The following is a 54,449-nucleotide window of genomic DNA, read 5'->3' on the forward strand; positions in this document are numbered from 1 at the left end:
CCCAATTTTAACCACTTTGGTAATGCTATCCATATTATTTACAATACCACTAGCCAAAGCCAAAGCTTTCGATTTAATATCTAATATCCATTTGTTCCAATCTGCAAAAACCTTAGCACCTAAGGTGTGAAACTCTTTTAATTGTTCCGCCCATGCCTGCTGTGCCGCACTCGATTCTCCCGAATTTTCAACAACCTGATCTAAGTTGGTATTGATATTGGCAAGCGTACGAATGAATTGTATACCGTCTTCACCTGGTCCCGCAAAAATATCAGCCAATGCCGCACCAACAGCCGGGCTGTTCTTTTCCATATTACCAAGCTTAGCACTAACTTGTTGTAATACTTCAAACATGCTCGTCGAGCCACTCGCAATATCCTGTTGAATTTTCGAAGAGCTTAAACCAATACCATCAAGGGCCTCACGTGTTGCCTTTGTCATTTCGCGCAAACGTATGGTTCCTTCTTTTATCGCATCGGCTGCCTTGTCATCCCAAACGCCCATTTTATTAGCCTCGGCAATAATGGCAACCATTTGCGATGCCGATATTTCAGCCTCTTCGAAATGTGTAGAATATTCTTTTATTTGATTCAACAAATCGCCATTGCTATTGGCTGCCGTCGACAAACCTTTATTCAAAACATCGAACGCCTCTTGTGAATTTTCTTTAAAGACCTTCATCAATACATTACTGGCCTCAATCGATTCGTTTACATCAGCATCATAAGTATTGGCTAAAGCCATAGCTCCACCCGCAGCCTCGTTTAAGGCAGCACCCTGAATGTCTTGTAATTTCACAATACTTTGTCGAATAGTGGAAATTTCACCTGCGTACTCAGCCGCAGCCCCGGCAGTATCAAATATCTTGTCAGCAGCAAACAAAGCCCCAGCAGCAACAGCAGCACTCTTTAACATGCCATCAATGCCGCTAACTTCGCGCCTAAACTTGTCGGTTTTGGCTGCAAAGTCAAGTACATATTTATAGGTTTTATCACTCATTATTCCACTTTTCTTTTAATTCCTCATATCGTTCTTTGGTGCTACCACCAGTCTTTTCGTTCTGATGGTCTTTTATTTCATTATCACCCGGCAATTCCCACAAATCAAATTCACTAATTTGCTTTCCGGGTGGAGGACAAAGCGTTCTAAACACTTGCCTCCTTGCTACTCTCATCGATTTTAAGTACTCCCACTCCCTGTCGTTATTCAGCTTTTTCAAATAAGCCGAGTAGCATTCTTGAAACTCGAAAGGGGTTAAGCTTAGAAATGTTTCAAGACTTAACCCCATCTCACCGACAGCGATGCCCATCATTTCTGTCAAGCTAAGCTCCCGTGCGGGAGTACTTTTTAATTTTTTCCCTCTTCGCCTTTTGTTAGTTTTGCAGCCTCTTCTAGTAAGCGTTCAAAAACCTGAATAATTTCAGGCTCGGATTTATCAACAAAATCATCGAAACTATCTTCGAATACCATTCCCGCTCGTTTTGCACAATCCCTTAATTGATAATAGATCTGTGCCAACATTGCACTTCTCGATCTTGTTTTAAGATCTTCCGCGGTAAACTCTGAGTTTTCAAAATCAAACATCCCGCGATTGGTTTGATAATAAGGGTATGTTTTGCCGTTATATTCTACCTGTGTTTTTGGTTGTGATTTCTTTTCTGCCATGATTTAGAGTTGTTAAAAAAAAGGCAGACAGAGCCGTCTGCCTTTTTCTATTATCAATTAATTTTTAAACAGGAACTGTTTTTACTGTTGGGGTTTCTTTCTGTTTGAAAGCAATAGAAACAACTGAATCCTCAGCCACATTATCGTTTCTTTCACAGCTCTCAATCCAAAAATTACCCTCTACATATTTATCCCCAGTTTGGGCTACTGAATCCTTTGGAGCATACTTAATTTTAAGCATCTCTTTAGCTAGCATTTTTTCGTACATGTCGAAAAAGCTATAACCATCATATAAGGCTAATGCCTCAACAGAGATTTGAGTTTCAGTTTCATCAGGCGCGCTTTCTTTCCCATTTGTATCCTTGGTTCTGCGTTCGCGAAACGAAGTGGAACCCCCAAGTTTACAACTGGTAGCGTGTCCTATTGCTGTCCAAGTGTCGGCGGCGGTCTCTACATACACGAGAATATCGCCACCGTCAATAATTCCGGTGTTTGACATGATTAAGTAAGTTTAGGTTTTATCAAATTCAGCACTGCCTCAACCACATGTTTTGTTGCAATACCATTAGCTATAAGTCCCGCAGCCGCTGCATAAATTATAATCCAGTACCATGCAGCCCCCACAAATATTCCAAGCTGTAGAAAATACCCAACACACGACAAAGCCAAAGCGATTATCCACGATAAAATCTGAGTCTTTACCCCCTCAGTTTTAAGCAGTTTTTTTAAGAATTGGGTAACAATTATCACCAAGCTTACTAATCCTGGTACCGTTGCAAAGTAGGATGCGATATCGATACTCGTTGAGTTTTCAACCGCTGCACTTGCCACAGTCTCAGCCATGGCAACCATTGGGCTTATTACAAAAGCCACGAATGCAATCATTAAAAAGCAAATCAATTTTTTCATTTTTCCTTTTTTTATTGGTTTGTACTTTCGTTTTTACTTAATAATTCACGAGTTTTTTCCTTACTTCCTTTAGAGCTTCCAAGAAAAAAATTGGCTACCGTTGTGCGTTCATTAATCAACATTTGCATAACCTGACCAATTACATTTGAGATTAAAGCCAAAGCCACCGAATCGAAATAATAAACACAAGCAATGTTAGCCCCAATCAAAAGCGCCAACATTGGTAAATTCCAGTTCATAATTCTTTTAGCAAGCCAATCGGTCATTTCTTTACTATGTGGATACATGCCGCGAGCACTAGCTGTGTTTTGTTGATGATAGGCCAACTCATCAGCGTAGGTGTCTGCCAGTAATTTCTCAAACTCAAGTTTGTCCTCAGGACTTATTTCGGGTTCGTTCTTTACCAACTGACTCAAAAGTTTTGCAGGTGGAAAAACATCACCAACCGCATTAACAATGCCCGGGGCTTTTTTACTTAGCCACTTGCCAACCTTTGTATCTTTAAATGCCTTTTTAGCCATGTTTAAATGATGTTTATTTGCCAGTTCTTGCTTGTATTAATTCAACTTCACGAATTCTTCGGTCATGATCTTTTATATCTTCATCATGCTTGTCGATCCTTCGTCTATTCTCTCTAATTTTTCCATCTTGATTAACAGTTACCTCTTTTAATCCTTGTACCTCCTGTATTAGTCGGTCGAACCTTGTAACCATCATTTTAAAACCAAAGAAAATAAGTGCTGATGCGCCTGTTATAACAGCGATGGTGAGCCATTGCATTGTCATAAAAGCCCCCTTTCTTCCAAAAGCTTGCGCAAAGCCTCAGGGCCATACACATTTAAAGGATTGGTTTCGCTGTGTTCCTGAGCGTGTGGGTAGTCTTTAAAATTCCAATCTCCGCCCCATGTTAAACCAACTTCTTTACAAACATTACCGTAAGTTTCCCACAATTCCTCGTTGCCTTTATAGCTCCAAGCCGGGTTTTTACCAATCAACGGAACACCATCGAAAGCATAAGCCAAATTGTGCCAACTTTCGCCCGGTGCTGCATTAGTCAGTTTTTTGGTTCCCATTTGTGGCCCAACCCTTTCAATAATATCGGCAAGGTATCCGTAACCAGCATTTCTAAGGTTTAGACATTTAACTCTAATCACGCTCCACGATCTGCCTTGGCGGTAAAACTTGGCTTGTTCCTCCAATGTTCGCAGGGTGTTATAAACTAAAATATCAACGCCTTTAGCTTCACAAATGGCGATAACCTTTAAAGCTTTTTGCGCTGTTACTGGGTGTAAATCTTGAATATCTCTTGACATACAAAGTGGTTTTTAAAGCCCCCTTTAGAGGGTTGGGGGTATTGGGTTAATTTGGAAAGTGGTCGCCCCTTTTTCGAAGGGAGAAAGCAGGGCGACCTATCACAACTCTAAAGGTTTTTAAGTTTATGCAGCGTTATCCTCAATTAAAGCGATAACACCTTTTTGATCTTCGCGAGCCGTTGAAGCTCCAAAACGAACTTGTGCTTCGATAATGGTTCCACCCATGTAACCAGGAGCCTTCTCGTTCACAATAGTTGTTAATTTACCCTCTGCACGGCACACCATGTTAGAGTTCCAAAACAAGTTACCTGGGCGATCGGTTGTGGCAATTACTGCCTCAGTGCTTTTCTTCACAGGAGTACCTGCATTGGTATATAATAAACCTGTATGGCCTTCCTCAGTGCTTCTGTAATAGATATTGATACCTAATACACGCCCGATAATTCCTTCCGCTAACTTGGAAGTGTTACCCGTTTTTTCATAATCAACAAACTCGTCGATTTTCAAAAGATCAGTATATGCGTCAGGTGTTGCCAACATGCACATTTCACCACCTTGACCATCAACATTCATACGCATTAAAAGGTTTTTCACTTTAAGCATATCATCTTTGGTGATTGCCTTACGGTTACCAGTTAAACCAACAACATTCGAAGCACGGCCTGCACCTGTTGATTTAATAATTTGAGCCGCTACAGTTGGTGCCCAACCTACTACAGCAATATCAGCACACTTTGTTTCAATAACAGAAGCTTGCTGCGCTTGTTTGGTAGTACGCTTATTGTAATTCAAAGCAAAGTCGGTTGGATTGTTAATCAACAACGGATCTGCATAAACCAAATCAACAGCATAACTGTCGGAGCTATCCAATGCGGTTTTAACTGGCAAAGGCAAAGTTTTTGGAGTGCCTTTTTTAGCTTTTCCAATTGACCCCTGAACAGGTCTCTCAACAGATGTAACATTATCCGCTACACCTGACTCCCCAACAGATTTCTTATAGAAAGAATTGTTTGGGAAGATTTGCTTTTGCAATTCCTTCGAATATTTAATAGGATTAATTTGTGCCATCTTTCACAATTTTATAAGGTTAGTCAATCTGAACAGGCGCGCCTGCAGGAACAAAGCCAGCACCGTCAAAAACGAATTCAATAGTTTTGGTTTTACCCGCAACACCATCAATAGTAACACCAGTAATACCAGAGCCGAAAATGGTTTTTTCAGTTGCATTGGTTTTCACCTTAAAGAGGATGCGGTCGCCTACTTTTGCATTTTCATCAATTGTTAAATTGATGGTACGATCTGCGGTCGCTTCAACCGTAGCACCGTCTACAACGGTAACCGAGTTTACAATTTCCAGATCCTGTGCGCCGGATGCTGAAAGGCTAAGCTGTGAAGCTTCACCAAACGGATATCTTACAATTTGTTCGTCCATTTTTTATTTAGAATTAAGATTTACAAATCAATTACTTGTAAAGAGCGTCGTCCGCTTCTTTAAGTTTTCTGAACTTCTCAGGCTCAGAAATCTCCATTCTTGCCAAAGCATCAGGATCGTTTTGCTCAAACCAAGCAAAAGTCTTTTCCTTGTTTTTACCTTCACCACCAGTTCCACCTTGGCCTCTTAACTCTGCCAACACATCAGTAATGCGTGTTTGACCACCTTCGCCACCTGTTGGTGTTCCTTCAAGGTCTAAGAAGTCAACAAACAAGTTAAAATCGGTGTCAGCCAATTTTCTTATCGACTTCTCGTTTTTTTCAGTCACTTTGCCCTTGGCTTTTCCAAGGTCAATAAGCTTGTCAACAGCTTGGCTTAAATCAGGCGATTGCCCGCCATCCTTTTGCAAGTTGTTAACCGCTTCCAATACGGCCTGCTCATTACTGTCTTCTGGCAAGCCCAACGCTGCAATTACAGTTTTCATTTTGCGTTCTTTTTTAGGTTTGTATTCATCGTTGAGTTTTGCCACAAGTGCCATTGGCTCAAGTGCCGCTAACTCTTTTTTTCTTCCTGTAACTATGATTTCATCAATAAAGCCCTCGGCAAGTGCTTCCTCTGCCGAATACCAGGTATCGGTCTTCAAAATCTTATTGATTTCTTCCTCAGATTTCCCACGCTTCATTAGCAAGCGCACAAGAATATCCTTAAGGGCCTTAAGTGCTTTTTGATCTTTCGCGGATAGATTCTTTACTTTTTCGCCATTCTCATCGGCGTAGTAAGGGGAGTGTAACATCAGCTTTGCATAGTCGTACATCTTAGGCTTATCGCCAAGCAAAGCTATAATACCAGCCATACTGGCAGCCACACCAACATTAATGGTACTTACAAACGAAGTGGCCCCCATAATATTAGCCACCACACTTAAACCCATTCCAATACTGCCACCAAAACCATTAATGTGTGCATTAATATTATCGAAATTTCTATCAAGCCAATTGAATTCGTGTGCCCAATGGTGTCCGTTAATCTCACCTTCCTGATCTCCCAATTCTCCAAAAAGGGAAATGGTTGCCACACTGGTTTCCTTGTTTTTAATCTTGGTAAATTCTAGCTCCATTATAGGTCTGTTAGTTTTGTTGATAAATGGTAATTCATCTGATTGTGTCGCAATTTGCGTACTCGTTTCAGTTCTCAAAATTCAATAGTTTTGGTGGGTTTATCAATTAATTGCGCATAGCTTGCGCCAATTGCAGCAAGCCTTTCCATCTTTTTCGTTATTCAGTTCGCGAATTGCGAATTTTACCACAAAAAAGAGAATGGAACTAACAAAAGAAGCGGCAATAGCACTCCTGTTTAAAGAGGGGTATGAGCAAAAAGATATAGCTAGAATCTTGAGGTTGAGCGAGGCAACAATTTCAAAACATGTTACCAAGGGCGACCTCCGAAAAAAGCGTTTAGACCATTCAATTAAAAGAACTACCTCCGAAGAAAATGCCCTTACCGCATTGGCACACCAAACCACGGTTATTCGAATGATATCCGAAAAGTTAGGCGAACAGCTTAACGACAGCCTAAACACCGAGGAACTTGGTAAACTATTAATCCCTAAAGGGGAAATCGATGCTGTTCAAAAGTTGTTTACAACGGTAAAGGGTAAGGAATTGGATTGGTCGGCTATTGTGCGGATTCTTCGTGAATTTTCTGTGTGGCTTAAAGAGGAAAATCTTGTAATGGCTCAAAATATTGTTGAACCTATCGACAAGTATTTAAATGAAAAACGCAAATCTCTTTAACTATGGATACAAAATGGAATGCGAAAGCTCGCAAAGAATTTGAAGCATGGCAAAGGGAGAAAGAAAGCATTCAGCGAGCCACTCCAATGGATCGGGAAACCGAGAGCCAAAAGAAAAAGCGAATCAAGGGTTTATTAAAGAGCTTTGATAAATTCGCCAAGTACTACTTTGGACATTTTATCGATTCTGATTTTGCCTACTTCCACAAGCGAGATACCAAAAAGATTATCGAAAACCCCGATATATTTGCAATGCTTGAGTATCCGCGTGAGCATGCAAAGTCAGTTATTTATGATGTAATATTGCCGCTTTTCCTTAAAGCAAATGGCGAGCTTACTGGTATGATGCTGGCAAGTGCCAACGAAAAAAAAGCTAAAATCTTATTGGGCGATGTTCAGGCCGAATTGGTATATAACAAGCGATACATAAACGATTTTGGCGAACAGTTCTCACTTGGTAACTGGCAAGATGGTTACTTTATTACTGCCGATGGTATTGGCTTTTGGGCCTTTGGTCGTGGGCAGTCGCCACGTGGTACAAGAAATGCCGAAAAGCGTCCCAATTATGGTGTATTCGATGATATCGACGATGCTGTTTTGGTAAAGAACGAGGAACGTGTTGACGAAACCCTCGATTGGATTTTAGGAGACTTTTATGGAGCCATGCCAAATACAGGCTCCCGCCTAATTGGTTTGGGTAACCGTATTCATAAAAAGAGTGTGGTGGCTAAAGTTGTGGGTGATATCGAGCCTGATGATCCTAAACGAAAAGACCTTTACCACTCTAAAGTGTTCGCTCTCGAAAATCCGAAAACACGCAAAAAGGATTTATCCGAAAAAGGGGTTCCCGCTTGGAAGGAAAGATACACCCGCGATCAAATCATTAAAAAGATGAATCGCCAAGGGTATCGAATCGGTTTGCGTGAGTTTTTTCATGAGCATATTGTGGTTGGTAAGATATTCCGCGAGGAGCATTTGCCATGGGTTAAAGTGTTACCAATATCTCAATACGACAAACTGATTACTTACAACGACCCATCTTACAAGGGTTCAAAAAAATCAGATTTCAAAAGTATTGTATTAATCGGCAAAACAGGCCGATACTACGATATCATTGCGGTATTCTGCCGTCAGTGCTCCACACCCGAAATGGTAAGGGGACATTACAACATTGGCGACCTGATACCAGGTAATCGGGTTTGTCGTCATTATATGGAGGCCAATTTTATTCAAGACTTAATGTTGGAAGAGTATTGGCGATTGGGTGAAGAGCGCGGCGAAACACTACGCATCAGGCCCGACCGACGCAAAAAGCCCGATAAAACCGCACGAATCGAAGACCTTACAGCCTTAACCGAACAGGGATTTATCAGGTTCAATCAAGCATTAAAACATAGTATTGATATGCAAGAATTGAGAAATCAATTTTTAGGTTTTCCAAGTGCTGAACACGACGACGGCCCCGATAGTGTTGAAGGTGGAATTTTTAAACTCGACAAGTTCAAAGGAAAAAACAAAGGCAACGGAAGTGGGAAAAGCGCAAGGATGGGTAAATCAGCCCGTCAGCATAGCAGATCAGCAATGTAATTTATTATTAATGTTTAACACCTCATATTGATGGATTTTTTAACTGAACAGGATTTTAAAGGCACTATTTCAACAACGGTTTTGAATAGGCTTCGCGGCGAGAATGATGAAAATCTGAATGAAGCCGAGCAATTGGCTATTAGTGAACTTGCCACCTTACGCGGGCGATTTGATATAGATGCTGAATTGGGGAAAGTAGGAGCACAGCGCAATGAAGAAATAAAGCGCATGATGGTTACCATTACAGTTTTCTATCTCTACAACACGGTTATTGATGATGAAATACCCGAGCGAGTGGATTCAAACTATACCAAAGAGGTAAAAGACATTCGTGCCATTTCCTCAGGTAAAATGCACACAACCCTTAAGCCATTAAAATCCAGCGATGGCACAAACAAAAGCAAATTTCGAAGCGGTGGCGATGCTCCACGCAATAATAGCATATTCTAAAATTGGTTAAGCATGGGATTATTAGATAGATTATTAAACAAGTCAACAGATTCAAAGCAGACTGCGCCAGCTAAAAATAGCAAACGCATGAGTAATGAGGTAAACAAGCCACAGCCCGATCGTGTTGTTATGGAAATTGGCAATTTAAACGATGCTGTTGACGAGGCTCAAGATACAAGTAACCCATCGTGGGAAAAGTTGTATTTGATTTACAAAAAAGCGGTTAAGGATGGGCAGGTTATTACTCAATCTCAAACCGCTGTTAACAAATTACAGGCAGCTCCTTTTGTTGTGGAAATTGATAAAAAAGAGGTTGAAGATCTTACCAAGCTATTTTGTAAACCTTGGTTTGCTCAATGGATTAAGATTTGCTTTGAAGCCGAAAAGTGGGGCTACACAGTTGTTGAGTTTGGACAACAAGATGAGAATGGCGAGTTCCTTGGCTGCAAGGTTTTCCCGCGCACCAACATTTACCCATTCAATCGCAATATTATAATTGAGAGTACCGATACTTCCGGCATTCCTCTTGGCGATGATCCTGAGGCGCTTTTTCTTTTCGAAATGGGAGAAACCGACGACATTGGTTTACTTGAAGCAATCAGCAGAGAGGTAATTTTAAAAGGGTTTTCTCGTGGCGATTGGGCACAGCATTCCGAAAAATGGGGAGCACCTCGCGTTATTTACAAAACCGATTCCGACGACGAAACCGAGTTGGATAAAAAGGAACGTGCGGCTGCTAACTTTTCGCGTAATGGATACATGATTGTTGACTCCGATGACGTGATTGAAACCTTGGAAGATTCGAGCGCCGGGAGCGGACATTTGATTTACAAGGATAATGTTGAAGTGTGCAATCAGGAAATTGCCAAAATGATCAACGGACAAACAGGAACATCCGACGAAAAGGCTTATGTTGGTGCTGCCGAGGTTCACGAAGGCATACTGGATGATTACCACGCCAGTAGATTGCGCCGTATTTCCAATGTCATCAACTTTGAGTTATTCCCATTCTTGCGCTACCACGGTTATCCAATTCCTGATAATGCTGAGTTCCGCTTTCCACAGCTCGACCCAAAAACCGCAAAGGAAAAAGACGATGCAGTGGTAGATGATCCAGACGAGGGTGGTAAAAAAAAAAGCCCGGTAGATCAGTATCCTTGGCAAACGTAAAGGCCGAAAGCAACCCGCTCGAATCCTGGTTAAAAAGATTCTTTAAAGGTATTGCAGGTGTCGATTACGAAATGTGGCTACTCAATTTCGAAAGCTTGGTAAAATCGATTGAAGAGGCGGGCCTTGAATTTACCACCGATTACCAATATGTCCAACTGGCTGAGGAACTAAGGGCAAATGCAGCAAGCTTTGCAGCATTTAAAAACCACAACGAACAGGCGGCCTTACGCGATTTACTAACAGACAAGGATGGCAAGCCAGTAAGTTGGAACGAATTTAAAAAGGCAGCTCAGCCAATTACCGAGCAATACAACAAAAGGTGGCTAAAGACTGAATACGATCAGGCGGTGGCTAATGCTCAAATGGCTGTAAAATGGGAAGGATTTGCCGAAAATGCCGACTTGTATCCAAATTTGGAATACCGAGCGGTTGGCGATAGCAAAACACGCCCTGAACATGCCAAGCTCGACGGCACCGTTTTGCCAATTACCGACAAGTTTTGGAACAAATATTATCCGCCAAACGGTTGGGGCTGCCGTTGTTCAGTTACACAAACCGACAAGGAACCAACCAAGGAACCCGAGGCAGATAAGCCAGACAAAGGCTTTGATTTCAATCCGGGTATCGACAAAAAACTCTTTGCAGATAGCAACGGATATCAAGCCGATGTTGACAAAAAAGAGTCTAAACAAATCACGGATCAGGCAAATAAATTTTTAACTCAATATCTAAAGGAGGATTAAAATGCTTGGATGTTACACTCATAAAAGATGTACTAAGTGTGGACTTGAGAAGAAACTACAATAAACATTTCTCCCCTTTTAGGGGAGATGCCGACAGGCAGAGGGGTGCTATTGTTAATTACTCATTATTAATTACTCATTGCAATGAATAACAGCTTTCAACGAAAACTAAGGCAAATTGAAACACGCATACCTCAAATGGTAAGGCGCTTGCCCAATATTGCCAAAGTTGAGGGGCTTGATTTCATTCACGATAATTTTAAACATCGTGGCTTCGAAACATCGCCGGGTAAATACAAAAAGTGGAAAAGCCGTAAACGCTCCACTTTGCGCAATTACACCAAAGGCAAAAGGCGAGGCAAACAGCACGGCATGTTGCAAAAAACTGGCAAGCTTCGCCGCTCATGGGATAACGAAACCACATCAACAGCCACGCAGGTAGCCTTTACAAGTTCATTGCCTTACGCAGCCGTTCACAACGAAGGATTAAAAGCAGGTAGACCTCCGGGCTTTAAAATGCCCGAGCGCGAAATGATAGGCCCAAGTGCAGCCATAGACTCTCGCATAGGAAACAAGCTAGACAAACTAGCCGACGACATATTCAAATAATCTGTAGAGACGCACTGTCGTGCGTCTTTACGCAACACACAAACCAATGTTAAACAACATTTACAAAGACATTAAAGGCCAATTAAACACCATTTCAGCAGGTGAAGATTGCCAATGGTACAATGTACAATACGAGGAAGCGGGTTGGCCTTTCCGAGTTGGATTTTTTATCGAATTTCCCGATAAATTACAATTCGACGATATCAGTAAAATGAAACGCCGAGCTCCTGTCAGAATTCGCGTACATGTGTACACACAAAACATTCTTAAAAATGGTGAAGGCATTCCCGATGCCGAGGTAGATGCTCACGAAGCTGTTGCCTCTGAGGTTCAAGATATGTTAGACCAACACATCCCACAACGCGAGGGCGAAAACTTAACCGACAAGTTGATTTTAAGGGGTTGGCAACATTGGCACCGCTACAAAGGTTGGATGATTACGATGCTCGATTTTGAATGTAAGAAGTTATTATAAAATTCCTAAGAAATACAAAGCGGCAAGTATAGCAATCAACACAAGGCCATAAAGTACATTGCTGTGAATTCGTTTTGATAGGTTTCTTTTATAATTGTTCATATCCGAAAGATACTAAAAAAGGCTACCGTTTTGGTAGCCTTTTGTTTTAGTCTAAACTTTTATTTATTTCTATGAGCTTTTCAATATCTATGGATACAGTTTTCTTTTTCCCATTTTGAAGTTCAATAAACCCCTTAACGTTTCTAGTCTTTTGTTCAAATATTGTATCCTCTAAGTCGAATGCCTCAAAAAAAGCCACAGCCATCTGGCCACCTTCCAAACTATTACAATTCTTTAAAAGCAATCTTGGAGCCTCATTTAAAGGTGCAAAGGCTCCTAATATTGGATAATTCTTTTCTACGTCAAAAACATGATTTGGTATATCTTCATTAAGATCAAGCATTTTAACAGGTATTTGCTTGCCGTTAAATATGAATCCAAATGATTTTATATAGGTTTTCTTTGAACCTAAATTTACAGCTATAAGATCGACTGAATTTTGTATCACACCATCCATTGTAATCAATCTTATTTCAAGATTAGCTTTAATTCTAGTTCTATTTTGAAAATACATACCCGCAATAAAAATGCCCACAGGTATAACTGCGGACATTAAGTATTTCCAGTTTGTTGTTAAAAAATCAAGGATTTCCATACTACAACTTACTTTTTAATTCATCAGCCTTATCATTCACACGCTTATTTTTCATCTCTGCCAGTTTATCGGCGTGACTTTGTGGCACAATGTCAATCCAAACATCGTAGTTGTCACGAATCGATTTCATAACATTAGGCATACGCACAATCACAAACTTTTGTGTTGCCTTACTACGCATTATAATACAATACGAATCACCATCCATAAGGCTAGGTTTAGGCCAAAAAACATGTTCCTTTTCGGTTTCGTATCCGGCTGCCGTAAAAATGTCTTTAATTTCCTTCAGCAATAACTCAGTATTCCCTCTATCCAAATACATTTTCATTGGCTGAGCTTGTGGATACATAGATACCTGACACAAACCATCGGCACCAAATTCACAATTAAAAGGAGTAGCAATAAATTCCCAACCACCTATTTCAATTCTGTGGTTTTCCTTATTGGCTTTAAAGGCCGTTTTAGCCTCTTTTTTAGTCATTCCAAAATAGTAATCGCCAAAGGCTTTTTGTTGAGCATTTGCCCCAAAAGAAAGGGCAAAAATTGCGATTAATAGTAATAGCTTTTTCATGAGTTGTGATATTAAATATTTTAAACCTTTACTAACTCCGCATCAAGTTCCTTCAATTCTTTGCGGGCGTTAATACTTAAATAATTGGTAAGCGTACGTTGTGAAATTCGCCAGTTCGGATAAATTAAATTCTCGTATATCCACTTTTGCGTGTGGTTATCACGATGCTTTAAATAAACTTCCTGTATTTCCAAAACAGTAATTAAGTAGTTTCGTCGGTTGTACGCCATTTCTTAGGGTCTTTTTGTAAATATAATAATTTGTTTTGTGTAGAGACGCATGGCAATGCGTCTCTTTTATCGATTTTCTTTTTTCACCACCCTTCAAATTCAGGTAAATTAACAAATTCATCATTGTTCATTTCTTCAAACGAAACCGTAAACTTTTCGCCTGCCTCCATGTTCTCTAATTCGTGTACTATTCCATCCAAATCATGAGTGATAAATTCGTTTGTTCCGTTGGATAGTTTATAAACTTCAATTGTTCCTATTTTTGCCATTTCCTTGTTGTTTTGATTTTTAATTAATGAAAAAACATAACCGATCTGCTTTGGCTTTCTCAATTCTTTTATAAAGTCAATTTCATCACCTGTGTTGCAATAACCAATTACTTTCGGACTACTTGCATACATAGGCTCAGCCTTTACATTAACTCCAAGTTCACTAAGTTGCTGTAAAACCTTATCAGGATTTTCTAAACCAACAATTCCATAGGTTTTATCAGCCACCAATTGAATACTCATATGAACTATCATGGCGTAAAATTGGCCCGAAACTCTACATTTACCCAAGTGAACACTTTTACCTTTGGGCGGGCTTGTCGTTCTGTCTTTTTTTGGTTGATGCATCATTGTTTTCTTTTAATGCCTGTGCCGTTAAAGCTAACTTTGCACAGCCTATTTCTACTTCAAAAACCGTAAACCCTTCAATGCTTGGCAACAGCACGAATGCTTTTCGTTCTTGCTGTTGATCTGCAAACATTTCTTTTAGTCTTTCAGGATCTATTATCTCTTTGTTTGCCATCTTACTTCTTTATTATATACCGTTCAAAATAGATTATCATTTGAAAGCTGCCGAGGCAAAAAGCTACGCTTACTTTAAACCCTTCAGGAACAATTCTACATACAATTGCTGTTATTGTAGCGGTAATAATTACAAACCTGATTACGTGCCAAGCGCTCGGCTCACTCTTCTTTTTATTCCTCATATCAATCACTTAATCGTTGAAGAAACAAAAGCCCCTTTTTAATTGCCTTTTTAGGCTTAATATGACCATCTGTATAAAACACCTTTTTGTAGCTCTTACCGTAGCCAGTGTAAACCTCAACTGAGTAATCGGTCATTCGTTGGTAAGTAATTGAGCAATTCAGGTTCCTTGCCTTGCATTCCTCCATTAACTTTTTCGCCTTTTTCATTATTAATTACTAATTGTTAATTATTAATTGGCACCGGAAGCGTGCCTTCCGGGAAAACCCACATCCAATAAATATTAAAATCGTCTACCATTTCACTCTCGGCAGGGTAGTACTCAACCGCCACGGCTTCCTCTCCAAATATCTTGTTTTTGATATTCTGCATTTCGGCCCAATGGTTTCGAATTGGAGTATCAGAATGATTTTGTACCATGGCACGAATTGCCGTGCCTTTATCGGTTTGGGCATTGTCGTTAATCATTACCGTGTACCAATTGTTTCTAAACGCTCGTGTCATCCACTCAGGAGCATCCCCCAAGGCTTTTACATCAACCTCGGCAAAGGCTTCCTGTGGATAACGCATTTGGTTTTTTCCTACTTTCTTTCTTAGTCTATCGTGTTTTCTTGTCATTTTATTTGTTGTTAAGTTTTTTGTATTTAAGAAATAAGGCTTTCATGTCTTTTAGTTTAATATCAGCCTTCTTAACATTTCGTCTAATTCCTTCCAGTGGGTGTATGAAGTTTACTGGCTCGAAGATGTCATCTAAGCCATACATTTCAACATTTTCAATTCCATCACATGTGTTAGTATCATGAATGCGTAATCCTACATGAGTATGGCACACCTCAAGTGTCATACAGAACTTTCTATTAAAGTCCTCAAGTGAATCTTCAAACACAAGTCTGGCAAGCTCTGAAACTTGCCTCTTCAGACCGTTTCTAAGCTCTTTGATTTCTTTTGCTTCTTTTTCAGTTCGTGTCATGCTTTTCTAACTTTTAGAGTTATGAATTTTTAAGCCCAGGATACATCCATACTAACAGCACTTACCCATTTATGTGTTAATTTTTTTTTCGACTCATATTGATTAGACTCTTCTTTATAATGGGAAATGGTAAGCCCTGAGTACCTTCGAAACCACCTAAAGGCTACACGTGCCTCGTCGAAATTGGTGTTATAATCGTCGCTTATCTTAAAGCGATAGATAAATTCACCTTTGTTTGCCGTATCCTTAATGTTTTTATTCATTCTTCGAATAAGAGCAAACACATGCTTTTTAAACTTCTTACGATTGTACTTACTAGCAGTACTCTTAAGTTTTTTTGTATTTGTTAGTTTTAATCTTTTAAACATTTCTTTTAGAGTTGTAATTAATTATCTCAAATCCAGTTCTTTTAAATCTTTTGGGGTGGCTTTTTGCCAAAGTGTAAAGGATGGTGAAACTGTTGAGTCTATGGTGTCAACATATTCAAACTCCCTTTCGACATACAGTACCAATGAACCCCAAAAGTTTGAGCGAAACTCGTAATTCCCTGTCAGTTCTAATGCTCGTTTTACTGCTCTCATGGTAGGATCTCTTTTTTACAGTTCTGACACATATCCGAATCAGATGTGAACATGATTACTTTTGTACTTCCACAATGCGGACACACTTTTTTAAGAGTAATATTGTTCTTGCTGGCGTAATGCTTAAGTTGAATAAATGCAACGTTCATTTCCAAGCATTGCCCATACTCATCTTTATAGTTGCACAATTCCAATTGATCAAGACAATCTTGTAAGTTTTCAAAGACTTTTGGTGTTCCTCCATTTCTACCAACCATCAAAAGCGATAAAGCCTTATTAAACTTTGCAGCAAATTCCTTGTCTGATTCGAATTTATCTTTTACAGCCTTCTTAGAATAAGAAACAATACTAACGTCACGTTCTAGCAACCAAGCAATATCCTGATGAGTAAAACCTTTCAGTTTGTTCAAAAGAACCGCCGATACCTGACGAGCATCAGCAACAGGACGGTATTTTGTGCGGGTGAAAATTGCATTAAAATCAACCTTAAATACGTCAGCAATCACGCGTATAATATATTTACTATCGGTATTGCCTAAAAATTGAAATTCTGTCGGAAAAGTTCGTTTCATGCTACTTCTTTTTTAAGTTCAGCCTCACGAACACGCCCACACATAACACAAGCCTCGTAACCTTTTACAACCACAAGTGTCTCGTCGCATTCGCAATCGTGTAATCTTGGGTTAACATCCTCAATGGTAAGAATTCGCATGCCAATACGCTCAGCAAAATCTCTCTCAATTCTTGCTCCGGGGCTTTCTTGCCAACCCGGTAACATTAAAATGGCTTGGCAGTCTAACAGATCATTAAGACACTTAATCATAGCTTTGCCCCAATCTTCATCGGGCTTAACGTTTTCGGTTGGATTTACTGCCTGAAAGGCATCCTTTACTAATATTTGCGCAGCCATAAACTGTGCTCTTACCTTTCCAGTAGGTTGGTTACTTACAGGGCCACTTAAATAGCATTTTGCTTTCATTTAATTGTTGTTTAAAGGGTATTTATATAGTATTCGGCAAATCGTTTGTCACCTTTTGTAATGGTGCGAGAGGCAATGGGTAGTTTATCCTTGCGGAGGTCGTTAATTCGGGCGGCTAATCGCATACACCCGAATTTTTCTAAAGCTGAGAGGGCGGTTAATGTGCCGCCACTCTCTAAATATTGCTTAATCTGTTGCGTCTGCGTTGCTTTCCCCATCGTCTTGTTCATTAATGGTTGGAATACTCGGTAAACTCAACTTAATTACCTCGTCTTTCCCTGTATCTGCGTTTTTGGTGTAAAAGCTCACTGAGTAAGCAATCAACCTCACCTCATGCGATTCTTTAAACAACTGAATGGCTTTAACCCAACGCGGATCATTAAAACGATTCTCTTCCTTTATTAACTGATTAATATTTGCAGGGTTAAATTTTCCAGATTTACCACGTTCTAATAGAAGTGTAATCAACTCATAACTATCTTTATCACGTTTCTTAACCATGTGCTTAAGAAATTCACGCAATTGTTGTTCAGCAATGTCAGCCCTTTCGTCGTAATCGGCCTGAGTATTGCGGTCGTAACTTACTTTGTATTCACCATCGCTAGTGCGTAAGGAAAAACCGCCTTTACTGGTTGAACGAACATCGCCATAAGCTTTTGCTTGTTCGTAAAAAGCATCAAGCTTTTGAATGCTTTCGCTTTTAAACTCTTTCATCATTTGATGAATGTATAGGGCAGCGCTGCACATCTTTTTCACCAAATCGTCACGATTGCCTTCGTACTTTTGCTTGGCTTTTTCAGCATCTTTCTTTTCTTTAGCTTCTCTTCTTTCAAGTTCAGCTTTTAACTCTTCTTTGCTTAATTCTTTTACATCCATTGTTACTTCTTTTTATTTGGTTTTTGATTCAATTTATTTTGTATTTGATCGGCTACTTTTGCAAGGCCATTAAACTGTTTTGGAGTAATGCCCATTTTCTTAAGGTCTGCTTTGCATTGCTCAAGATTAACAGAGCCATCTTTATTCTTGGTTGAGGTAGCAACACCTCCGATAATTCCAATCACATTTCTAATGGCTTTTGCTGTGTCTTTACTAACTGTTAATTGCATAGGTGCTTGTTTTTGATTTGCTTAAATGTTCTTTCGATAACTCGCTTGGTTTCGAGGCTTTCAGGAGCAATCATTTTCTTTATTTTGGCCTCGGTTACTTTCTCGAATAATTCAGAGGCTTTTACATATTTGCCATCAATCACAACAGCATCCTCGTCAACTTTTACCCATTCGTCCCGGTTGTGATATCCTTTTTCAAATCGTCCGAACTCTCGAGTGACTACTTGAAATCCATTATCCCGGAAGAACTTTTTTATCTCGTCGGGCGTAAAAAATACTTTTAGTATCATCATTCTTTGTTGTTTGTTTATTGGTTAGTATTGTTAGTGCATCTTCAACCAAATCCATGGTGATAACATGGTTATCCATTACAAAATCTACTTCGGTTTGGCTTGGTATTTTTTTAGCGCCTTCCTGTAAAATGGTGTAGGCTTCCATGCTGTGCTTAGGCAATCGCAAAAACTTACGATCTACCACTTGCCACTCGCGTCGCCACCAGTTCCACCAAATTTTAGAGTGTCGAAATACATTGGTAAACTTTTGCGCTTGCTCCTCAATGCATCCGCTATCCTGTATCATTTGTTGTGTGCGCTTAGCCAAATAGGCACATCCATACTCGTACATCATTTCGTTATAAGTGTCGGAGCTAATGCCTAGTGCCTTGCAAATTTTGTTTTCGGTTGATGCCATTAGTTACAGAGTATTAGAGTATTTAAAATTTCTTCTTTAGCTTCATTCGATGCTGCATTTACCTGTTGTTTGTTTCTAAACTCGTAGTAAATAGCTCTCAATTTCGATAGAGGGATTTGATTAAAACTTTTGGTTCCCGCAGCTCTACAAGCAATCGACTTAATGGTATTGATATCATGCTCGATTGAACACTTTCTAAGCCACCCGCCAATCGATGCAATTACTCGCTTTCTTTGTCGATCACCTTCAGGATTGGCTTGCTTTTCCAAAATGCGAATGATGTATTTCAACTGCGATTCGCTTAAATCGGCAGAGCTTTCAACATCAAAACTTGAGAGTAAAGCGGTCTTTTCTTCGCCGCTCATACCTGCCTTTGCACATGTGCTGTGAAACTTTCTTAATAATTGCTTTTTTAATGTATCAGTACTCATGACTTGTTTATTGTAAATGATAATCAGCTGCGCCCTCTTCCCAAATCACGTAAGGCTCGCCACCGCCGTAACGGCTAATCGGGAATGCCTTGTATCCTTCAACTCGTATTTTCACGAAAGCGTCGAACTTAACCGAAACGGCAACCCTTGAAGCGGGTTTTTTACCGTCCGCATGAGAGATGTAAACGAATAGTTTCTTTGGAAACATCGATCTTAAATCAAGTGTGTCCTGGTATTTCATTCCTGTATATTGAAGCGAATCAATAATTACCACATCAGGACTTTTTCTTTTCTGTAATCGTTCAATCAGTTGATCTATTGGCTCGGCATCAAGTAGTATTACTCTTCGCTTTACTTCCTCCATTCCTGTTCTCATAAAGGCGTTTTTCATACTCAGCGATGCGCCTTCCTCTAATGAATCGTAAGCCACTTTTTTACCTAGTGTCGCAAAATATTTTGTCAGCTGTAGTGCAAAACTGGTTTTTCCATTTCCCGATTCTCCCCACACAATCCAAGCGCCAGTTAATTCGGGTTCTCCAACAAATGCTTTCCACGCACCATCAAATGGCAAAGTGTTGTATTTCTTGGTGTATATCTCAGATACAGTTACAGCTCGTTTTCTTTTTAGGGTCGTAGTAGTCATTAGTATTTTAGGTTCGTCCAGTGAATTAATTTTCCTTTAAATCCTTCCATAAAATATTGGTCGAACTGAGCCAAGTATGAAAAACCATCATTCCAAGCAAGTTCATACATTTCATTTCGGCTAAGTCGTCTACCATCTATAATCACAATCAAATCGTTGACATATTCAGTAGGGTAAATGATTTCGATATCCTGAACCGAAACACAAGTCATTACCGGGGCAAACTGTAGGTAGTTCTTAGTTCGGTTATTGATTACGAAATGGATTTTATTGCCGGGCTTCCACCTGTTTTTGGCATCAACACGAATGGTGTGTATTTTTGGTCTAAATTGTTCAACCATTTCAGGTATCATCCAGTCACCGTTTTCAACCTCAGGAGCAATCATTTCCGCCAATCGTTCTAAAGTTGAGTCAGGCAAATCCTCACAACCAGTACAAGCAAGAATCTTTTCTACAAAATAGGTGGGAGTTCCACTTGGAAACTTTGTCATAAATGGTAGTATCATGCCTCAACCTCCTCAATTTTTATGGTTTCATAACTAAGCATTAAGGGATTTCCTGTTTTGGAAACAAACTCTAGCTTTTGCCCTACTACTACTGTCTCTAAATAAACGAAGCTTCCGCACCAAACGCTTTTTTGAAATGGGCCACAATCTACAACTGCGCCTTGAGCTGTTATTTTCCACCAAAGGAAATCTTGCCCTTTATCTTCAAAGTGTACCTTAATCATGCCTGTGCCTCCTGTGCTTTACGTTTCTGAATTTCTGTGTAAATTCGGCGAAGAGAGCCGCCAGTTTGTGCGTAAATTTCTTGCGTGTTATTAAGACCATTAGCCTTGGCAATCATTTGCACCTGTTGGCGAATAAACTTTTTCTTTTCCTCGCCACCATCAGGAGTAACCTTTTGCAGCTTAATGCGTCCGTCTTTCTCAAACTTGCCACCGTAACGGCTAAAAATCTCAACGTATCCGACCTTTTTGCGGCCCATATTACGCTCAATTTTGTCCTTCAAACCATCGGCTCCCATCATGTACCAACCGCAACGGCGTTCGGTAGCATTCCAAAGTGCTTTAAGCTCCAACCATGCACCATAGTCTAAATCGCCAGCCTCGTCAAGAATAATAATCGGGTAAGAAATAGAGCACAGATAGTAAACAACATCTTCGTATATGTCCTGATATCTACCAGTATGAGTTAATCCCAATTCTTTCGCAATATGTCGCACAAGCTTTTGCTTGGTTTTAACCTGCGAACAATCCACATAAACCGCATTTTTAGCAGTTTTTACAAAGCATTTTGCTGCGTAAGTTTTACCTATATCAGCATCATCGCAAAGCATCCCGCTTAACGAGAACTGTTGGCAAGTAGAAAGCTGACCTGTTATGTATTTAAATACAGGAGTGGCAGCCGTTATCATTTCGGTGGTGTTACCGATATGAACATCTAAACGGCGTGCAATGGTTAACCATTTAGGATCGGATAAAACACCATTTAATTCGCCATTAAATACACGGCTAAGTTGTGCCGATGCAATTCCAATAGACGTTGCAAACTTGGCATTAGATGAGTAATTCTTACGAGCGGCGTGCATCGCCTCAATAATTCTTTTCTTAACTTCTGTTGTAATCATGATATATGTGTGTTAATTATTATAAATCTCCTATCGCATCACGCGTATAGAATTCTTCGCTATAATCATTTTCAAATTCTTCCTCTATATCGTCGAAGTCATTCAAGTCGGGAGTAATCGCTACAGTTTCAATTTTCTCCTCGGCATATTCTTCGTTGTTCTCAATTATCTCAACCTTAGCAAGTGATTTCTTGCCACCTTTGGTCATTGCATCAAATTCCGATACATATTTCGATTGCTGTTGATAAGCTTCTAAATCTTTGTGGGTCTGTTCGGCAGTTGCTTCGTTGTATCGCTGTATCTTATTACATTGTGCGATAAACTCACCATCTTGGTAAATGTAAACCTCACCAATCGTCTGATCTTGATTAGGGATGTAGTAGGCAACTACATTGTAATTGTTAGGTTCTAGCAAGTTTAAAGTCTCAACGCTTGGTAATTGGTAAAACTCATATTGCACCTGTACATATTGATTACGACGTACACTTGTTTTCACCTTTTCGCCAATTGCTTTTGCAAGTACTGGCTTGTCAATATTCGCCAAATCAGGATTAAGATTTTCCTGCATTACTTGCATGCGGGTTTTACCCGGATATAACTTTTGCTTAGGGTGCAAATCGTTGTTGTATTTCTCTATTGTAAATAGATCGTCGGCAACAACCTCGTCAAACGATTTGTGCTTGGTTTTGTAGTTGTTGTTTTCCGCATCAAATATCTTTTCTTGTGGTGGTCGGTTGGCCTCTAATTTCGAGTAAAAACGGCCTATTCCTTCCTGATATTTCTTTTCATACCCGTACTTCTTGGCGCGGTTAAAATGCTCAGCTCTTTTTTCTTGCGAGTTACCAGGATTACACCAACGTACAAATGGGAATAAAACGCCCGCTTTCATAAAGTCATCTTTGTACTGATTTACCAAGTGGTGCTCAACCTCAACTTCCATAGGCATGCCAAAACCCCAGTTATAAATATTGCGGAACATGTCTCGCATACAGTCAATAAATAAGCTCTTATCTTTCAATCGGCTGTAACTTGCACCAACTACACAACCACTGGCAACATCGTAAGCATAGTAAGCTTTCACACGTGTACCGTCCGATAATTTGTGCGGTATGTCGCGGTCATCCATTGATATCTTACTCAATGAGTAAACAGGAGCGGTACGGTGGTGGTGAGGGCGGTGCATATTATTATAAGCGTGGCTGTCATTTCTTGCCATGTCAACAATTGCACGGTTTTTCGGATTGTTCAGGTAATTCCATATAGTAGAATCACTCACAAATACAGGAACACCATTCTTATCTACAAATGCATCGCGATCAAACACCTCACCACTTTGCATATCAACCACATCAATTGCACCACCTAAAAATTGTAAGTACAAATCATGAACACTTTTCGAGTATGGTTTATTTGGTAATGTATAAAGCGATAAAATCAAGCGCTCCATATCTGCCGAAACCTTACGGCTATTGTCGTTGCAGTAGTTCTTATGCACAAGGGCCATATATCCCTCGTCTTTGTATTTCTTCAAACGGTCTTTTAGTCGTCGGCTGTTTGCCGGAAGAGTGTGGGGGTATTCGTCTTTTAGGCTCTCAACCACCTGAGCCATTTTATCCCAAACACCCCTTGCACTTCCACCTAAAGCTCTACGCTTTGCAACCTTATCACTATCGAACCTTATTAACGCATTTAATATGTTGGCATTTGTACAATATTCTTGTATTGCTTTTTCGGGTAAGCTTCGCCCATCCTCCAATCGGTACGAACTATAAAACTCAAGGGCCTCAGCATCGGGCGAAATCATTGCCTTAAATTGTGAGTGCTTCGTAGTTTTATGAGGATCGCCAACCTTGGCAATTATTACCTTTTTAAAACGCTCGGGAATACTATCAAAGGCAATAAGTCCGGGTGTACCTTTACAAGCACGGCGCTCAGACTTTAACCAACCGCGTTTTTTAAGAGCCTTGTAATTACTTTCAGTTACAATGCCCTCGCTAATCAGCCAGCCAGATTCAACACATAGTATGTTATTATAGTATTCCACGAGTGAGTTGTGATAATTAAAATTTACTTTTCGGTAGTTTCTTCCTCAGAGTTTTCAGTTCCTTTTATCAGATATTCGCGATTTGCGATTATCTTCCCAAGGGCGGCGACAGCTTCTTTGTGTTTCTTCTTTTCTTCGCTGCGTAGAATTTTGCCAGTGTTATTCAGGCTTTCGCCTATCATTTCAGCCACTAACGCAACATCTCCCCTTCGTTTTTTTGCTAATAATTCTTCTAAATCCATTTTTCTGTCGTATGTTTGTACCGTTACTGGTACAAATATATGTCACAATCTGCGAACAAACAAGAAAAAGAGTCACAAATCGCGACTATTGAAATAATAGAACGCTTAAAATCTGCCTATCAGCTAGATACAGATAGCGTCTTAGCCGAGTTTTTAGGGGTTAAGCGCAATACTATATCAAGTTGGAAGAGTAGAAACACCATTAACTATGATCTAATATTCGCAAAATGCGACGATCTTAATCTAAATTGGCTCATCACTGGCGAGGGCCAACCATTCAAAAAGAATTCTTACAAAGAGCCAAGCGAATCAGTTGATTTGGTGCAAGATGCAAAAGGGGCTTACCATGGAATAAGCGGCAAAGCCGTTGCAGTTACCGACATTAGTGTGGCAGCGGGTAACGGTGGTTTTGCTAACCAAGATTACATTACCAAAGAAGATACAATACAATTGCCCGACCAAATGTTGGGGCAAGGTTACCATATATGCGTACGTGTAAAAGGCGATAGCATGTCGCCAACACTACAGGATAGCGGCTATGTTGTTATTCGCTTATTGGAAATAGAGGAGTGGCAGCACATGCGCGATGAGCACATATATGTAGTATCCGATAAAGAGGGTAAGGCATATTTAAAGAGGGTAAAGAACCGAATCGAACGCGGCTTTATCACTCTAATGTCCGATAATCCCGATAAATCCAGTTATCCAAACTTCAATCTACAAATCGAGGAAATACACACTATTTGGCATGCCGAATGGTACTTTTCTGCAAAAATGCCAAACATCCACGATCAGTATTATTCAAGGCTCCAACGCCTCGAAGATCGCTTCGACGATTTGGCGGCCCAACTCAAAAAAGGCAAGTAACACACACGTTTTACGGCTACATTTTCACATTCTCAACCTCAATCGATTGATATTCTTTTAGTTGAGTTGATTTCTCATGTTTTAACCTGTTTAATTTTGTGGTATTATACCCCTTTTTAAATGTCGTTTTGTTTAAATTTTGTTATTCAAAAGGCTAGTTTCTATCGTTTCATTGGGTTGTTTTTTGTGTGTTTTGTAACCCCATTTGTAACCCCAATTGTAACCCCATCTAAATTTGAATCAAATTGTCACAAACTTAAAGGCATTTAAAAAGCGACCTCCAAAAATATGGAAATCGCTTCGTATATTATCCTTTAATCTGTACGTATAAACGCCTGATTCTAGCGTGTTTTAATCAAATCTTAGTATATTTGTTCGCATCGTTTTAATTGTCGTTTAAATGCCGCTTAAAAACCGCTTTAAAATTAAACCTCAATTCAAGCCAATTAAAGCAAACCGCACAATTCGTTTTAAACGGCAAAAACGTAAAGCGTTAATAATCAATTAAAAATCAATTATCAATTTGTACAATTCGTTTTCATCCCCTTAAATGGAAATAACTTAAGAACAATATGCAACAATTTTTATCCGGATTCGAATCCGCTTTTTCATATCTAATCTCATTATCTCTTTTTGATCATTTTTTGATTCTATTGCTTTTCGGGATTGTTTTGCAGCTAAAAGAATGGAAAAATTTATTTTCACTTTTTCTTGCCCTTGGTATTGGTTCTCTTGTGGGATTACTGTTAGCATGTTTTAAAATCACACATTTCTCCTATTCAACCATCAGGTTGGCAACAGCAATTTCATTATTGGCAGTTGGAGTTCATCATGTGATTTCAAACAACTTATCGGCAAATGCCATTCGATACAATTTTTTCGCATTAATAGGATTAGTAGTTGGCACGAGTATTAGCTTACACTACCTGAAAGCATTTGGGAGCAACTTTAAATTCATTCACTTATCGGGTTACAGCCTAGGAGTATTGGCTTCATACCTAATAGTTATTTTAGCAGGATTGTTGACTTCTACCTTAATCATTGCAGTATTCAAAACCGATAGGAAAAGCTTTAAGCTTTGCATTTCGGGAATTGGCATTGGAATAGCCTTGGTTCTTATTTATTTGAGATATTAAATAAAATATGCGAATCGAGATGATTCGCATTTTTTTTTGCTTCAATATTATCTTGTTACACTTTATGTGTCAACTGATCTACTTTACTGATCTCCATAAAAGAAACACCCTTAGATGGACCAAAACTACCTCCAATGATAATCACCATATCATCACCTGTGAAGTATTTCTTTTCCATTAAAGTATACATCGATTGTTTCACGTACTCATCTCTACTAGCTAATAATTTTCTATAACCAGCTTCAACTCCATATGAAAGAGCCAATTCTCGCATAACTCTTTTTGAATAACACAATGCATAAACCGGAGAAGTTCCTCTATAAGCTGAAAGATAACGGCCTGTTCTTCCTGTTAAGGTATCGGTTACAATTGCTTTTACAGGAAGTAATTGAGATGATTTTACTGCTGATCGAGCCAAAATTGCTGTTAACTCCTGGTTACTAGGCACAAAATTCTTTCTTGTATCAGGATACAATTCTTTCTCAACCTCAATGGCAACCTCTTTCATTGTACGAACCGACTCAACCGGATAATCACCATAAGCAGTTTCTCCACTTAGCATGATAGCATCAGTTCTATTATATATTGCATTTGCAATATCACTAACCTCTGCACGTGTTGGTCTAGGACTTTTAATCATTGAATGGAGCATCTGCGTTGCAATAATCACAGGTTTTTTACGCTCCATACATTTTCTAATGATTTTTCGTTGAATAACAGGTAATTTTTGTGCAGGTATTTCAATAGCCAAATCGCCTCTTGCAACCATTATACCATACGCATGATCAAGAATTTCGTCAATATTATCAACACCTTCCTGATTTTCTATTTTTGCTATGATTTTAACTTTGGAATCATATTTATCCAGGATTTTTTGAATTTCAATAACATCCTCTTTGTTTCTAACAAAGGAATGAGCGATAAAATCAATATCCTGTTCGATAGCAAAGTCGATAAAAGTTCTATCTTTTTTAGTAAGTGAAGGTAGTTTGATAGAAACTCCAGGTACATTTACACTCTTTCGATTTTTAATTGGACCTTCGTTTCTAGCCTCTACAAGCAAGAAGTCATCATGCTTTTCAATAACTAATAACTCAAGTTCTCCATCATCAATCAAGATCTTCTTACCTACTTCTACATCATTTACAAAATCTTCGTAGCTAACCAACAAGCAGTCACCTGCCTCTTCATCCTCCTTCTTTCCCTTAATTTTAATCTTATCACCACTATTAAGGAATAAATCATCTTCAACATCTACTGTCCTGATCTCAGGACCTTTTGTATCCACAAGTAATGCTATTCTGTCTGAAACAGCTCTTACATTGTCAATCACTTTTTGTGCATCGGCATGTGTTTGATGTGCTGTGTTTAGCCTTACAACGTTCATACCCTCTTCAAAAAGTTGTGTAAGAAATTCAACATCACATCTCTTGTCAGAAATCGTTGCAATAATTTTCGTATGCTTCTTCATAGAAAAACTCTTTCATTATTAGTTTTGGCAATACAAAGATAGGCAATATTACCACAAGGCTATAGGCAAATATTCTATAGCATAAATTGCAAACGATGTAAAAAAAACTTTTATCACAAAAAAGTAAACTTTAATCCAAACGAGACAAAAGAGCCTCTATCCCTAGACGATAAGAATCCAATCCAAATCCTGCAATTGTGCCGATACAATCCTTTCCAATCATTGTTTTTCCTCTGAAAGATTCTCTCTTATGTACATTTGATATATGTACCTCAATAACAGGCGCATTCACAGCAGCAATAGCATCACCAAGAGCTACAGAGGTATGAGTATAAGCGCCGGCATTTAGAATAATACCATCATAATCGAAACCTACACGGTGTATTTCGTCAATTAATTCACCCTCTATATTAGATTGATAATATTCGAGTTGAATTTTTCCGTACATCTTCTTTAACTCCTCAAAATAAGTTTCAAACGAAACCTCTCCATATATAGATTTTTCGCGCACTCCAAGAAGATTTAGGTTGGGTCCATTTATTATCAAAAAATTCATCTTATCAAAAAAAATTAAGGTTAAACATAAATACTATATGAAAAATTTGTCGGCTTACGTAATATTTTTTTAAATTGCACACAAGAATTATCATAAACATTTCGTATATTTAAACGACTGAGTAAAGCTACAAATTATAAAGCAAATTATTTACAACTATAACTACATACTAAAAACTGGATAAAAATGAAATGGACAACAACAATTGAAAATTTTAAGACCTACCTCACCTTAGAGAAGTCGCTCTCTAAGAACTCGGTAGATGCTTACATTAATGACATTACTAAGTTAACTACTTTCTTTAGAGAAAAGAATATTGAGGTAACTCCTGAAGAAGTAGTGCTTCAACATTTGAAGGATTTTGTAGCTTGGATTAATGATGCAGGTACTAGCCCTCGCACACAAGCACGTGTAATTTCTGGTATTAAAGCTTTCTTTAAGTATTTATTACTGGAAGAAATTATCGAAAAAAATCCAACTGCTTTATTAGAAGCTCCAAAAATTGGACGTAAACTTCCTGACACTTTAACAACAGACGAAATTGACGTTTTAGTAAAGGCTGTTGACATGAACAAGTCAGAAGGACAAAGAAACCGTGCAATTCTTGAAACTTTATATTCTTGTGGATTAAGAGTGTCTGAATTAATCGACTTAAGAGTTTCTAACCTTCACTTCCGTATGGGATTTATTAAAATTCATGGAAAAGGAAACAAAGAGCGTTTAATTCCAATTGGAAAGAAAGCTAAAAAAGAAATCAAATTATACCTTAAAAACTATCGCGGTAAATTAAATATCGATAAGGATAGTGAAGATATCTTGTTCTTGAACAGAAGAGGTCGTAAGTTATCACGTGTAATGATCTTTACTATCATTAAGAACTTATCTAAGAAAGTTGGTTTGAAGAAAAATGTTTCTCCTCACACTTTCCGTCACTCTTTTGCATCTCACTTGGTAGAAGGTGGTGCTGATTTAAGAGCTGTACAAGAAATGTTAGGTCACGAGTCAATTTTAACAACTGAAATTTACACTCATTTGGATAGAGAATATTTGAAAGAAACAATCAAAAATTTCCATCCAAGATCTAAAGACTAATTGAATTTTCTTTCCATTTTATAATGGAATTTTGAAATAAATGTCACTTTTTACACCTCCAAGGCGGTTGCTTTGGAGGTTTTTTTATAACTTATAGTTAGAATTCTTCCTGCTACTCTACCTCTCAAGCGCACCCTGTACTTAATCATAATTTTTAATTATTTAGAACTCGTAATTTTTACGCAAACGTTTGTATTTCAAAGAAAAGATGGGATTATTTTAAACAAAAAAAGAAGGGAAAATTGAAAAAAAGAAGCGTTTTCAACGTCCCTAGATCAATTTTCCCCACGGTAAAAGTAGTAAAACTTACTGAGAAATAATACATTAAAAATTACAAAAAAATATATACATAGTAGGATTTATGCATATATAGTCATACTTTTGGAGCTCCAAACCAAATATTAAATGTCACATGAACGCTATTGAAGTTAATATGATTACAGAATTACAAGAATCATTAAAAAAGCATTCTAACATTCAAGAGAATCTTTCACGAGAATCTCTAATTACTCAAGCAGTAGAAAACAAAGAAGCTGTTTTAACAAAGAACGGCTCACTTGCAACATGGACACCTCCTCATTCTACAGGTAGAAGTCCTAAGGATACTTATATTGTAAGAAATCCTGAAAGTGAATTAAATATAGACTGGTCATCAGCCAATAATATTGCTATGAATCCGCAAACGTTTTCGATGATTTTTGAAGACGCTTTAAAGATGATTGATGAAAAAGAAACAGTTTATACCACAGATAGAGTAATTGGTGCAGATTCTAAATATGCATTACCAGTAAAAACCATTACTGATAAAAGTTTAAGTCAGGTTTTTATTGACAACATGTTTAGACCAGTACCTAATGATCTTCACAAATCGATTTTTGCAAATGATGAATTTCATTTGATCGCTTTACCAAACAACAAGTTGAATAAAGAGCGCTACAAAGGCTTGGTAAGAGAACTTCCTAATGGAGAAACATCTGACATTTGTGTTGTTGTTGATTTCGATCAAAAAATCGGTATTGTTATTGGCTCATCTTACATGGGTGCAATGAAGAAATTGATGTTTACAGTAATGAATTACTATTTACCATTTAAAGGTGTTCTTCCTTTACACTGCTCTGCTAACGAAGGTAAAAATGGTGATTCTGCTCTTCTATTAGGACTTTCTGGCACTGGCAAAACAACTTTGTCGGCAGATCCAAACAGAGCTCTTTTAGGTGATGACGAACACGGATGGAGTGATGATGGTATTTTCAACTTTGAAAATGGTTGTTACGCTAAAATGATCGATATCAAACCAGAAAACGAACCGGAAATTTACGAGGCTGTAATGCACGAAGATGATTACACCAAACATGGCGCAATTATTGAAAATGCAATGATTTATCCAAATGGAGAATTAGATTTCTTTGATGATAGATTTACACCTAACTCAAGAGCAAGTTATCCTCTTAATTTCTTAAAAAATATCAAAGAAAGTTCAACCTCTGGAAATCCAAATACTATTTTATTCCTTACAGCTGATGCGTATGGCGTATTGCCTCCAATCTCAAAATTGACTAAAGAACAAGCAATGCTTTGGTTCCTCATGGGATACACTTCGAAATTAGCTGGTACTGAAACCGGAGTAACTGAGCCACAGGCAACTTTCTCACGTTTCTTTGGACAACCATTTATGCCTTGTAATCCAAATATCTATGCAGAGATGTTAGGTGAAAAAATGGAAAAACACAATACCAATGTTTTCTTGATTAACACTGGCTGGAGTGGTGGTTCATACGGAACTGGCTCTCGTATAAAGTTAAAGTATACAAGAGCAATGGTAGATGCAGCTTTAAATGGAAAATTAAATGATGTAGAATATACTGAAGACAAATTGTTTCATGTAAATATTCCTGCTGTTTGTGAAAATGTTCCAACTGAAATCTTAAATCCAATTAATACTTGGGAAAACAAGGAAGATTACAACAAAACAGCAGAAAAACTAGCTAAAAAATTCTCCGTTGATTTTGACAAATCATATGGTAATCAAAATATTCCACAGGATATCCTTTCACAATGTCCTGGAAAATAATTAACTCTACTTGTTATTTTATTCTTATTCAAAAAAAAAGAGTCTCAATCGAGACTCTTTTCTTTTGTCAAATATCTTTCTGTCACTTCTTCCGAACGAAGATCTTCATATCTCATTCTCACTCCTAATCTATCATGTACAATTTGAGTAATACTAGTGGTTTCCACCATCTCTTTTCTATTCATTAACAATCCATTATACAAATCATCACAACCAGCATTTTTATGAAAATTAAGAACATTTGAGCATGATAATTCATCCATAATTTTCCAATCTGCAAACCAATCTTTTCTCATTTCTCTTGCAGTTTCATCATACAAAGTTGATGATGACCAGATCTCAGCTCTTTTGGGATCAAGTTGCTTATAATGAACAGAACTACCATCCCATCTAATTTCCTCTAACGAAACTTTGTTTTCATATCTTACAACAATCATTGTAAATGGTTCAATATCCATGAAATCAAAATTCAATATAAAATCGATTGAATTTTGAAATCGTTCATATTCCAATACAACAAGTCCTCTACTCTTTTTATAGGGTGGTTCATGTTTATGCTTAACAAAAGCCCCATTTAATAAACAAACACTAAAATATTTATTACACAACATCCAAGTTCCATTTCCTTCAGGATCTTTGGGGTACAGGCTTTCAATATTATTATTGATATACTTACTTGGCGGTAATGCTACTCTATTCGGATCTTCATCTCTATTGGTAGTGAAAATGAAATTCTTTTCCTCTGTTGGTATGTATGTTAATGTGCACATAAGTCGTCTCTATACCTGATTGTCGAGTATGCTATCCCAAAATTTTTATGCAATTTAATATCTGGAAACTCTTTTTCAATTGCAATACGAATAATGGCCATATGATGAATTGCATGTTCAATATTGTATATCAACTCTCGGTCTATACTTGAAGGAATTGAAACACTATTTTTTCCTTCGCTATCGTAACTAACAACCAATATTAATTCCTTAGTAGGCTGTTCACTTTCCACCCAATTAAGAGCTTTCCTTAACCTTTGCAAAGCCAACACCAAACTAGCTTCAGTTTCACTACAATGTACCCTATGATCATAGCTTAATGGCTTATTCTCTTTGTAAGCTTCAATTAAAATATCATAAAACTCAATAATATGGCGCATATGTTTGCCTATCGTATTTTGGGACAAGAGGCTTAATTCCTTACAATATAGTACAGGATTTATATTTTCACACAAATGAATTAGTTGGTTTAAAATTTCTCTATTAGCTAATAAAATTTGATTCTGCATAGGAATGATACAAATGGTTATAAGTACAAGATATCAAATTATCAATATATATCATAGCTCTTAGCAGTTTTAACAAATACTTATCTGATTTTATTCAAATCAACTTTTAATAAAAGAGAAATTACTACCTTAAAACATCATTTTAATCATTATTCAGAACAGCTATGAGTAGAAAAATAAAAATCCCATTCATGATTTCTAAGTGGTTTCATTTCGAGTTTTGGCCATTTTGGTTTTTCTACATCCCAATGTTTTTTTACGGATTTTACCTTGCAATTAAAGCTAAAGCATTTGCTTATTTCACCCCAACCAATCCTGCAATGAAATTTGGAGGTGCATTTGGTATGGATAAAATGAAAATTCTTAGTCACCTTGACAGGAAGTATATACCTCAAGGTTTTGTAGTAAACTCCTCCCTACCAATATCTGAAATAAAGGGATTAATGAATAAACACGAAATAGATTTTCCAATAGTGTGCAAACCTAATATTGGGGAAAGAGGTGTTGGGGTCGAAAAAATTGATTCCGAATCTGATCTTCTTCCTTTTTTAAAAGACAAGCACGAAGACATTCTTTTTCAAGATTTTATCGACTACCCTATAGAATTGGGTGTATTCTATCATCGCTTCCCTATTTCAAAAAAAGATGGAATAACTTCGATTGTAAGAAAAGAGTTTCTCACAATCACAGGTAATGGAAGATTAAAGTTTTCGGAATTGGTAAAGGCAAATATCAGGGCTTCGAGCAGAATATCTTACCTAAAAAACAAATATAATTCTAAATGGAATCAAATCATACCAAGTGGTATAAACTATAAACTAGAACCCATAGGAAATCATAATAGAGGAACCAAGTTTTTAAATGGTAATGATCTAATAAATGAACAATTGGTATCTGTTTTCAGAGAAATATCAAAACCATTAGATGGGTATTATTACGGTCGTTTTGATATGAAGGTAAACAGCATTGAAGACTTGTACAAAGGAAGAAATATCAAAATTATAGAATTAAATGGTACCAATTCTGAACCAGCACATATCTATGATCCTGATTTTCCTTTACTAAAAGCTTATAAAGTGATAATACAACACATGAGATTGGTATATGAAATCAGCATGGAAAACAGGAAACTTGGTTACGAACCTGATTCATTTAAAGAAATTATGAGAGCTTTATACAAGCGAACTTTTACCAAAAAAGCATAAAAAAAGAGAGGATTTATCAGTAAAATCCTCTCTTTTTTATAATAAAGTTCTGTTAAAATGTGAATGCTATATCAATTTCCAACTGATTCATATCCAAATTAATGGTTTGATTATGACCGGTAGGCATACCTGTATTTGTATCAAACTCATAATCCATTGGATTATATCCTTTAACTGATGCTGGTAATGCATAACAGAAGGCTACATGTACTGCTTTTCCAGAATTTCCAATATTCTTACTAAATCCAAATGTAACATGATCTTCAATCACACCAGGAGCAAGAATATTAAACAATACTTCTGAGCTTTGAATTGGTTGTTCAGTATGAGAATATCCTGCACGCAATGTCCAGTCTTTAATACCTGAATATTCCATACCAAATTTCAATATGTTGATATCTTCCCAACCAAAACCAGCTCCATTGTCCGCTCCAAGTGGTACATGATTTGGATTTGGAGTATAATCTGCTGGATTATTTGGATTTCCACCTGGATTCAAAAATGCAGGTGGCAATGCCATTGGATCCATTGGATTTGAAACAGAAGCAACATCAGTATAATTAATTCTCTTGAAATCTGCCATCACAGCCCAGTCTTCATTAATTTCATAAGCCAAACCAATGGTCCAAGTTGAAGGAATATTAAAGTCACCTTGCTCAGCAAACAATCCAGCATAATCATCAAATTCACTCATATATAACATGGTCTGATAACTAGCTCCAAGAGTTAGACCTTTGGCCAATTTACCCATGTAACCAAGTTTGAATCCAAAACCAGTAGCATTATCCATACCATTATCAGTTAACTTATCAGGAGCACTTGAAAATGGTGCAAAAGCTCCCAGGCCTTTAGCTTCAAACATCTGGTATGCTATTAAACCTGTTATACCAAAGCTATGGTTTTTAGCAATATTTCTAGAATAAGATACTCCAAGAAACATCTGCATTAGATTTACTCCAGTAGACCCAGTACTACCAAAAGTTCCCATCTTACTTCCATCCGGTAATGTTGTAGGCGGATAATCCGTGTTCATTCCACCATTTCCAAACAAAGCAATAGAGAAACTACTTTTATCATTTAACATCCAGTTTGCACCAATTGAAGGAATAACAAACATTTTGCTATCACTTTTAACAGTCCCTGGAAGCAAACCAAAAGTACCAGGCATCATAGAAGGGTTACCCGTAACAGTATATTCTCTATTCGGATTAAACAATCCAACACTAATAGAATATTGCTTTCCTAAAGAAACCAAACCTGCTGGGTTTCCGTTGATTAAAGAATTTTTATACCATGCGATACCAACACCACCCATACCTTTACTTTGAGTACCGTACCCACAACTAAAATATCCATCGGTTGCCATTGCCTGATTTGTTACAAACATTCCAGAAAGCACCACAACCGCTGCAATAATAATTTTAATAGTTTGTTTCATATTCTTAATGAATTAGTTTTAATTAATTAGGATTTGAACACAAAATAGAAAGTCTAATCACATCCACATATGTTGTATATCATATATCTACATATTAATCCTATGACATTTTTAACTATCTATATTTTAATACTTTATTTTTTTGATTTTTTACACAATCGGCTAATTTTTATTTAATGTAAATAAACAGATTATCAACTACTTGCATAATTAAAAATTCAAGAAGATATATATCATTGATGTTTCCGATTTTTATCTATCTAATTCACAACAGGTATCAAAAAAGCCTTTTCGAAATTTATCGAAAAGGCTTCTTTTTATATTAATTGTTATACTAACAACCTCCTGCAGCACGTTTTTTCTTTTTGCGCTTTTTAATAGTAGGCTTTGTTTTTTTCACAGTATTGGTATTCGTTACCACAGCATTTCCACCTCCCAAGGCAGCACTTGCACCTTTTCTAAAGTCATATTTTGCAATTTCATCATCCGCCATAACAGATTTTGGTGCCTGAGGATTTAAAATGGTTTCTGCCCAATAGTTTAATCCGCCTTGCATAACAAAATTGTTTTCGTATCCCAATTGTCTAGTCAACATCCAGGCTTCATTTGCCTTTAGGTTCCCATTCGAATAAAAAACATTCATCTTCACGCCTTGATCGATATACTCCTCATATTCATCAGATAGAATCTGGGTTAAAGGAATATTGATTGCTCCTGGCAAGCTATATTTTTCAAACTCTGCCTGGCTACGAACATCTATAAGCTGAAGACTAGGGTCTTTTTGAACCAACATATCGGCAAGCTCATCAGTACTAACAAATTGTGTTCCATCCTTCACTTCATCAAGCAATTCTTCTGCCGTTAGTTTAAATGGTTTAGTTGTATTTTCGGGTATCGCTGCAATAATTATCCCTAAAGGAATAAATACAGAAGCTAATATTAATCTCATTTTCATTATCGTGATTTTTGGTCATTAATAATTAGTACTCTTCACGTGGGAATTTCTTTTCAGCCCATTCGCCAACCCAAAACATTGCAAATGCCATCAGAATAAGGCCAAGAGCAAATACACCTCGTGGAATATCAAGCAATTCATTCATTGTTGGAGTACCAATAAAATTAGCTTTATACATTTCTTCAAACAATGGATATCCTTCCGTAAAAAATACAATACCTAAAGTTAATCCACCGATAAAAGCAAGAGCATCAAGTTTTCCAATTGATATTGCACAAAATGCAGTACCCGGACAAAATCCTCCCATAATAAAACCAACACCCATAACTACTCCACCAACAATTGCTGAAGTTACATAAGTTGGGTTGATATATACGAAATCTAAATCCATCCAACCAAAAAGACTAAAAAATAACATTCCAACCATTGCTGTAATTGCAGCAGTAAAGAATACTTTTAATACTGTTGTGTCGTATCCATAGAACATTCCTGCCAATTTACAACTTGAAGAAAAACCACTTCCTTCCAACACAAATCCAAATCCGATTCCAATTAAAAATGCAATTAACAAATTGGTATCCGGTGAAATTATTTCATTAACAATTAATGGTGCCATAATTTATTTGTTTATACATTTAAAATTAAATCCAATTCTTTCTAAAAAAGTAAGCCAACGCAAAAGCAGTTCCAAATATACAAGCCATGGTTAGAAAACCTCCAACTGATAAAACTGCCATTCCGCTTAGTGCAGAACCACTGGTACATCCGCGCCCCAGTTGTGAGCCAAATCCGAAAAACATCCCACCAAGGATGGCAAAAATAATTCTTCTTTTAGATGTAATTTTTGGTGAATGTTCAACCTTAAATTTTAAACGTTTCGCAAAAGCTCCCGATAAAAATCCACCTACCAAAACTCCCATCATTTGAAATACTAACCACGATTTCATCGGGTTTTCATGGCTCTCATTATAGTTTTTATAAAATGCTGAATTTTCAGCATGGCTAGGAGCAACAGTATTTACTGTAGATACCACTGCACTTTTAATTGCTCCACTTGCTCCCAATCCACGACCAGAAACAAAATTTGCAGCCAAAAGAACAAGTCCTAACAATACTCCTCCGATATACGGATTAAAGTATTTTGTTTTTTTCACTTCGCTCATTTTATAGTGTTTTAAAGTTTTTCAATAATTAGATTAGTAAAGCCATCTGCTTGCCTGTCCTGCGTAAGCAATAATAAATCGAAGCATAACACTTCCAAAAAGCACCAACACAACAGGTATTGCAACAGGAATTTTAAATCCTTTCAACTCCATTCCTTCAAGGATTGCAGGAACAATCATTCCCAAGAACACAACGAAAATCCAGAATGGTGCAGTATATGCTCCTCCTAAAAATAAATTGGCAGCATCAATCTGCACCTGAGTACTTGCCAAGAATCCCATAAACATATGGATGATCAAGAACAATTCAATTCCAATAATCATTAGATCCAATTGTGCAAATCTCTTACGTTCTAAATGGTTTTTCGACATCCAAATTACAACCGCTGCACCTGCAGATAATCCCGATGCAAGGAACAAAGGGCCAAGTATTGAAGTATTCCAAAGTGGACGAGCATTAAATGCAGAAAATAATATTCCTGTATAAATTCCTAAAATCGCTGATGAAATCAGCATGATCCACGCAAGTGTTTTTTTATGCTTCTTGAAAAATTCAATCAATTCTTCGATTACATCAAATTTCCAATTCCATTTTGGGAATATGTCCTTCATGTGTATCGCCGTCCAAATGATTGACAATGGTGTCACTACCATTAAGGTCCATGCTCCCCAAGACATAGGTGATTCCAAGCGAATGGTGGTATACAATCTCCAGAAATACAATTTGTGGTGCAAATCTAAAAACAAAGCAATAAGGCCCAGAACCAAAGCTATTGGGGCTATAATTGGGGCTATTTTAACTGCGGTTTTGTATTCATTCTCTTTATTACGAATGGTATAAAGGGCTGCAAAAAACATTAAACCAGCAGCCAAACCTCCCAAAAACAAATAGGTTGGAATTTCCCAATGCCAAACATGTAATTGAGGGTCGATTAGAGGATTGTTTCTCCCGCTTACAATAATTTCTTCTCTCATTTTTTAACAGTTTTAGATTAGGAAATACAAATGAGGTTTTGTTCCTGCTTCAGGAATTAAGGTTTTATATTTTCTCTTTTTTAAGATTTGTGAAACTTCACTTCTTGGATCGTCCAAATCACCAAAGTACATACATTTGGTTGGACAAACTGCTACACAAGCTGGCTGCATTCCTTTTTTCACTCTATGCAAGCAGAATGTACACTTGTCTACATATCCTTCTGGGTGAACAAAACGCGCATCGTATGGACAAGAAGTTATACAGGCACTACAACCAATACACTCATTCTTAGTTACAAGTACAGTTCCTCCTTCTGAGTAATGACTTGCACCCGTTGGACAACAACGCACACAAGGAGAATTCTCACAGTGATTGCATCGTTCTGAACGCAGTTCCATTTCCAATTGAGGATAAGTTCCATCCATTACTTCTACAACCCAATCGCGGCAATACCCGATTGGCACATCGTTTTCAGTTTGGCAAGCTACTACACAGTCGCTGCAACCTACACACTTTTTAGTATCAATAGCCATTGCATATCTCATAGCTTACACCTCCGATTTTTTAATATCAGTTCTAAATGTTACAAAGTTTCCTCTCATTCCGGTACCTCCCATAATAGGATCTGTCATTACATTGGTAATTAGTTGAGTATCACTAACTCCTTTACCAAAGCATCTTTTCATTCTCTTATCTGCATGTCCGAAACCGTGTACCATATATATCGAATCGAATCTTATTCTTTCGGTTACTCTTACTTTTATTGGAAACTCAGAAATAACTCCATCTTGATTTTCCAGGTAAACATACTGTCCGCTACTTAAATCCCATTCTTTGGCAACTTTTGGATTCACCCAACAAGTATTCTCATCCATTAAATCTGTCAAATTTGGATTATTGGCAGTTCTACTGAAAGTGTGCATAGGAGCTCTTCCGTATATTAGTCTATAAAATCCTTCTTCTGGTTCTGGATGTGGAGTATAAACCGGCATTGGATCGAATCCTTCTTCTTCTAGGGCAGTAGAATACAACTCTATTTTTCCTGTATTAGTATTGAACTCCACATCTTCTCCATCAGCAAAGTACAAATCATCGAATTCTCGTTCCAATTTCTTCACACCAACGCGTTGCATTTCCTCTAACGAAGTTCCAACTTGCTTCAATTCCCAATCAATCTCTTCTTCTATATTTTCAAATGGAAAATAATCAAGCAGATCAAGTTTTTTTGCTAATTCTCTAGCCATCCAATATGCAGGCTTAGTATTGTAAAGTGGATCAACAGCTGGCATTCTCAAGGCAATACTAGGCTCTCTTCCTTGCGATATTCTAAGTGCATCATATCTTTCCAAGTAAGTACACTCTGGTAAAACCACATCAGCATATCCGGTAATTTCCATAGGCATGGTATCCACAACCGCAATTAAGTCTAGCTCTTGAATAGCTTGAATAGTCTTTTTTTGATCAGGCAAAGTGTTAATTAGGTTGGTTCCATTTACGATCCAAGCTTTTATGGCATAATCCATATCTGGACCAGGAATGGATGCATCACAAACACCAGAAGCTAAAGCTAAGTCCGCCAAATTGTATTTACCATCCATTGCATCACGCCAGTTTTTCTTTGGTTTTGGAAATGCTGGTAATTTATAATGTGGTACTTCTGCCTTTTCAGGATTGTAGAATCCACCACGTCTTCCCCAACTTCCTAGTAATGCATTCAAAATAGCAACAGCACGTAATCTTTGCGTATCATCTCCGTACCAGGTTACATGACGACCTGGATGTACAATTACAGCAGGAGCTGCATTAGCCATTTCTCTGGCTGTTTCTCTAATTTGCTGTGGCTTAATGGTAGTTACACCATAGGCCCACTCTGGTGTATATCGTTGAATGTGATCTTTTAATTGATCAAATCCAAAAGTATATTTTTCAACGTATTCTTTGTCGTATAATCCTTCATTGATGATTACATTCATCCATGCAAGTAAAAGAGCATTATCAGTAGCAGGTTTAATTGGCAACCAATGTTTAGATTTTCCTGCAACTGTTGAAAATCTTGGATCAACAGTAATAATATTAGCTCCTTTATCAATGGCATCTGACATTTCCTGTACCTGACCATTGTGCATATTTTCACCCAAATGCGAACCTATTAACACCAAACATTTGGTATCTCTAATATCGGTATTCTCTGGAGAATTAATTCCTTGTCCAAAAGTTGAAATAAATGCAACTTCTCTTGGTCCACGACACTGAGCATATGAAGGAGCTGCAATATTGTTTGATCCAAATGCTTTTAAAAGTTTTCCGAAGTATTTCCCACCTGAACCATGTGTAAATAAAGCTGTACTCTCAGGCCCATGCTCCTTTTTGATCTGCTTCATTTTAGTTGCAATAAACTCGAAAGCTTCATCCCAACTGGCCTCAACATAGGTTTGATTTCCGTCTATTTCTTTACGAATTAAAGGAGTTTTTAAGCGATCCTCATCGTAATACATTCCAACCCCGCCTGTTCCTCTCGGACAAAAGCGACCATTACAGTTTGGATCTAAATCATTTCCTATGATCTTCTTAATTCTTCCATTCTCATCCTTATAAACCCAGCCTGCACATTTCCAAAAACATACCTCGCAATAGGTCGGAGTCCGAGTAAAATCATATGGTCCCTTAAAGTATGATTTATTATCTTTCACCAAACTATTTGCAAAGGATTCTAATAATCCTCCTCCAAAAATTAATCCGGCGGTACTTAAGGAACTAATTTTAATAAATTGTCTTCTGCTCTTCATCTTGTGACTTCTTTATGCTTTAACACATGAACACATATAGAAAACTATATCTATGGATGTAAACATATATTAAATGAGGAATAGACAATATGCTCTACAACATATTTTTGGGATTTGTAATTGGTCTAAACAAAGCAAAATGTCGAAATCCTCTGATTTAAACACATATGCAACTATTTAGATCTTTACTAAATTACATTTGATGTATTATTTCTTTAATAAGAGAGTTTTACATCCTTTATTTAAAGATATACCAAGAGCATTGAAGATTTATCCTCCTATGTTTATAGCGATAAAAATCTGCAAAAATACTACAGGTTGTTTAAGTCTTCTGGGCTATTCGCATTTGATAAAATATTATCACGGTAATATTTTAAATCTTGAGTCACCAAGTACTCCTTAGCCTTAATTTTTTCAAGCAATTTCATCATCTTGTAATTTCCATTAAGCAATTCACTCTCTATGGTTAAAAAACATGATCTTTTATAGATTGCCACCAGAGGTTGCTTTTTACCCTTACTGTCAACTGCATAAATTAAATCGGCCTCACGTATATTTTTAAAAAGATCTTTAAAAAGTTCAGTCGGAACATTAGGAACATCGCAAGAAATTACATAATAATAATCCGCACTAATATTCTTCATGCATGAATATATTCCTCCTATTGGACCACAATTGGCAATTTCATCTTTAATAACAGGAAGATTCAAATAGTTGTAATCCTCATTATTAGAACTAATCACAATATTATTGCAAATGGAATTTAGACATTTTACAGAGTATTCTATTAAAGCTTTACTTTGCCACTTTACCAATCCCTTCTCTGTTCCCATTCTTGAGCTCTTGCCACCAGAAAGAACTATACCTATTGATTTTTTTTCCTGAATCATATCCAAATATAGAGAAGATTAGGAAAGATCACCACTTTAAGAACTTTTAACTTTTATATGAAAAAACCAAATACTATCTTTAGAATGATTATAAATAATAAAACCGGAAAGTATGAAAAAATCAATAGTTTTAATTTTCATGTTGGTTTCCGGAGTAATATTCGGTAAAACAAATATGAATACGGAAAATCAATCAAAAAAAATGGAGGTAGCAAGTTTTGGTGCAGGATGTTTTTGGTGTGTGGAAGCTATTTTTCAAGAGCTAAATGGAGTTGAGAAAGTAGAATCGGGATATATGGGTGGAGATACAAAAAATCCAACTTATAAAGAGATTTGTACTGGTGAAACCGGACATGCCGAGATTTGCCAAATCACCTATGATGCAAATGTAATTAGCTTTGAAGACCTCCTTGAAGTATTTTGGCAAACACATAATCCAACAACTTTAAACCGACAAGGAGCAGATGTTGGGACGCAATACAGATCGGCAGTATTTTACCATTCTGACGAACAAAAAGAACTTGCTTTGCAGTATAAAGAAAAACTAAGTGATTCTGGAGCCTGGGATGATCCTATTGTTACAGAAATTACTCCTGCTTCAAAGTTTTATATTGCAGAAAACTACCACCAGGATTATTTCAATAACAATTCTAACCAGCCATATTGTAGTTTTGTAATCAAGCCCAAGATGGAAAAGTTTAAACAAGTTTTTAAAAATAAATTGAAATAAATTAGGTGCACCTTTAGGGGTGCATTTTTCCTCATTATTTATGCATACGTTTGCGCTACTGCAAAATTACCCCTCTATCAAAAGTTAAAATTTCTTAAAGAATTGTAACACACTGTTAATTGTATTTCTTGTATTTTTATGTTTCTATTTCCTAAAACACACTTATATGAAGAAATTTTTACCTCTTTTATTTATCTGTATTATCACTATTACAACTGGATTTTGTACAGATAAATCTACACAAAAAGCAAACTTTCCTAATTATGGCGTATTGCAATATTTCGTTCCATCTCAAAATGTAACAAGTTTCAATCTAAAACCTTCTTTATACTTAAGCGAAAAATTCCTACCTGGAAAGATCATTACTTGTAATAAGAATATCATCACTCCCAACGGCATACGATACAATATTGCAGAAGATGAAATTGAATGTCAAATTAATACACAATACAGCAGAATTTCATCACCACATAAAATCAACGAAGTAGAAATTAATGGAAATCAATACGTTTATAAGAAACATATCCATAAAGGTGACTCTGTTAGTGGTTATTTGCAAATGATTCATTCAGGACAAAAAAATCTGTATGTAAAATACTATTTAAACGAAGCTAAATATCCATACTCTAAATGCAATATTAGAAATGTATTTTATGTAGAAAAAGCTGACGGTTTTCCTCAAAAGGTACGTTCTTTAAAAGCAGAAATTCTAAGTATTTATAAAAATCAAGCGAGCTATGCTAATTCGTTTATGAAGAGTAATAACTACCAATGGAATGATTCAAAAGCATTAGTTCAGCTGGTTAATTACCTGGAAAAACTTACTGCATCTAGTGTAGCATCACGTTGAACCTTACCCGTTGATGTTCGTTTAAATTCGGCGATATAAAATATTTCACGAGCCTGTTCATATTTATTGAGCAGGCTTTTTATTTTACATTCCAATTCCTTTTTCTGATCTTCATCAGCCACATCCCATTCAATCAGAAGAACCACTTTTTGTCCCAAATGCTCATCTGGTAATCCGGAAATGAAAAAAGGCTGATTGATTATTGTTTCAAGCTTCTTTTCGATTTGCTCCGGGAACAATTTTATTCCACCAGAATTAATCACATTATCAAACCTTCCTTTCCACTCAAATTGGGTTTCATCAAGCAATTCTACAACATCATTGGTAAGCAAAGGCTCATCCAGAATGGCTGGTGCATTTATACTTAAACAATTTCTTGTGTCGATAGAAAACTTCGCATTTCCCATCGCATGATAGGCTTGAGATTTAGTATTACCATTCAATGCACGAATGGCAACATGTGAAACGGTTTCAGTCATTCCATAGCCAATAAAACATTCGGCAGATAAATCCTGTAAATCATTCTCAAGAACCTGATCGACAGCTCCACCACCTATTAGCAACTTCTTGATTTGTTGAATGCCTTTCTCTAATTTCAAACTGTTCTTTACCTGCAGAGGAATCATAGCTGCAAAATCAATATCAGAACAGATATTTTCTAAAGGGTGTCCATCAGGGGCAACTGGCAACAAGTTCAATTGCCACTCAAAAGCACGCACAATCATCATTTTGCCAGCAATAAAATTAGCAGACAAACAAAAAAGCGCATTCTGTCCTGCTTTAAAATTGAAAAACTCTCCAGTAAGTTTGGCCGAGTTTCTCATTTTTTGCTTTGATAAGTACATTGGCTTTGGTACACCGGTAGAGCCAGAAGTTTTCGCTTTTACCTGTTCTGCATCATCCAGCCACTCCAAAATAAACTTACAATAGTCTTTTTCCCATTCGTAATCCGAATGGGACATTTTATTTCTACAATAGCTTAACAGCGCCTTTTCATTGTAATGTATACCATTTATTGAGAGTTCTCTTGTCATTTAAATCTGATATTGAAAATTTCAATTGCCTTACTCTGATTGTATCGTTTAATACTTATCAATCTTTTATCCTCAAGCCGGATTGGCTCTTACTTTTCTCCTTAGATGAGAAAAGTAAGCAAAAGAATCAAGCCAATCGGATACTGCTCGCCATTCCATAGCAACAGATTATCCCGAATCGCGTCCGATCGGCAACTCCCGCTCAAAATTATTTCAAACTATTAACATTCACCAAGTTTGTATCCCGAAAAATTGATACTGACTCGTCTTAAATCTTATCCCAATTTAATTGATTATCGTATTTCAAAAATCCATTATCGATAATCAATGGAGAAGCAATATTATTGGTATACAGCTGTCCTGTTCCCAAGCCTTGAGGCATAGGGTTATTCAAAGTATATGTCCATTGGGCAATTGCATTCAATCCAATATTCGATTCCAAAGCAGATGTGATCCACCAAGGAATATTTCTATCATTCGCAAGATCGATCCATTCCTGAGATCCTTTAATCCCTCCCACCAAACTTGGTTTTAAAATGATATACTGAGGAGCTATTTCATCCAACAATTCAGCTTTAGCAGGTGTATCGTAAACTCCTATTAACTCCTCATCCAAAGCAATTGGCAGAGGAGTATTGGCACACAGATCAGCCATTTCTTTTACCTGACCTTGCTTTATGGGTTGCTCAATTGAATGCAAATCGAATTGAGCTAAAGCCTTCAATTTTTCCAAAGCAGAATCAGGAGAAAAAGCACCATTGGCATCCACACGCAATTCAATTTTATCTTTGTCGAAGTCTTTTCGGATAGATTCCAGCAGTCTTAACTCTTCCCTAAAATCGATGGCTCCAATTTTCATTTTGATGCAATCAAAACCAGTCTCTAACTTTTGTTCAATCTGCTCTTTCATAAAAACAGGATCGCCCATCCATATCAATCCATTAATAGGAATTTTATCGGTACCATTGCCAAAATCAGAAGGAAACAAGATTTTGGAACCTTTGGCCTTAAAATCTAAAAATGCAGTTTCCAATCCAAAATAAATGGATGGCCATTCTCTTAGGCCTCCTTCCAAATAGTACCAGTAATCTCCAATCTGATCGCAAAGCTCTTGCAGTTTCTCTTCATACCCTTCTCGATCATCCGGACTTAAGCCTTTTATGATAGAGCACTCTCCTATTCCAATTATTTCGGGTTCCTTATCGTCCCACAAACGAATAAACCAAGAATCTTTTTCAGTTAAAACCCCACGAGATGTACCACTCGGACGTTTAAAATTTAGAGGGTAATGTACGTAATCTGCTTTAAGCATCTTTTTCAATGATCAGTTATCAGTAAACAGTTATCAGTAATCTAAAGTAATAAGCCTATTCCAAAACTCAAACTAAACAAGAGAGTTGACAAGGCCAGTTTTTTCAATTCAGGATCTAATTCTCTTGCTACCTTGTTTTTTATTACCACCGCTGTATGTTTAATCAACAAGGGTAAGCTAATCACAAATAGAAGCTGGTAAAATGAATTCCAGTGGACATATATATATGCACAAGCCGAAAGCACTGCAAAACCAATCAAGAACAAATGGTATTTCTTAGCTGTTTCAGAACCAATTTTCACCACCAAAGTTCGTTTTCCAGAAAGAGAATCATTTTCGATATCGCGCATGTTATTCAAATTCAAAACACCCACACTTAGCAATCCAACCGAAGTTGCCGGCAAGAAAATGGTCCAGTTTAAATCACCGGTATGCAAAAAATAGGTTCCCATAACTCCGGCCAAGCCAAAAAACAGGAATACAAACAAATCTCCAAAGCCACTATATCCATAAGGATTCTTTCCCACTGTATAATTTATGGCCGCTCCTATGGCCAACAAACCAACTCCTAACATGATTAACGCCTGGGTGTAATTCAACAATTGCAATGCTTCCCACAACAACCAAAGCCCTGATACCAGCGATAACAAAACAAATACAACCACCATTCTGGTCATCTCTTTCTTGGTAATCACACCACTCTGAACGGCTCTTTCCGGACCAACTCTATTCTCATTATCAGCACCCGAAATGGAATCTCCCAAATCGTTGGCCAAATTCGACAATATCTGTAAAAACAAGGTTGTTAAGGTTGCCAGCAAGAATATTTTTAGGCTAAACTTGTGATCGGAGGCAGCCAGCAAACTGCCAAGAAAGATATTAGAAAGTGCTAAAGGCAAAGTCCTTAGTCTAAATGCATGAATCCATGCTTTGGTTTTACTCATCGGTGTTATAGAATTGATCAGGCTGTAAATTTAATAATTTTGCAAAGACAAGGCATTACCATGACCGCTGAAGTACAATTAGAATTGCCTTATCATTCTTAATTCCTTGAGCTTTTTCACGATTCTAAGCATTCAAGACTTTCATAAAAAAAGCGATGCAATGCACCGCTGATTGTTGTACAGACGTAGCATGCTACGTCACTACATAATTGATATGAAAGGTTATGCTTCTAATTCGGGAGTTATGGAATTGGCAAATCTTTTCGATACTTCAATATATTTCGATTTAAAATCATCATGCTTGATGTATTCTTTAATCTCTTCTTGCCATCCGTTGGCCTCTTCCGATAGCTCCATTATTCTTTTCTTGTTGGCAATATTCTCTTTGTTTTTCTTCTCCTCCTCAACAACATCAATGTACTGATCTACCCATTTTTCGTATCGTGTAAGGAAAGCTTCTCGATCTTCGATATTCGAATATTTATTCGGATTAACCTCAGCCAACACCTCAGTATCAATCAAAGCTGCAGCTCCAACCGTCAATCCTAATTTCTGTAAAAAACCTCTTCGTGTACTATTTTGATTACTCATAAGTGCAATTTTAATTCCAACAACATCTTTTGATTTCTACCCTTAAAAACTTCAAGAATCCAATAAAAGACTTTCGGGTCTTAAAACTACTATTTAAATTCAGTTTAAACAATAGGCAAACGCAGATTAATATTTTTATCCACAAATACACACAAATGAACTCAAATGATAATGTCACCGTTCTTTTCATTTGTGCTAATTTGTGTCCATTCGTGGACCTAGTTTTTCATTTTGGTGCATTTGCGGACCTATTTTTTATAAATTTGGAATTCGTAATTAATAATTCGTAATTCATGTCACATATTCCCAAAAGAGAAGAAGCGCTGGAACTACTTACCACTTATACCAAGAACCCAAGTTTAATTATTCATGCCAAAGCAGTTGAAGCCTGCATGCGATACTACGCACGCAAACATGGCGAGGATGAAGAAAAATGGGGAATTATTGGTCTGGTTCACGATATGGATTGGGAACAATTTCCTGAAGAACATACCCAAAAGACTCGTGAAATTCTGAAAGCAGCCAACTGGCCCGAGGAATACATTCGTGCGGTGGAAAGCCATGCCTACCTCACCTGTACCGAGGTTGTTCCTGAAAGCCTAATGGAGAAAACCATTTATGCCGTTGACGAGCTAACAGGCCTCATCAGAACCACTGCCCTGATTCGCCCTTCCAAATCTGTTTTAGATGTGAAGGTGAAATCGGTAAAGCGCAATTGGAAAAACAAACGATTTGCAGCTGGCGTTGATCGAACGGTTATTGAACGAGGTGCCGAAATGCTGGGTATGGAAATCCCCGACCTGATTCATGACTGCATTGAGGCCATGAAAGAGGTGGCTGAAGAAATTGAGTTAAAAGGCAATTTGTAAGCTCAAAAGATTAGCTCGATACACGATTTATCCCTACAACATATGAATAATGGCTGTCTTCGCGAGGACGAAGAATGAGGACGTGGCGATCTGTTAAAAAACGCAGGGAGTAATTTTAAGCAGATTCCTTCGTCGTACCTCCTTGGAATGACAGCTTTGATTGCATTAGGGATAGAAACGGTTACCCCACAGCGAGGTACGAGCGAGGAGTATAAGTGAATAGCCCGCCCCGCAGGGAAATGCCCAAGTAGAGAAAATCGAAATAAGAAACCATAGATTATACAGATATATTTCAATTAAATGAAAACACCCAGAATCATATTAAGTCTAACCCTTATACTTTGGATACTTTCCACAGGAATCGTCATTCTGGACAAAACCACCCCATTGATAATTACCAGTATCAAAATCTATTATTCTCTCTTGATTACTTCCTTTGCCTTATTGGCAATCATCATCCTAAGATTCTGGCTAAAAATAAAAGGAGAAACATTGGTCTTGTCATTCTCAATGAGTGTAGCATTGCTTTTCGCCATTGCCTATGTGCTAACTTGGCGATTGGAATGGAAAACTGAAACAATCCTCTACAAAAATCTTCATCTTCAAAACCGAACCATTGAATTTCAAAGAATGGATTTGGGCATTTTTGGTACTAAATCAAGAACAATCGACCGAATGAGAATTCTCCCCTACGTTGAATGGAACAAAGAAATACGAGTAAATGAAATTGACCCTTTAACATGGAAGAAGGTAGATATAGATCAAACTTGACGATCTTAACCTGTCAAATCAATCAGCACCTTCTTTTTCGCACCTCAAACCTCCAAATCAAAGCCTTCTGACAGTACAAACACAAACGACCAATACAGTTTATCAATAGTTTTTGACTTTTGTCAACAATTTGACAGGAAATACTACTATTTTTGTACTGATTTTGACATCAAAAATCAAACAATTCTCAAATACAAATGAAACATATGAAACAAGCATGATTCTTTTAAGCTTGCGGTTTCCATATGACAAATAGAAAGAAATTAAACAGATGAAAAGATTTGCACTTATTTTTGTAAGCATTGCTGCAACAGTACTATCCATGACTTCATGTTCGAGTGATGACGATGATGTTAATCCAAATTTTGATGAAAGCTTAATTATTGGAAAGTGGAAAAGTGGTACACTGTATGAAAGATACGACCTTGATTATTCAGGAGCCACCTGGGATACCGCCGATGATGTAACAGAGGCAGAAGCACAGAATTTTACCTGGACAATTACCAAAGATCAGTTGGAACAAATTCATATCATCGAAAATGGTGGAAAAGTTCCTAAAGTATACACCATTACCAATCTAACAGCAACTACTTTAGAGTACGAAGATGCTTACAGAAAATCGAAATCATTCAGCAAAATATAATACAATGCGAGTATTGAAAAAAGTTGGACTGGCTTTTCTGGTATTGGTTGTTGTATTGACAATAGCTGCGGCTATATCGCTGTGGTATCTTTTTACACCGGAAAAAATAACCCCATTAGCCAATAAGCAGGCAAAAAATTATTTGACGTGTACTACTACTATCGAAAAAGTTGAGCCAACTTTTTTTAGTACCTATCCGTTTTTTGGACTCGAGCTTACAAATCTTTGTTTGAGTGAGAGCCCTAAGGATACCATCTTGTACTCTGGCAAATGCTTTGCCTCGGTAGATGTAATGTCCTACTTGTTCGACGACAAAATCATTCTTAGCCCCTTTCTTGTGGATGGAGGTAATGTGAATGTGAAAATAGACGCTCAGGGGCGGATGAATCTGGATGTTTACAAAGCCAGCTCCGATTCAAAAGAAACAGATTCTGAACCTATGTCTCTTGGCGATATGGATATCAGCAATGTGGAACTGAAGAATTTCAATGCGACATTTACCGATGATTCTGCAAAGAGAAAGGCTAAAGTTGAGAACCTGAATGCCAAACTGGCATTGATATACACCGGAAAGAAACAGTTGGTCGATTTGGACATGCAAGCAAACAGCCTGCTTTTTGAAACTGCCGACTCCATGGCTCTTCATGTGGATGCTCAAGGCTGCGATCTAAAAATCAAAACCAATGGAAAGGACAAAAACCTATACCATTCCGATATCAAGCTTGCGTGCGAGGAAATTTCTCTTGCCATGGCTGGTGATGAACTTTTATCGCAGATGAAAATCGATACCCGCCTGCCTTTTGATTTGAACCTTTCGAAAAATTCTTTCGATTTACAGAAGGCAAAACTCACAATTAAGGACGAGCAGGAAATCACTTGCAGTGGTACGGTTAGCATGCTGAAAGATGAATCGCTGGCAACAGATTTGCAATATGCTACCAATGAATTGGATGTTGAAAAGATGTTGGCCCTTGTTCCCAAAGCATATGCCGAACCGCTACAGGACATCAAGGCAAAGGGGCTTGCTAAAATATCAGGATCGGTAAAAGGTCAGTTATCCGATACCAGTATGCCACTGGTAAAAGCCAAGATAGACTACTCCAAGGGAGAGGTGAAATACACAGGTTATCCTAGAGTGAAAGATCTTCAATGCTCCTTGGTCACCAATGTGGATTTAAATGGAAAACAGCCTTCCGATATCAGTATCAGCAACAGCTATGCTCGTATTGCGAACAGCTCGGTTTCTGTGAAAGGAAACATTTCGAATATACTCGAAAGTCCGGTGTATGATTTGTATACCAAAGGCGATTTTACTTTGGTAGATTTAAAACCCTTCATTCCAAAAGATCAGAATGTAGTTCTAAAGGGATCGCTGCAGGGAAATGCACATGCACAGTTCTCGCAAGACGATGTGCTCAAAGAGAAGTATCATCGAATTAAATTAAGTGGGGATTTTAAGGCTCAGGATTTTCATACCATCTATAATGATAGCATAAACCTGAATCTGGACACAGCTAATATTAAGCTGAAATTGCCGGGACACAACAAGGCCGACAAGGATCTTTTGTTTGCAAATATTGAACTTGATGCAGCAAATATGGATGTGCAGTTGTCACCCGATATGAATGCGGCAACTGAAAACTTGCAGCTTTCTGTGAAGGTTAACAATCCTGCAAAAGGCTTATCGGCACCAATCAGCTCCTGTGCCTTTGCATTTGCCAGCCTGCGTGCTAAAAGCGATACCTTATCGGTTTATGCCGGCAATGCGAATGGAGAACTTGCATACGTTCCAAGCCTTAAGGGAAAACAGGAGGTTGCCCTTATCAATTCTACAATGAATAGTGAAAAGCTAGCTGTTTCGGGCAAGGATACTGTTCTTTTTGATACCCAAACGCTACATGCCAAAACCAATCTGAAGTACGACGAATCGCAGGAAAATGTGATGCTAAAATGGCAGCCCGAAGTGGACATTCGTTTCTCTCAGGCAATGTTTAATTTGAATGAAAAGCTGAAGGGACAAATTCCGAATATTTCATTTGCCCTTAACAGGGATAACATGAAAATTGAGAAGGCAAGTTTAATTTTAGGAGATTCCGACTTTAGCCTTGATGGTGAACTTACCGATATCAGTAAGTACCTGAAGAAGGAAGCATTGCTGAAAGGGAAATTTAACCTGGCTTCAAAAAATACCGATGTTTACCAACTGATGGATATTTTTAATGGCATGGGAAGCGAAGAAACTGCCTCTGATAATAAAGAAGCAGAAGACGATCCATTTATGGTACCCAAGGGAGTGGAAATTCAATTGAATACAAATATTGACAAGACCATTGTAAGCAACAATGTGATTGAAAATATAAAAGGAGGGCTAACCGTAAAGGATGGTACCTTGGTTCTGGATCAGATGGGTTTTACAAGCAAGGCAGCCAATATGCAGCTAACAGCAATTTACCGTTCGGATAGAAAAAATCACCTCTTTACCGGTATCGATTTTCATCTTTTAGATATTGATATCGCCGAATTGATTGATTTGATTCCTACGGTTGATACCATGATTCCAATGCTTAAATCCTTTAAAGGAAAAGGTGAATTCCACCTGGCAGGCGAAACCTACCTAAAGAGCGATTACTCTCTTAAAAATTCAACCATTAGAGGTGCGGCGGCATTTCAAGGTGAGGAGCTAACACTAATGGATAGCGAAACCTTCGACATGATTGCCAGCAAACTAATGTTTAAGAAAAAAACAGAGAACGTGATCGATCGATTAAGTGTTGAGATGACGCTTTACAAGGATGAAATAGACCTCTACCCTTTCTTGATTGAAATGGACAATTACAAGGCAGTATTATCGGGACGTCATAACCTGGATAATCATTTTAACTATCACATTTCGGTAACCGATACGCCTTTACCGGTTCGATTGGGATTGAATGTAAGCGGCACACTTGAGGATTTGGATTACAAGCTGGTACCATGTAAGTACAAACATCTTTACAATCCTGAAAAGCAGGGAAAATTAGAGCAACAAACCTTGCGTTTGAAAAATCTGATTTCTACCTCGCTAAAAGAAAATGTGAAGGATTACAAATAGATTCAAAGCTCATATTAGAGACGAAATAATAGATCCTGGTAACTTCGGTTACCGGGATTTTTTTTACCCCAAATCAATACAAATAAACTAACCACGAAGAACACGAAGGGGATTCACAAAGGTTCTGTTTCCATTGATACCCTCACTTGGAGTGAGAGCATCAATCACAATGCTGTTTTTCACCAAATCTGAGTTTCTGAGCGTTTCAAAATCGGAAAATGGTAGTTCCCTGAGTTTCTGGGCAAAATTTCAATTGCATTTGGGAGTAATCTGTCTCGATCAGTCTTTTTACAAATCATTTTCGTGAAATCTGGCTTTCTGAAAGCCATTTTTTATTCAAAATTGATTTCGCTGGATTTCTGAAAGCGTTTTTCCTTTGAAATTTTAAAAATCGAAGCGTCGCACTCCCATTTTTCATTTTGTTTTCATTTCTCTGGATTTCTCACTACAAATTCACTTGTAAAATTCCTGATCTGGCTTTCTGAGCCAAAAATTACATTGATTTTTCAGTAATCTAACTATCGCACTCCCTTTTACAAGTAAAATTTCATTCCCCTGGGTTTCCCACTACAAATTCACTTGTAAATTCCCTGATCTGGCTTTCTGAGCCAAAAATCACTTGTATTTTTCACCTATCTGGCTATCGCAGCCCATTTTCAAGTAAAATTTCATTCCTCCAGCTTTCTCGCACCAATTTCACTTGTAAATTCCCTGATCTGACTTTCTGAGCCAAAAATCACTTGTATTTTTCACCTATCTGGCTATCGCAGATCCATTTTCAATCTCCATTTCTATCCCCTGGCTTTCTTCGCTGAAATCTATTTTGTTAATTCAAAAAACATTTAATTTAACCATTATTCATCAAAAAATAAACACTGAATAACAAAAGTTTACACTGTCAAGAATTTTCTCACTTTTTCTTTTTTAAATAGATACGCTTTTATTAAGTTCATATTGCCCAACGAAATCTTTTAATTTAAACTTATCTTATAATGGATTCAAAATTATTAAGATCGTGCACAGGCGGCGAGGCACACGACGCCAGTAGTAACACTCGATCTGTACTTTCTAAAATCGATTTTAGCGCAGATACCAACCTAACTGCGATTGTTACCAAACTAGAATCGTCAGAAAACAAGCTTCTCAATTCAACTGGAGTAGAAACCAAGTCGGAATTTACGGCTGAAATTTCGGCTTTGGATGGTGTTTTTGATGACAGGGTAATCTGTTTTAAAATGTTTGTGGAAGCCAACATGCATTGGGCAGATCCTTTATTGGTTAACAAGGCCAGTAAAGTTTGGGCTCAGGTAGATGCCAACGACCGTTATCTGTACAAATTGGGCTACGAAGACCAAATGACTCAAGCCTTGTCTTTGTTTACCGAATTGGATCAGGAAGAGTATCAGAGCATGATGACTGACCTGTTTGGCGTAAAAGAGAGCTATACATTGTGCAAAACGGCATATACCAATTTGCAAAGCATGTATCGAAAAGGACAGGAAGTAAAAGCTTTAAAAAAGCAAACCGTTCCTTCAAGCGTATTTAAAAAAGAAGTAGTGGAAATTATCAATGAAAAATTGCTTCCCTACATGGGAGTTTTGGCAGACAATCAGCCTGAAACTTATGCCGATGCATATGCAAAAATTAATCATTACATCGATTTAATCAATCAAAAAATCAGGACTCGTAGAAGCAGAGCTACCACCGAAGAAGAGGTTAGTAGCGAAGTGGAATAAGTCATATTATAAATTTGTGTATTTGGGCAGAGACAAGGCTTTAGGGTCTTGTCTCTTTTT

70 protein-coding genes (1 of these 70 running past the window's edge) are annotated in these 54,449 nt (G+C 37.6%); 19 read left to right on the forward strand and 51 right to left on the reverse strand.

Annotated features, from left to right (window positions below; translation table 11 throughout):
* From BXY64_RS11725 to BXY64_RS11775, 11 genes are all read right to left on the reverse strand, one after another.
* A protein-coding gene (locus BXY64_RS11725) for a phage tail tape measure protein (protein WP_120240183.1) crosses the window boundary here: on the reverse strand, nucleotides 1-999 show its 5' end (the start). 1,464 nt of this gene lie to the left of the window's left edge; 999 of the gene's 2,463 nt are visible here — the first part of the coding sequence; the start codon lies at nucleotides 997-999; the stop codon falls past the left edge of the window.
* A complete protein-coding gene (locus BXY64_RS11730) occupies nucleotides 992-1,312 on the reverse strand; it encodes a hypothetical protein (protein WP_120240184.1) in 321 nt (106 codons plus the stop codon). Before BXY64_RS11730 ends, BXY64_RS11725 begins: the two co-directional genes overlap by 8 nt.
* Nucleotides 1,313-1,347: 35 nt before the next feature.
* Nucleotides 1,348-1,665 (reverse strand): hypothetical protein, encoded by a 318-nt coding sequence (locus BXY64_RS11735; RefSeq protein WP_120240185.1) that lies wholly within the window; start codon nucleotides 1,663-1,665, stop codon nucleotides 1,348-1,350.
* Nucleotides 1,666-1,729: 64 nt separating this feature from the next.
* Complete coding sequence (locus BXY64_RS11740; RefSeq protein ID WP_120240186.1) at nucleotides 1,730-2,164, reverse strand: phage tail tube protein; 435 nt, start codon at nucleotides 2,162-2,164, stop codon at nucleotides 1,730-1,732.
* A 2-nt stretch (nucleotides 2,165-2,166) separates the two neighbouring features.
* A complete protein-coding gene (locus BXY64_RS11745; RefSeq protein ID WP_147375977.1) occupies nucleotides 2,167-2,574 on the reverse strand; it encodes a hypothetical protein in 408 nt (135 codons plus the stop codon).
* Between the two features lie 11 nt (nucleotides 2,575-2,585).
* Nucleotides 2,586-3,095, reverse strand: coding sequence for a hypothetical protein (locus BXY64_RS11750; RefSeq protein WP_120240188.1), 510 nt, complete (start codon nucleotides 3,093-3,095; stop codon nucleotides 2,586-2,588).
* Between the two features lie 13 nt (nucleotides 3,096-3,108).
* Nucleotides 3,109-3,360 (reverse strand): hypothetical protein, encoded by a 252-nt coding sequence (locus BXY64_RS11755; protein WP_120240189.1) that lies wholly within the window; start codon nucleotides 3,358-3,360, stop codon nucleotides 3,109-3,111.
* Nucleotides 3,357-3,887, reverse strand: a complete 531-nt coding sequence (locus BXY64_RS11760; RefSeq protein WP_120240190.1) for a M15 family metallopeptidase — start codon at nucleotides 3,885-3,887, stop codon at nucleotides 3,357-3,359. Before BXY64_RS11760 ends, BXY64_RS11755 begins: the two co-directional genes overlap by 4 nt.
* Before the next feature lie 123 nt (nucleotides 3,888-4,010).
* Nucleotides 4,011-4,955, reverse strand: a complete 945-nt coding sequence (locus BXY64_RS11765; protein ID WP_120240191.1) for a hypothetical protein — start codon at nucleotides 4,953-4,955, stop codon at nucleotides 4,011-4,013.
* Nucleotides 4,956-4,974: 19 nt separating this feature from the next.
* Nucleotides 4,975-5,319 (reverse strand): hypothetical protein, encoded by a 345-nt coding sequence (locus BXY64_RS11770; RefSeq protein ID WP_120240192.1) that lies wholly within the window; start codon nucleotides 5,317-5,319, stop codon nucleotides 4,975-4,977.
* A gap of 31 nt (nucleotides 5,320-5,350) precedes the next feature.
* Complete coding sequence (locus tag BXY64_RS11775; protein ID WP_147375978.1) at nucleotides 5,351-6,514, reverse strand: Clp protease ClpP; 1,164 nt, start codon at nucleotides 6,512-6,514, stop codon at nucleotides 5,351-5,353.
* A gap of 121 nt (nucleotides 6,515-6,635) precedes the next feature.
* On the opposite strand from BXY64_RS11775, the gene BXY64_RS11780 reads away from it, so the two are divergent.
* The 7 genes from BXY64_RS11780 (at nucleotide 6,636) to BXY64_RS11810 (ending at nucleotide 12,145) form a co-directional block, all read left to right on the forward strand.
* Entirely contained in the window at nucleotides 6,636-7,112 is a 477-nt protein-coding gene (locus BXY64_RS11780; protein WP_120240194.1) for a helix-turn-helix transcriptional regulator, read from the forward strand.
* Between the two features lie 2 nt (nucleotides 7,113-7,114).
* Complete coding sequence (locus tag BXY64_RS11785) at nucleotides 7,115-8,698, forward strand: hypothetical protein (protein ID WP_120240195.1); 1,584 nt, start codon at nucleotides 7,115-7,117, stop codon at nucleotides 8,696-8,698.
* Nucleotides 8,699-8,728: 30 nt separating this feature from the next.
* The gene (locus tag BXY64_RS11790; protein WP_120240196.1) at nucleotides 8,729-9,148 is read left to right on the forward strand and encodes a DUF1320 family protein; all 420 of its coding nucleotides are present in this window, start codon (nucleotides 8,729-8,731) and stop codon (nucleotides 9,146-9,148) included.
* Between the two features lie 12 nt (nucleotides 9,149-9,160).
* Nucleotides 9,161-10,318 carry a phage portal protein family protein gene (locus BXY64_RS11795; RefSeq protein ID WP_120240197.1) on the forward strand — a complete coding sequence of 386 codons (1,158 nt, stop codon included), beginning with the start codon at nucleotides 9,161-9,163 and terminating at the stop codon, nucleotides 10,316-10,318.
* A complete protein-coding gene (locus tag BXY64_RS11800) occupies nucleotides 10,306-11,061 on the forward strand; it encodes a phage head morphogenesis protein (protein ID WP_147375979.1) in 756 nt (251 codons plus the stop codon). The genes BXY64_RS11795 and BXY64_RS11800 overlap by 13 nt, the downstream gene beginning before the upstream one ends.
* A 198-nt stretch (nucleotides 11,062-11,259) precedes the next feature.
* Nucleotides 11,260-11,670 carry a phage virion morphogenesis protein gene (locus tag BXY64_RS11805; protein WP_120240522.1) on the forward strand — a complete coding sequence of 137 codons (411 nt, stop codon included), beginning with the start codon at nucleotides 11,260-11,262 and terminating at the stop codon, nucleotides 11,668-11,670.
* A 46-nt stretch (nucleotides 11,671-11,716) separates the two neighbouring features.
* On the forward strand, nucleotides 11,717-12,145 hold the full coding sequence (locus BXY64_RS11810; protein ID WP_120240199.1) for a hypothetical protein: 429 nt from the start codon (nucleotides 11,717-11,719) through the stop codon (nucleotides 12,143-12,145).
* Nucleotides 12,146-12,293: 148 nt separating this feature from the next.
* On the opposite strand, the gene BXY64_RS11815 is transcribed toward BXY64_RS11810, so the two are convergent.
* The 24 genes from BXY64_RS11815 to BXY64_RS11930 form a co-directional block, all read right to left on the reverse strand.
* Nucleotides 12,294-12,842 carry a hypothetical protein gene (locus tag BXY64_RS11815; RefSeq protein ID WP_120240200.1) on the reverse strand — a complete coding sequence of 183 codons (549 nt, stop codon included), beginning with the start codon at nucleotides 12,840-12,842 and terminating at the stop codon, nucleotides 12,294-12,296.
* Nucleotide 12,843: 1 nt separating this feature from the next.
* Nucleotides 12,844-13,413, reverse strand: a complete 570-nt coding sequence (locus BXY64_RS11820) for a hypothetical protein (RefSeq protein WP_120240201.1) — start codon at nucleotides 13,411-13,413, stop codon at nucleotides 12,844-12,846.
* A 20-nt stretch (nucleotides 13,414-13,433) separates the two neighbouring features.
* On the reverse strand, nucleotides 13,434-13,643 hold the full coding sequence (locus tag BXY64_RS21220) for a hypothetical protein (RefSeq protein ID WP_147375980.1): 210 nt from the start codon (nucleotides 13,641-13,643) through the stop codon (nucleotides 13,434-13,436).
* Nucleotides 13,644-13,726: 83 nt separating this feature from the next.
* Nucleotides 13,727-14,260 carry a hypothetical protein gene (locus BXY64_RS11825; protein WP_170150641.1) on the reverse strand — a complete coding sequence of 178 codons (534 nt, stop codon included), beginning with the start codon at nucleotides 14,258-14,260 and terminating at the stop codon, nucleotides 13,727-13,729.
* A complete protein-coding gene (locus BXY64_RS11830) occupies nucleotides 14,214-14,435 on the reverse strand; it encodes a hypothetical protein (RefSeq protein WP_120240203.1) in 222 nt (73 codons plus the stop codon). The genes BXY64_RS11825 and BXY64_RS11830 overlap by 47 nt, the downstream gene beginning before the upstream one ends.
* A 185-nt stretch (nucleotides 14,436-14,620) precedes the next feature.
* Entirely contained in the window at nucleotides 14,621-14,827 is a 207-nt protein-coding gene (locus BXY64_RS11840) for a hypothetical protein (protein ID WP_120240205.1), read from the reverse strand.
* A gap of 16 nt (nucleotides 14,828-14,843) precedes the next feature.
* Nucleotides 14,844-15,236 carry a DUF7694 domain-containing protein gene (locus tag BXY64_RS11845; RefSeq protein ID WP_120240206.1) on the reverse strand — a complete coding sequence of 131 codons (393 nt, stop codon included), beginning with the start codon at nucleotides 15,234-15,236 and terminating at the stop codon, nucleotides 14,844-14,846.
* A 1-nt stretch (nucleotide 15,237) separates the two neighbouring features.
* The gene (locus tag BXY64_RS11850) at nucleotides 15,238-15,588 is read right to left on the reverse strand and encodes a hypothetical protein (RefSeq protein ID WP_120240207.1); all 351 of its coding nucleotides are present in this window, start codon (nucleotides 15,586-15,588) and stop codon (nucleotides 15,238-15,240) included.
* Between the two features lie 29 nt (nucleotides 15,589-15,617).
* Nucleotides 15,618-15,956, reverse strand: a complete 339-nt coding sequence (locus BXY64_RS11855) for a hypothetical protein (protein WP_120240208.1) — start codon at nucleotides 15,954-15,956, stop codon at nucleotides 15,618-15,620.
* Nucleotides 15,957-15,977: 21 nt separating this feature from the next.
* Entirely contained in the window at nucleotides 15,978-16,169 is a 192-nt protein-coding gene (locus BXY64_RS11860) for a hypothetical protein (protein ID WP_120240209.1), read from the reverse strand.
* Complete coding sequence (locus BXY64_RS11865; RefSeq protein WP_120240210.1) at nucleotides 16,166-16,741, reverse strand: helix-turn-helix domain-containing protein; 576 nt, start codon at nucleotides 16,739-16,741, stop codon at nucleotides 16,166-16,168. The genes BXY64_RS11860 and BXY64_RS11865 overlap by 4 nt, the downstream gene beginning before the upstream one ends.
* Nucleotides 16,738-17,148, reverse strand: a complete 411-nt coding sequence (locus BXY64_RS11870) for a DUF4406 domain-containing protein (protein WP_120240211.1) — start codon at nucleotides 17,146-17,148, stop codon at nucleotides 16,738-16,740. The genes BXY64_RS11865 and BXY64_RS11870 overlap by 4 nt, the downstream gene beginning before the upstream one ends.
* 11 nt (nucleotides 17,149-17,159) lie before the next feature.
* Nucleotides 17,160-17,378 carry a helix-turn-helix domain-containing protein gene (locus tag BXY64_RS21710; RefSeq protein WP_120240212.1) on the reverse strand — a complete coding sequence of 73 codons (219 nt, stop codon included), beginning with the start codon at nucleotides 17,376-17,378 and terminating at the stop codon, nucleotides 17,160-17,162.
* Complete coding sequence (locus BXY64_RS11880) at nucleotides 17,335-18,024, reverse strand: DUF3164 family protein (protein WP_120240213.1); 690 nt, start codon at nucleotides 18,022-18,024, stop codon at nucleotides 17,335-17,337. The genes BXY64_RS21710 and BXY64_RS11880 overlap by 44 nt, the downstream gene beginning before the upstream one ends.
* Before the next feature lie 2 nt (nucleotides 18,025-18,026).
* Nucleotides 18,027-18,254 carry a hypothetical protein gene (locus tag BXY64_RS11885; RefSeq protein ID WP_120240214.1) on the reverse strand — a complete coding sequence of 76 codons (228 nt, stop codon included), beginning with the start codon at nucleotides 18,252-18,254 and terminating at the stop codon, nucleotides 18,027-18,029.
* Complete coding sequence (locus BXY64_RS11890; RefSeq protein ID WP_147375982.1) at nucleotides 18,245-18,547, reverse strand: hypothetical protein; 303 nt, start codon at nucleotides 18,545-18,547, stop codon at nucleotides 18,245-18,247. The genes BXY64_RS11885 and BXY64_RS11890 overlap by 10 nt, the downstream gene beginning before the upstream one ends.
* Nucleotides 18,489-18,944 (reverse strand): hypothetical protein, encoded by a 456-nt coding sequence (locus BXY64_RS11895; protein ID WP_120240216.1) that lies wholly within the window; start codon nucleotides 18,942-18,944, stop codon nucleotides 18,489-18,491. Before BXY64_RS11895 ends, BXY64_RS11890 begins: the two co-directional genes overlap by 59 nt.
* A complete protein-coding gene (locus tag BXY64_RS11900) occupies nucleotides 18,944-19,375 on the reverse strand; it encodes a hypothetical protein (RefSeq protein WP_120240217.1) in 432 nt (143 codons plus the stop codon). Before BXY64_RS11900 ends, BXY64_RS11895 begins: the two co-directional genes overlap by 1 nt.
* Nucleotides 19,376-19,382: 7 nt before the next feature.
* Nucleotides 19,383-20,018 carry a P-loop NTPase family protein gene (locus BXY64_RS11905; protein WP_120240218.1) on the reverse strand — a complete coding sequence of 212 codons (636 nt, stop codon included), beginning with the start codon at nucleotides 20,016-20,018 and terminating at the stop codon, nucleotides 19,383-19,385.
* Nucleotides 20,018-20,509, reverse strand: coding sequence for a hypothetical protein (locus BXY64_RS11910; RefSeq protein ID WP_120240219.1), 492 nt, complete (start codon nucleotides 20,507-20,509; stop codon nucleotides 20,018-20,020). Before BXY64_RS11910 ends, BXY64_RS11905 begins: the two co-directional genes overlap by 1 nt.
* An 11-nt stretch (nucleotides 20,510-20,520) precedes the next feature.
* Nucleotides 20,521-20,748, reverse strand: coding sequence for a hypothetical protein (locus BXY64_RS11915; RefSeq protein ID WP_120240220.1), 228 nt, complete (start codon nucleotides 20,746-20,748; stop codon nucleotides 20,521-20,523).
* Nucleotides 20,745-21,647 carry an AAA family ATPase gene (locus BXY64_RS11920; protein ID WP_120240221.1) on the reverse strand — a complete coding sequence of 301 codons (903 nt, stop codon included), beginning with the start codon at nucleotides 21,645-21,647 and terminating at the stop codon, nucleotides 20,745-20,747. Before BXY64_RS11920 ends, BXY64_RS11915 begins: the two co-directional genes overlap by 4 nt.
* A 19-nt stretch (nucleotides 21,648-21,666) precedes the next feature.
* Nucleotides 21,667-23,691 (reverse strand): hypothetical protein, encoded by a 2,025-nt coding sequence (locus BXY64_RS11925; RefSeq protein WP_120240222.1) that lies wholly within the window; start codon nucleotides 23,689-23,691, stop codon nucleotides 21,667-21,669.
* Between the two features lie 23 nt (nucleotides 23,692-23,714).
* Complete coding sequence (locus tag BXY64_RS11930; RefSeq protein WP_120240223.1) at nucleotides 23,715-23,933, reverse strand: hypothetical protein; 219 nt, start codon at nucleotides 23,931-23,933, stop codon at nucleotides 23,715-23,717.
* Between the two features lie 39 nt (nucleotides 23,934-23,972).
* Here BXY64_RS11930 and BXY64_RS11935 point away from each other — a divergent pair, with 39 nt between their 5' ends.
* Nucleotides 23,973-24,800, forward strand: a complete 828-nt coding sequence (locus BXY64_RS11935) for a LexA family transcriptional regulator (protein ID WP_120240224.1) — start codon at nucleotides 23,973-23,975, stop codon at nucleotides 24,798-24,800.
* A gap of 572 nt (nucleotides 24,801-25,372) precedes the next feature.
* Nucleotides 25,373-25,936: a HupE/UreJ family protein gene (locus tag BXY64_RS11940; RefSeq protein WP_120240225.1), complete on the forward strand. Its 564-nt coding sequence runs from the start codon at nucleotides 25,373-25,375 to the stop codon at nucleotides 25,934-25,936.
* A 55-nt stretch (nucleotides 25,937-25,991) separates the two neighbouring features.
* Here BXY64_RS11940 and pyk read toward each other — a convergent pair whose 3' ends face one another.
* Entirely contained in the window at nucleotides 25,992-27,407 is a 1,416-nt protein-coding gene (pyk, locus tag BXY64_RS11945) for a pyruvate kinase (protein WP_120240226.1), read from the reverse strand.
* Between the two features lie 130 nt (nucleotides 27,408-27,537).
* Nucleotides 27,538-27,963: a type II 3-dehydroquinate dehydratase gene (gene aroQ, locus BXY64_RS11950; protein ID WP_120240227.1), complete on the reverse strand. Its 426-nt coding sequence runs from the start codon at nucleotides 27,961-27,963 to the stop codon at nucleotides 27,538-27,540.
* A 186-nt stretch (nucleotides 27,964-28,149) separates the two neighbouring features.
* Here aroQ and xerD point away from each other — a divergent pair, with 186 nt between their 5' ends.
* Both xerD and BXY64_RS11960 read left to right on the forward strand, forming a co-directional pair.
* Nucleotides 28,150-29,055 (forward strand): site-specific tyrosine recombinase XerD, encoded by a 906-nt coding sequence (gene xerD / locus BXY64_RS11955; protein ID WP_054717346.1) that lies wholly within the window; start codon nucleotides 28,150-28,152, stop codon nucleotides 29,053-29,055.
* A 412-nt stretch (nucleotides 29,056-29,467) separates the two neighbouring features.
* A complete protein-coding gene (locus BXY64_RS11960; RefSeq protein WP_120240228.1) occupies nucleotides 29,468-31,126 on the forward strand; it encodes a phosphoenolpyruvate carboxykinase (ATP) in 1,659 nt (552 codons plus the stop codon).
* Between the two features lie 44 nt (nucleotides 31,127-31,170).
* Here the strand turns inward: BXY64_RS11960 and BXY64_RS11965 are convergent, their stop codons facing one another.
* Entirely contained in the window at nucleotides 31,171-31,896 is a 726-nt protein-coding gene (locus BXY64_RS11965) for an NRDE family protein (RefSeq protein ID WP_120240229.1), read from the reverse strand.
* On the reverse strand, nucleotides 31,884-32,276 hold the full coding sequence (locus BXY64_RS11970; protein WP_120240230.1) for a hypothetical protein: 393 nt from the start codon (nucleotides 32,274-32,276) through the stop codon (nucleotides 31,884-31,886). The genes BXY64_RS11965 and BXY64_RS11970 overlap by 13 nt, the downstream gene beginning before the upstream one ends.
* A 320-nt stretch (nucleotides 32,277-32,596) precedes the next feature.
* Between BXY64_RS11970 and BXY64_RS11975 the strand changes: the two genes are divergently transcribed.
* On the forward strand, nucleotides 32,597-33,610 hold the full coding sequence (locus BXY64_RS11975; RefSeq protein WP_147375983.1) for an ATP-grasp domain-containing protein: 1,014 nt from the start codon (nucleotides 32,597-32,599) through the stop codon (nucleotides 33,608-33,610).
* A 52-nt stretch (nucleotides 33,611-33,662) separates the two neighbouring features.
* On the opposite strand, the gene BXY64_RS11980 is transcribed toward BXY64_RS11975, so the two are convergent.
* The 8 genes from BXY64_RS11980 to BXY64_RS12015 all read right to left on the reverse strand — a co-directional run bounded on the left by BXY64_RS11980 (nucleotide 33,663) and on the right by BXY64_RS12015 (nucleotide 41,818).
* A complete protein-coding gene (locus BXY64_RS11980) occupies nucleotides 33,663-35,048 on the reverse strand; it encodes an OmpP1/FadL family transporter (RefSeq protein WP_120240232.1) in 1,386 nt (461 codons plus the stop codon).
* A gap of 334 nt (nucleotides 35,049-35,382) precedes the next feature.
* On the reverse strand, nucleotides 35,383-36,003 hold the full coding sequence (locus BXY64_RS11985; protein WP_120240233.1) for a rhodanese-like domain-containing protein: 621 nt from the start codon (nucleotides 36,001-36,003) through the stop codon (nucleotides 35,383-35,385).
* 25 nt (nucleotides 36,004-36,028) lie between these two features.
* Nucleotides 36,029-36,619 (reverse strand): YeeE/YedE thiosulfate transporter family protein, encoded by a 591-nt coding sequence (locus BXY64_RS11990; RefSeq protein WP_120240234.1) that lies wholly within the window; start codon nucleotides 36,617-36,619, stop codon nucleotides 36,029-36,031.
* Nucleotides 36,620-36,644: 25 nt separating this feature from the next.
* Entirely contained in the window at nucleotides 36,645-37,166 is a 522-nt protein-coding gene (locus BXY64_RS11995; RefSeq protein ID WP_120240235.1) for a YeeE/YedE thiosulfate transporter family protein, read from the reverse strand.
* Nucleotides 37,167-37,199: 33 nt separating this feature from the next.
* Nucleotides 37,200-38,141, reverse strand: a complete 942-nt coding sequence (nrfD, locus tag BXY64_RS12000) for an NrfD/PsrC family molybdoenzyme membrane anchor subunit (RefSeq protein ID WP_120240236.1) — start codon at nucleotides 38,139-38,141, stop codon at nucleotides 37,200-37,202.
* A 12-nt stretch (nucleotides 38,142-38,153) separates the two neighbouring features.
* A complete protein-coding gene (locus tag BXY64_RS12005) occupies nucleotides 38,154-38,687 on the reverse strand; it encodes a 4Fe-4S dicluster domain-containing protein (RefSeq protein ID WP_120240237.1) in 534 nt (177 codons plus the stop codon).
* A 3-nt stretch (nucleotides 38,688-38,690) separates the two neighbouring features.
* Nucleotides 38,691-40,928, reverse strand: a complete 2,238-nt coding sequence (locus tag BXY64_RS12010; RefSeq protein ID WP_120240238.1) for a molybdopterin-containing oxidoreductase family protein — start codon at nucleotides 40,926-40,928, stop codon at nucleotides 38,691-38,693.
* 311 nt (nucleotides 40,929-41,239) lie between these two features.
* Nucleotides 41,240-41,818 (reverse strand): molybdenum cofactor guanylyltransferase, encoded by a 579-nt coding sequence (locus BXY64_RS12015; RefSeq protein WP_120240239.1) that lies wholly within the window; start codon nucleotides 41,816-41,818, stop codon nucleotides 41,240-41,242.
* Nucleotides 41,819-41,930: 112 nt separating this feature from the next.
* On the opposite strand from BXY64_RS12015, the gene msrA reads away from it, so the two are divergent.
* Entirely contained in the window at nucleotides 41,931-42,548 is a 618-nt protein-coding gene (gene msrA / locus BXY64_RS12020; RefSeq protein ID WP_211334486.1) for a peptide-methionine (S)-S-oxide reductase MsrA, read from the forward strand.
* Between the two features lie 166 nt (nucleotides 42,549-42,714).
* Nucleotides 42,715-43,398 carry a hypothetical protein gene (locus BXY64_RS12025; protein WP_120240240.1) on the forward strand — a complete coding sequence of 228 codons (684 nt, stop codon included), beginning with the start codon at nucleotides 42,715-42,717 and terminating at the stop codon, nucleotides 43,396-43,398.
* Here the strand turns inward: BXY64_RS12025 and BXY64_RS12030 are convergent.
* The 4 genes from BXY64_RS12030 to BXY64_RS12045 form a co-directional block, all read right to left on the reverse strand.
* Nucleotides 43,356-44,432, reverse strand: a complete 1,077-nt coding sequence (locus BXY64_RS12030) for an AMP-binding protein (protein WP_120240241.1) — start codon at nucleotides 44,430-44,432, stop codon at nucleotides 43,356-43,358. The genes BXY64_RS12025 and BXY64_RS12030 overlap by 43 nt on opposite strands.
* 268 nt (nucleotides 44,433-44,700) lie before the next feature.
* On the reverse strand, nucleotides 44,701-45,744 hold the full coding sequence (locus BXY64_RS12035; protein WP_120240242.1) for an o-succinylbenzoate synthase: 1,044 nt from the start codon (nucleotides 45,742-45,744) through the stop codon (nucleotides 44,701-44,703).
* A 41-nt stretch (nucleotides 45,745-45,785) separates the two neighbouring features.
* On the reverse strand, nucleotides 45,786-46,688 hold the full coding sequence (locus BXY64_RS12040) for a 1,4-dihydroxy-2-naphthoate polyprenyltransferase (protein ID WP_120240243.1): 903 nt from the start codon (nucleotides 46,686-46,688) through the stop codon (nucleotides 45,786-45,788).
* Nucleotides 46,689-46,910: 222 nt separating this feature from the next.
* Nucleotides 46,911-47,279, reverse strand: coding sequence for a twin-arginine translocation signal domain-containing protein (locus BXY64_RS12045; RefSeq protein ID WP_120240244.1), 369 nt, complete (start codon nucleotides 47,277-47,279; stop codon nucleotides 46,911-46,913).
* Between the two features lie 293 nt (nucleotides 47,280-47,572).
* Between BXY64_RS12045 and BXY64_RS12050 the strand changes: the two genes are divergently transcribed.
* The 5 genes from BXY64_RS12050 to BXY64_RS12070 all read left to right on the forward strand — a co-directional run bounded on the left by BXY64_RS12050 (nucleotide 47,573) and on the right by BXY64_RS12070 (nucleotide 54,389).
* A complete protein-coding gene (locus BXY64_RS12050; protein WP_120240245.1) occupies nucleotides 47,573-48,148 on the forward strand; it encodes an HD domain-containing protein in 576 nt (191 codons plus the stop codon).
* 300 nt (nucleotides 48,149-48,448) lie between these two features.
* Nucleotides 48,449-48,919, forward strand: coding sequence for a hypothetical protein (locus BXY64_RS12055; RefSeq protein WP_147375984.1), 471 nt, complete (start codon nucleotides 48,449-48,451; stop codon nucleotides 48,917-48,919).
* Nucleotides 48,920-49,190: 271 nt separating this feature from the next.
* Nucleotides 49,191-49,562, forward strand: coding sequence for a hypothetical protein (locus BXY64_RS12060; protein WP_120240247.1), 372 nt, complete (start codon nucleotides 49,191-49,193; stop codon nucleotides 49,560-49,562).
* Nucleotides 49,563-49,566: 4 nt separating this feature from the next.
* Nucleotides 49,567-52,653: an AsmA family protein gene (locus tag BXY64_RS12065; RefSeq protein WP_170150642.1), complete on the forward strand. Its 3,087-nt coding sequence runs from the start codon at nucleotides 49,567-49,569 to the stop codon at nucleotides 52,651-52,653.
* Between the two features lie 992 nt (nucleotides 52,654-53,645).
* Nucleotides 53,646-54,389 carry a hypothetical protein gene (locus tag BXY64_RS12070; RefSeq protein WP_120240249.1) on the forward strand — a complete coding sequence of 248 codons (744 nt, stop codon included), beginning with the start codon at nucleotides 53,646-53,648 and terminating at the stop codon, nucleotides 54,387-54,389.
* Nucleotides 54,390-54,449: the final 60 nt, after the last annotated feature.

Origin of the sequence: Marinifilum flexuosum (assembly GCF_003610555.1) — a bacterium.
In the GTDB taxonomy this organism is placed as follows: domain Bacteria; phylum Bacteroidota; class Bacteroidia; order Bacteroidales; family Marinifilaceae; genus Marinifilum; species Marinifilum flexuosum.

Excerpts from the sequence above, each read along its gene's own strand:
- BXY64_RS11730 (WP_120240184.1), bottom strand. The coding sequence starts at position 1,312 with ATGATGGGCATCGCTGTCGGTGAGATGGGGTTAAGTCTTGAAACATTT.
- BXY64_RS11735 (WP_120240185.1), bottom strand. The coding sequence starts at position 1,665 with ATGGCAGAAAAGAAATCACAACCAAAAACACAGGTAGAATATAACGGC.
- BXY64_RS11740 (WP_120240186.1), bottom strand. The coding sequence starts at position 2,164 with ATGTCAAACACCGGAATTATTGACGGTGGCGATATTCTCGTGTATGTA.
- BXY64_RS11745 (WP_147375977.1), bottom strand. The coding sequence starts at position 2,574 with ATGAAAAAATTGATTTGCTTTTTAATGATTGCATTCGTGGCTTTTGTA.
- BXY64_RS11750 (WP_120240188.1), bottom strand. The coding sequence starts at position 3,095 with ATGGCTAAAAAGGCATTTAAAGATACAAAGGTTGGCAAGTGGCTAAGT.
- BXY64_RS11755 (WP_120240189.1), bottom strand. The coding sequence starts at position 3,360 with ATGACAATGCAATGGCTCACCATCGCTGTTATAACAGGCGCATCAGCA.
- BXY64_RS11760 (WP_120240190.1), bottom strand. The coding sequence starts at position 3,887 with ATGTCAAGAGATATTCAAGATTTACACCCAGTAACAGCGCAAAAAGCT.
- BXY64_RS11765 (WP_120240191.1), bottom strand. The coding sequence starts at position 4,955 with ATGGCACAAATTAATCCTATTAAATATTCGAAGGAATTGCAAAAGCAA.
- BXY64_RS11770 (WP_120240192.1), bottom strand. The coding sequence starts at position 5,319 with ATGGACGAACAAATTGTAAGATATCCGTTTGGTGAAGCTTCACAGCTT.
- BXY64_RS11780 (WP_120240194.1), top strand. The coding sequence starts at position 6,636 with ATGGAACTAACAAAAGAAGCGGCAATAGCACTCCTGTTTAAAGAGGGG.
- BXY64_RS11785 (WP_120240195.1), top strand. The coding sequence starts at position 7,115 with ATGGATACAAAATGGAATGCGAAAGCTCGCAAAGAATTTGAAGCATGG.
- BXY64_RS11790 (WP_120240196.1), top strand. The coding sequence starts at position 8,729 with ATGGATTTTTTAACTGAACAGGATTTTAAAGGCACTATTTCAACAACG.
- BXY64_RS11795 (WP_120240197.1), top strand. The coding sequence starts at position 9,161 with ATGGGATTATTAGATAGATTATTAAACAAGTCAACAGATTCAAAGCAG.
- BXY64_RS11805 (WP_120240522.1), top strand. The coding sequence starts at position 11,260 with ATGGTAAGGCGCTTGCCCAATATTGCCAAAGTTGAGGGGCTTGATTTC.
- BXY64_RS11810 (WP_120240199.1), top strand. The coding sequence starts at position 11,717 with ATGTTAAACAACATTTACAAAGACATTAAAGGCCAATTAAACACCATT.
- BXY64_RS11815 (WP_120240200.1), bottom strand. The coding sequence starts at position 12,842 with ATGGAAATCCTTGATTTTTTAACAACAAACTGGAAATACTTAATGTCC.
- BXY64_RS11820 (WP_120240201.1), bottom strand. The coding sequence starts at position 13,413 with ATGAAAAAGCTATTACTATTAATCGCAATTTTTGCCCTTTCTTTTGGG.
- BXY64_RS21220 (WP_147375980.1), bottom strand. The coding sequence starts at position 13,643 with ATGGCGTACAACCGACGAAACTACTTAATTACTGTTTTGGAAATACAG.
- BXY64_RS11825 (WP_170150641.1), bottom strand. The coding sequence starts at position 14,260 with ATGCATCAACCAAAAAAAGACAGAACGACAAGCCCGCCCAAAGGTAAA.
- BXY64_RS11830 (WP_120240203.1), bottom strand. The coding sequence starts at position 14,435 with ATGGCAAACAAAGAGATAATAGATCCTGAAAGACTAAAAGAAATGTTT.
- BXY64_RS11840 (WP_120240205.1), bottom strand. The coding sequence starts at position 14,827 with ATGAAAAAGGCGAAAAAGTTAATGGAGGAATGCAAGGCAAGGAACCTG.
- BXY64_RS11845 (WP_120240206.1), bottom strand. The coding sequence starts at position 15,236 with ATGACAAGAAAACACGATAGACTAAGAAAGAAAGTAGGAAAAAACCAA.
- BXY64_RS11850 (WP_120240207.1), bottom strand. The coding sequence starts at position 15,588 with ATGACACGAACTGAAAAAGAAGCAAAAGAAATCAAAGAGCTTAGAAAC.
- BXY64_RS11855 (WP_120240208.1), bottom strand. The coding sequence starts at position 15,956 with ATGTTTAAAAGATTAAAACTAACAAATACAAAAAAACTTAAGAGTACT.
- BXY64_RS11860 (WP_120240209.1), bottom strand. The coding sequence starts at position 16,169 with ATGAGAGCAGTAAAACGAGCATTAGAACTGACAGGGAATTACGAGTTT.
- BXY64_RS11865 (WP_120240210.1), bottom strand. The coding sequence starts at position 16,741 with ATGAAACGAACTTTTCCGACAGAATTTCAATTTTTAGGCAATACCGAT.
- BXY64_RS11870 (WP_120240211.1), bottom strand. The coding sequence starts at position 17,148 with ATGAAAGCAAAATGCTATTTAAGTGGCCCTGTAAGTAACCAACCTACT.
- BXY64_RS21710 (WP_120240212.1), bottom strand. The coding sequence starts at position 17,378 with ATGAACAAGACGATGGGGAAAGCAACGCAGACGCAACAGATTAAGCAA.
- BXY64_RS11880 (WP_120240213.1), bottom strand. The coding sequence starts at position 18,024 with ATGGATGTAAAAGAATTAAGCAAAGAAGAGTTAAAAGCTGAACTTGAA.
- BXY64_RS11885 (WP_120240214.1), bottom strand. The coding sequence starts at position 18,254 with ATGCAATTAACAGTTAGTAAAGACACAGCAAAAGCCATTAGAAATGTG.
- BXY64_RS11890 (WP_147375982.1), bottom strand. The coding sequence starts at position 18,547 with ATGATGATACTAAAAGTATTTTTTACGCCCGACGAGATAAAAAAGTTC.
- BXY64_RS11895 (WP_120240216.1), bottom strand. The coding sequence starts at position 18,944 with ATGGCATCAACCGAAAACAAAATTTGCAAGGCACTAGGCATTAGCTCC.
- BXY64_RS11900 (WP_120240217.1), bottom strand. The coding sequence starts at position 19,375 with ATGAGTACTGATACATTAAAAAAGCAATTATTAAGAAAGTTTCACAGC.
- BXY64_RS11905 (WP_120240218.1), bottom strand. The coding sequence starts at position 20,018 with ATGACTACTACGACCCTAAAAAGAAAACGAGCTGTAACTGTATCTGAG.
- BXY64_RS11910 (WP_120240219.1), bottom strand. The coding sequence starts at position 20,509 with ATGACAAAGTTTCCAAGTGGAACTCCCACCTATTTTGTAGAAAAGATT.
- BXY64_RS11915 (WP_120240220.1), bottom strand. The coding sequence starts at position 20,748 with ATGATTAAGGTACACTTTGAAGATAAAGGGCAAGATTTCCTTTGGTGG.
- BXY64_RS11920 (WP_120240221.1), bottom strand. The coding sequence starts at position 21,647 with ATGATTACAACAGAAGTTAAGAAAAGAATTATTGAGGCGATGCACGCC.
- BXY64_RS11930 (WP_120240223.1), bottom strand. The coding sequence starts at position 23,933 with ATGGATTTAGAAGAATTATTAGCAAAAAAACGAAGGGGAGATGTTGCG.
- BXY64_RS11935 (WP_120240224.1), top strand. The coding sequence starts at position 23,973 with ATGTCACAATCTGCGAACAAACAAGAAAAAGAGTCACAAATCGCGACT.
- BXY64_RS11940 (WP_120240225.1), top strand. The coding sequence starts at position 25,373 with ATGCAACAATTTTTATCCGGATTCGAATCCGCTTTTTCATATCTAATC.
- pyk (WP_120240226.1), bottom strand. The coding sequence starts at position 27,407 with ATGAAGAAGCATACGAAAATTATTGCAACGATTTCTGACAAGAGATGT.
- aroQ (WP_120240227.1), bottom strand. The coding sequence starts at position 27,963 with ATGAATTTTTTGATAATAAATGGACCCAACCTAAATCTTCTTGGAGTG.
- xerD (WP_054717346.1), top strand. The coding sequence starts at position 28,150 with ATGAAATGGACAACAACAATTGAAAATTTTAAGACCTACCTCACCTTA.
- BXY64_RS11960 (WP_120240228.1), top strand. The coding sequence starts at position 29,468 with ATGAACGCTATTGAAGTTAATATGATTACAGAATTACAAGAATCATTA.
- BXY64_RS11965 (WP_120240229.1), bottom strand. The coding sequence starts at position 31,896 with ATGTGCACATTAACATACATACCAACAGAGGAAAAGAATTTCATTTTC.
- BXY64_RS11970 (WP_120240230.1), bottom strand. The coding sequence starts at position 32,276 with ATGCGCCATATTATTGAGTTTTATGATATTTTAATTGAAGCTTACAAA.
- BXY64_RS11975 (WP_147375983.1), top strand. The coding sequence starts at position 32,597 with ATGATTTCTAAGTGGTTTCATTTCGAGTTTTGGCCATTTTGGTTTTTC.
- BXY64_RS11980 (WP_120240232.1), bottom strand. The coding sequence starts at position 35,048 with ATGAAACAAACTATTAAAATTATTATTGCAGCGGTTGTGGTGCTTTCT.
- BXY64_RS11985 (WP_120240233.1), bottom strand. The coding sequence starts at position 36,003 with ATGAAAATGAGATTAATATTAGCTTCTGTATTTATTCCTTTAGGGATA.
- BXY64_RS11990 (WP_120240234.1), bottom strand. The coding sequence starts at position 36,619 with ATGGCACCATTAATTGTTAATGAAATAATTTCACCGGATACCAATTTG.
- BXY64_RS11995 (WP_120240235.1), bottom strand. The coding sequence starts at position 37,166 with ATGAGCGAAGTGAAAAAAACAAAATACTTTAATCCGTATATCGGAGGA.
- nrfD (WP_120240236.1), bottom strand. The coding sequence starts at position 38,141 with ATGAGAGAAGAAATTATTGTAAGCGGGAGAAACAATCCTCTAATCGAC.
- BXY64_RS12005 (WP_120240237.1), bottom strand. The coding sequence starts at position 38,687 with ATGAGATATGCAATGGCTATTGATACTAAAAAGTGTGTAGGTTGCAGC.
- BXY64_RS12010 (WP_120240238.1), bottom strand. The coding sequence starts at position 40,928 with ATGAAGAGCAGAAGACAATTTATTAAAATTAGTTCCTTAAGTACCGCC.
- BXY64_RS12015 (WP_120240239.1), bottom strand. The coding sequence starts at position 41,818 with ATGATTCAGGAAAAAAAATCAATAGGTATAGTTCTTTCTGGTGGCAAG.
- msrA (WP_211334486.1), top strand. The coding sequence starts at position 41,931 with ATGAAAAAATCAATAGTTTTAATTTTCATGTTGGTTTCCGGAGTAATA.
- BXY64_RS12025 (WP_120240240.1), top strand. The coding sequence starts at position 42,715 with ATGAAGAAATTTTTACCTCTTTTATTTATCTGTATTATCACTATTACA.
- BXY64_RS12030 (WP_120240241.1), bottom strand. The coding sequence starts at position 44,432 with ATGACAAGAGAACTCTCAATAAATGGTATACATTACAATGAAAAGGCG.
- BXY64_RS12035 (WP_120240242.1), bottom strand. The coding sequence starts at position 45,744 with ATGCTTAAAGCAGATTACGTACATTACCCTCTAAATTTTAAACGTCCG.
- BXY64_RS12040 (WP_120240243.1), bottom strand. The coding sequence starts at position 46,688 with ATGAGTAAAACCAAAGCATGGATTCATGCATTTAGACTAAGGACTTTG.
- BXY64_RS12045 (WP_120240244.1), bottom strand. The coding sequence starts at position 47,279 with ATGAGTAATCAAAATAGTACACGAAGAGGTTTTTTACAGAAATTAGGA.
- BXY64_RS12050 (WP_120240245.1), top strand. The coding sequence starts at position 47,573 with ATGTCACATATTCCCAAAAGAGAAGAAGCGCTGGAACTACTTACCACT.
- BXY64_RS12055 (WP_147375984.1), top strand. The coding sequence starts at position 48,449 with ATGAAAACACCCAGAATCATATTAAGTCTAACCCTTATACTTTGGATA.
- BXY64_RS12060 (WP_120240247.1), top strand. The coding sequence starts at position 49,191 with ATGAAAAGATTTGCACTTATTTTTGTAAGCATTGCTGCAACAGTACTA.
- BXY64_RS12065 (WP_170150642.1), top strand. The coding sequence starts at position 49,567 with ATGCGAGTATTGAAAAAAGTTGGACTGGCTTTTCTGGTATTGGTTGTT.
- BXY64_RS12070 (WP_120240249.1), top strand. The coding sequence starts at position 53,646 with ATGGATTCAAAATTATTAAGATCGTGCACAGGCGGCGAGGCACACGAC.